Origin of the sequence: Haemophilus pittmaniae (genome assembly GCF_900186995.1) — a bacterium.
GTDB classification, from domain to species: Bacteria; Pseudomonadota; Gammaproteobacteria; order Enterobacterales; family Pasteurellaceae; genus Haemophilus_D; species Haemophilus_D pittmaniae.
Genome location: NZ_LT906463.1, coordinates 920,355 through 978,025 on the forward strand (window position 1 = coordinate 920,355; position 57,671 = coordinate 978,025).

Consider the following 57,671-nt stretch of genomic DNA (forward strand, 5'->3'; position numbering starts at 1 on the left):
AGGGATGGTCATACCGGCAGCCGCAGCTGCAGCAAGCGCAGCATTGGCTTTCATAAAATCTCTACGATTAAGTTCCATAGTTTTCCCCACTCGTTGTTAAATTTCAGTACGCACAAATAAAGCTGATGTACGTCCAATCATTTTATTTTTCATCTAAATAATTCGAAATTAAAGACACAACAATCACGCCCGGAATGTCTTTAATTTCATCCATAAGATCTGCTAACGCTAGTTGGCGGTTACTTTCAAGGGTAACCACCAATTTACCTTCATCGGCTTTCTCACCGTGAATTTCAGCCGTTGGAATGGCTAAAATAGCCGCTTTGACTTGATTGAGTTTTTCCGGTCTGGCCTGCACCACAATGCTGCATACATACCAGTTCTCGTTTTCGCTAAATTGACTCATTTTTGTTAACTTCAAAATTAATAATTTTAATCGCTTTTGTCGGACACACGCTTAAACATGCCCCACAACCATTACAACTTTCCAAATTTAGTATGGGTTTTGCAACACCGCCCAATTGTAATCGGAAGCGAATAGCAGCAGTTGGGCAGTTATCTTGGCAGCTGCGACATTCAACCCGTTTTTCACTTAGGCATTGCGATGTAATTTCAATTTTATGCGCCCAAGGTTGTTCTTCTAATGGACGAAAAATGGGTTGCTGGCAAACTAAAACGCATTTTTGACAAAAAGTACATTCGCCTTTATCGAAGCGAATTTCAGGGAAATCACCTTCACCTTTAACGATAATGTTGGTTTCACAAACCAGTATACAATCACCACAGCGGGTACAATTTTCAACGAAATCCGCATTGTTAATGGCCCAAGGTGGGCGTAGATAATCGGTTTGTTGCAATTGTTTGTGTTCGGGTTTTAATGAGGACAAAAACTCACCGCGCAAGAAGTGTCGTCGGGAGATGGATTGATCGCTCATTTCAGTCATTTTTATTCGTTTTTACTATGATTTCGGCGGGGCATTATGCGGTGCTAATAGGGGAATAGGAACTACCTAAAATGGGTAGATTGGCAAAAAGAAATGTTTTTTTTGATCCCGGTCTAAATTGAGGTTAAAAAAATAGCGTTGAATGTAAATAAATTGTTAAAAAACAAAGAAAAAAGGCGATTTTATATCGCCTTTTTTGAGTGCCTTTTTTATGGATTATTTAGCCGGGTAATCCCACCAAATATCGAATAATTGGCTAACTTCGATTTGTTGCAAACCATTCTTTTCCAACCATCGTTGAACTAATTGACGGTGGCTTTCATCGCATTTACCGATTTTCTCTAAGCAAACTAAGCCTTCCCAATGTAAATAGCCGCTACCTTCATAGGCCAAGCCATTTGGTTGTACAACTTCGGCGATAAAACGATCTACGGTGTCATCGATTGTTTCAAGGCTGGTGCCTTCAGCGAATTGCCAGTTGACTAAAAAGCCTAATTCTTGGAATTCAGCCAAATGCATTTTTTTACGTTGGCGTTGATTGCGAGTTGCCATGTTGTTTCTCCTATTTTGTGGTAGAAATTCAGTTGTTTGGAGGTTCCAAACGCCCCCTGAATTTATAAAGTTTTTCTAAAAATCAATCATAAGTCATTGATTTTATTGATAGTTGTTGAAAATGAGGCCGAGTGGGTTAACGCTTAATAAAATACAGATCCCAAACACCGTGCCCTAGCCGATGGCCGCGCGCTTCGAATTTGGTGAGCGGGCGGAAATCGGGACGTGGAATGAAGTCCTGAGGAGCCGTGTTTGTTAAATGTGGGTTGGCAGATAGCACTTCCAACATTTGTTCCGCATAATTTTCCCAGTCGGTCGCCATATGAATAAAGCCGTTCGGCTGCAATTTTTGTACGACTTGAGCGACAAACGGGGGTTGTACGATGCGACGTTTATGGTGCTTGGCCTTATGCCACGGATCCGGGAAGAATAGCTGTAGACCGCCAAGGCTCGCATCAGCAACGGCATCACGTAGAATTTCCGTTGCATCATGGCAAATTATCCGCAGGTTGGTTACAGCTTTTTCTACTGCATAAGCGATACAGGCACCGACTCCAGGCGTATGGACTTCAATCCCTAAGTAATTTTTATCGGGATTCGCGGCGGCCATTTCCACCAAGGATTTTCCCATCCCGAAGCCAATTTCCAAGATAACCGGCTTATCGTTACCGTAAATTGCTTGGAAATCAAAAGGCGTGTTTTGGTAATCCAAGCCCAAGTGCGGCCAGTGTTCCACCATCATGTTTTTCTGGAAATCGCTCAGGCGGCCGGTACGTAACACAAAACTGCGGACGCGGCGTTTATAGCGGCCATCTTCGGTAAACTCGGCGGTTTCGACGGTTTTACGTTTTTGATCGGCAAAAACAGCGTTTAAATCGGTCATTTGTTTATCTTTAATGAAAAAATCGGCCTGCGATTATACACGAAAATACCCTGCGCCAAGATCTTTGTGAACGATTTGCGTATAATGCCGGCAATTTTTTGAGTTTTCTGAGTATTTGGCATTCATGAAGATTGTACGAGTCGCTTTGGCGGTGCCTTTAGCGCAATATTTTGATTATTGGTGTGCGGACGATTTGCCGATTGTTGTTGGTGCGCGGGTGAAAGTTCCTTTCGGCCGGCAACATAAGGTAGGGATCGTCGCGGCATTACCGGCTGAATCCGATATCACACCAAGCCAACTCAAATCCATCGATTGTTTATTGGATGAACAATCTTTATTTAATTCGGTGAGTTGGCAATGGCTTCATTGGGCGGCGGATTATTATCAGGCACCGATTGGTGAAGTGTTGTTGCAGGCATTACCGGTTAAATTGCGTAACGGTGAGCCGTTGACGGCCACGGAGCGGGTTGTATGGCGTTTGACGGCGCTCGGTGAACAAGCATTAATCGAACATTGGGCAAAACGTGCCAAGAAACAACAAGAAGCCTTGCAAGCCTTATGCGATGGTGAATTAGAGAAAGGTAATAATCCGTTTAGTAGCGCACTGTGGTCGGCTCTCGTGGGGAAAAATTGGGTGTGCCAGGTAAGCCAACCGATCATTCGGCAAAGCTGGCAGCAAGCGTTAGGTGAGCAACCCTTAGTGAATGCTAACGACCGTCTAACCCTCAATAAACAGCAGGCCTTGGCCTTTAGCCAACTGCAATTTCAGCAAGGTTTTAATGTATGGTTGCTAGATGGTGTGACCGGCTCAGGGAAAACGGAAATTTATCTGCAATATATTGAAGAGATTTTAAAACAAGGTAAACAGGTATTGGTGTTGGTACCGGAAATCGGTTTAACGCCACAAACCGTTGAGCGTTTTAATAGCCGCTTTAATGTTCGCATTGATGTGTTGCATTCTAATTTAAATGATAGTGAGCGTTTACAGGTGTGGGAACGTGCGCGCAATGGCGAAAGTGCGATTGTGATTGGTACCCGTTCCGCACTATTTAGCCAATTTGCCGATTTAGGTTTGATCATTTTAGATGAAGAACATGATGGTTCCTTCAAACAACAGGACGGTTGGCGCTATCATGCGCGAGATTTAGCGGTAGTGCTAGCGCAAAAAATGGCGATTCCGATCATCTTGGGATCTGCAACCCCAAGCTTGGAAAGCCTAAATAATGTGCATAACGGCAAGTATCAACATCTGCAATTAGCCCGCCGTGCGGCTTCCGGCAATGCATTACGACAAACGGTCATTGATTTGAAACATCAAAGGGTACAACAGGGGCTGTCGCAACCTTTACTAAATAAAATGCGCGAGCATTTGGAAAAGGGCAACCAAGTGTTGTTGTTCCTCAATCGTCGTGGCTTTGCTCCGGTATTACTGTGTCATGAGTGTGGTTGGATTGCGACTTGCCGCCATTGCGATAAACCCTATACCTATCACCAGCAGCTCCGTGTATTGCGTTGCCATCATTGTGGTGGCCAAAAGCCGTTACCCATGCAATGTGGCGATTGTGGTTCCACCAATTTGATTACCACCGGCTTGGGCACTGAGCAGCTAGAAACGGCCTTGGCGGAGATTTTTCCACAATATCAGATAGCTCGTATCGATCGGGATAGCACGGCTCGTAAAGGTAAATTAGAAGGCTACTTAGCGGATATCAATGCGGGTAAAAGCCAAATCCTTATTGGTACTCAAATGTTAGCAAAGGGGCATCATTTCCCAAATGTGACCCTAGTAGCGTTAATTAATGTGGATAGTGCTTTATTTTCCTTAGACTTTCGGGCTGAGGAGCGGCTTGCCCAATTATATGTGCAGGTAGCAGGTCGCGCCGGACGGGCTGAAAAAGCGGGGGAAGTGGTATTACAAACCCATTATCCTGATCACCCGCTACTCACAACCTTGTTAGCCAAGGGATATACAGCTTTTGCTGAGCAGTGTCTTCAACAACGCCGACAAATGGGTTTACCCCCGTTTAGTTTTCAAGCTCTTTTCAAGGCACAGGCGCGTCATAGTGATGAAGCGGAACAAACATTATTACGGATAGCTGATTTTGTACGCGGACAGCAGGTGGCAGGATTGCAGATTTTAGGACCGATGCCGGCGCCATTTAGTAAGAAAGCCGGGCAATATCGTTGGCAATTGTTGTTGCAACATCCATCGCGACGCGCCTTGCAATTACTGTTACAGACTTATCGAGGACAGACATTGAAAGGTTCTTCGGTGCGTTTGGCGTTGGATGTGGATCCTCAGGATTTAAGCTAATCGTATTGAAATACGCCCGTCCCTCTAGCGAAACGGGGCAATTTTCAGTAGAATTGGCCGGTTTTTCATCGGATAAATTTTTTGGCGGTTTTTACCCCATTAACAGTTAGGATCTTAATATAGTGGCTCATCGCGACTTTGCCGCCCGTCAGCGCGGTAACAACAAAAAGAAAAAAGGCAAAAAAGCCAATAAAACTCTCTTAATCTTAATCGCTTTAGCGGTGGTAATCGCCTTTGCAGGCGGTCTGTTTTTATTGCGTTCGAAAACCCCTGAGCCGGTAACTCCAGCACCGGCCGTAGTAGAAAAAACGCAACCGAAAAGCGTTCTGCCGAATCGTCCGGAGGAGGTGTGGAGTTATATCCAAGCGTTGGAAACCCGCACTGTACCGGTGGACAATAACCAAAATTCGGTGGAAAAAAACATGCGCTTGACCAAAGAGCAACGTGAAGTGTTGCTGCAAATGGAAAAAGAGCAAAAAGCCCAAGAAGCGAAAAAATTAGAAGCGCAGGCAAAAGCGGAATTAGCCGCGAAAGTGGAAGCAGCAACTAAAACTGAAACAGCAGCAACGCCAGCTCAAGTGGTGAAACCTGAAGCGGTGAAAAAAACGGAACCGGTGAAGAAACCGGAAGTGAAAGTGGAAACTGCACAGCAGCCACAGCCGAAAAATGAACCGGCGAAAATTGAAACTGCCAAGAAGGCAGAAGTGAAAACCGATGCGGCAAGTGGTGAGAAAAAATTTGGTTTGCAATGTGGAGCTTTTAAAAATCGCACTCAGGCCGAAAGTTTGCAGGGCCGTTTGGCTATGGTCGGCGTGAATGCCCAAGTGGTTGTTAGCGGCGAATGGAATCGGGTGCGGGTTGGCCCCTTTGCTTCCCGGGATGGTGCTGTTCAAGTGCAGGAAAAAGCCAAATCAGTAATTGGCTGTGTTGTTATCGGTATGTAACCTTCAGATAAAACCGCAAAATCGTGAGATTTGCGGTTTTATTTTTACCTCTAATAAAATCAATGACTTAGCTTCTATTTTCGGCAAAATGTTAAAAAACTCGGGGGCGTTTTCAAATAACTCCTTGCCAAGTGGGTAAAAATCCATAGAATGAACGTTCATTCATTTGGGCTGTGATAATCAATTCTTATCGTTTCAAATGTTCCTTTCTTCATTTAAATCCTAGAAAAATTTTATTATGCGACAGACAAAAGCTGATTTGAGCGCACAGATTTTTGCCGCCACTGATCGCCTAATGGCCAAAGAGGGTTTGCATCATTTATCGATGCATAAATTGGCTAAAGAAGCAGGTATCGTTGCGGGAACGATCTATCTGTATTTTAAAAATAAAGATGAGCTGTTGACGAACTTTGCCCGTCAGGTGTTTTGCCAATTTATAATGGCGATTGAACAAGATGTTGATGAAAATCAGCCATTGTTTAACCAATATCGCACTATGTGGTGGAATATCTGGCGGTTTTTGCAGAACAATCCGACGATTCTTTGCAATATTAATCAATACCGATCACTCCCTGAATTTGTAGATATTTGTCGGGAGCCGAAACATTCCTGCTGGGATCGCTTTTGCGAACAGGGACGAGAGTCCGGAATCCTCGCTGATTTATCAAACGATATTTTATTTATGTTAAGTCTGAAAACCGCCATGGCAGTAGCGTCAGACTTTAAATTTTTTCAATCGGAGATTACCGATGAAATTCTGGAATCTGTGGTTGACCGTTCTTGGCGGGCAATTCAGAAATAACCTGTAACTTTATGTTTTAACGGAGTTTTCCAAATGAGTATAACTCAATCTCAACGACCAAAGCGTTCGCATGTTTTCTTTTTGAAATTAGCGTTGGGCGTGTTTGTGTTAATTTTTGCTGCGATGATTTTTATGAATCAGATGAAAGCAAAAGGTATCGCAGAGTTCTTGGCCAATAAGCCGGAAACGGCATCTCCTGTAACCGCTATGACCGTAGCGGCATCCGAGTGGACGCCGGTAATTGAAACGACCGGTCTTGTTCGTCCAAATCAAGGAGCTATGTTAAGTTCGCAGAATGCCGGAACGGTAGCAAGAGTATTAGTCAGCAACGGCCAGCAGGTGAAAAAAGGCGATTTGTTGGTTGAATTGGATAGCTCTGTTGAGCGAGCTAGTTTAGCGGCCGCTGAAGCCCAGTTACCTTCATTACGGGCGACCTATCAACGTTATGCTAGCTTGATTGCCAGCGGTTCGGTATCCCGTCAGGAACTGGATAGTGCCAAAGCCGCCTATGATGCTCAGGCTGCTAATATCAATTCTTTAAAAGCGGCTATTGAGCGTCGTCAAATTGTGGCACCTTTCGATGGTAAAGCCGGTATTGTGAAAGTGAATGTTGGGCAATATGTCAATGTAGGTACGGAAATTGTACGTGTTGAAGATCGTTCTTCTATGAAAGTCGATTTCGCTATTGCGCAGAATTTGTTGGATAGACTGCATGTGGGGCAAAAAGTGACGGCTACTGCTGATGCCCGTAAAGGTGAAACCTTTGCTGCAAAAATCACCGCTATTGAGCCTGCGATCAATACTTCGACCGGTTTGATTGATGTTCAAGCAACCTTTGAGCCGGAAGACGGTGCAAAATTGCTCTCCGGTATGTTTACCCGTTTAAACGTGGCTTTACCGACCGAACATAGCCAAATTGTAGTGCCACAAGTGGCGGTGAGTTACAACATGTATGGCGAATCTCTTTATGTGTTGACCGCACTTTCTGACGAAGATATTGAGAAATTAGGTGGTGCAGAGAAAGCCGCAAATATGTACCGTGCGAAATCAATCACCGTCTTTACTAAGGATCGTCAAGGCATTTATGCGCAATTAAAAGGCGATGAAGTGAAAGTAGGCGATAAAATTGTGACCGGAGGCCAACAAAACTTAAGCAATGGTGCTTTAGTTTCCGTTGCCGATAAAGAAGGCGTGGGTACGCAACAACCGGCGAAGAAAACCAATCTTTAATTAGGAAAAGCGAATGAGATTTACCGATATATTTATTCGTCGCCCTGTTTTAGCGGTTTCGATTAGCCTGTTAATCATTATTTTAGGATTACAGGCCATCTCGAAATTGGCGGTGCGTGAATATCCGAAAATGACCACTACGGTAATTACGGTGAGCACGGCTTATCCGGGGGCGGATGCAAACTTAATTCAAGCGTTTGTGACCTCAAAAATTGAAGAAGCGGTGGCACAAGCGGATAACGTGGATTATATGTCCTCCAGTTCTAGCCCAAGCTCTTCAACGGTAACCGTAAAAATGAAATTGAATACGGATCCGAATGCGGCATTGGCGGATGTATTAGCCAAGGTAAACTCGGTGCGTTCCGAGTTGCCTAGTGGGATTGAAGATCCGACAATTTCTTCCTCTACCGGTGGTTCGGGAATTATGTATATTAGTTTCCGTTCTAGCAAACTCGATGCAAGCCAAGTGACTGACTATATTCAACGCGTAGTCAAACCTCAGTTCTTTACCGTAGAAGGGGTGGCGAGTGTAAATGTTTTCGGGGCTTCTGAATACGCATTGCGGATTTGGCTTGATCCGGAAAAAATGGCTGCACAAAATCTTTCGGCAACTCAGGTGATGTCGGCGTTATCGGCAAATAACGTACAAACTGCGGCAGGTAATGATAATGGTTATTTTGTGACCTATAAAAACAAAGTGGAAACCACCACCAAATCCGTTGAAGAGTTAAGAAATTTAATCGTAACCTCTAGTGGTGATAAATTGGTGCGTTTACGCGATATCGCCGATATTGAGTTAAATAAATCAAGTGATACCTCACGTGCGGTAGCGAATGGTGCTGATTCTGTTGTATTAGCGATTAACCCAACTTCATCAGCGAACCCACTCACCGTTGCAGCTAAAATCCGTCCGTTGTATGAAAGCATTAAGAATAATCTACCGGATGCTATTCAATCGGATATTTTATATGACCGCACGATTGCAATTAATAACTCAATTAATGAAGTGGTAAAAACCATTATCGAAGCGACGGTGATCGTATTGGTGGTGATCACCATGTTTATCGGTTCATTCCGGGCGATTTTAATTCCGATTATTACCATTCCGATTTCCTTGATCGGGGTAATTATGTTGCTGCAATCCTTTGATTTCTCCATTAACTTGATGACTTTGTTAGCCTTGATTCTAGCCATCGGTTTGGTGGTGGATGATGCGATCGTTGTATTAGAAAACGTGGACCGTCATATCAAGCTTGGGGAAACACCATTCCGTGCAGCGATTATCGGCACCCGTGAAATCGCCGTGCCGGTGATTTCTATGACGATTGCCTTGATTGCGGTATATTCTCCAATGGCGTTAATGGGCGGGATTACCGGCACATTATTTAAGGAGTTTGCCTTGACCTTAGCGGGGGCGGTATTTATCTCCGGTATTGTGGCGTTAACCCTTTCACCAATGATGACCAGCCAATTGCTGAAATCCAATGCGGCTCCAAGTAAATTGGAGCAACGTGTAGAGCATACACTTAGCAAATTGAATGCTGTTTATGGTTATGCGCTTGATTTAGTGATGATGAATCGTAAATGTATGCTTGTGTTTGCAGCGATTATCTTTGCAACCTTACCGGTATTGTTTAAATCACTTTCGAGTGAATTAACCCCACCGGAAGACAAAGGCGCATTCTTGGCTATCGGTTCAGCACCTTCTAATGTGAACGTGGATTATGTGCAGGCAGCTATGGCACCTTATCAGGAGATTTTAACGAATACACCGGAAGTGCAGTTTGCAATGACCATTTCAGGTGCACCAAACGCTAACCAATCGTTAAACGTAATTACGTTAAAAGACTGGAAAGAACGCTCAAAAAGCCAAGCGGCAATCCTGAATGAATTAAATGCTAAAGCAAAAGCGATTCCTGAAGTATCTGTACAAGGCTTCGCGTTCCCTGAAATTGAAACCGGTGAACAAGGGCCACCAATTGGCTTTGTGATCAGCACATCTCAAGAATATGGTGATTTGGCCAAGGTTGCCGGTAAATTCTTAGAGGATATGCAAAAATCCGGCAAGTTTGTGTATACCAATCTCGATCTGAAATTTGATACGGCACAAATGCGCATTAAGATCGACCGTGAAAAAGCGGGTAGTTACGGTATTACCATGCAACAAATCAGCCGTACGTTAGGGAGTTTCTTATCTGCGGCAACTATTGAACGCGTGGATATTGATGGCCGAGCTTATAAAATTATTTCCCAAGTAAAACGAGACAACCGTTTATCACCGGAAAGCTTTAATAAGTACTACATCTCAGCTGCAGACGGTACCTCCGTGCCATTAAGTAGCTTAGTGACTGCTACACTTGAGCCACAACCAAGTTCCTTACCGCGCTTCAGCCAGTTAAATTCTGCGGTGATTAGTGCAGTACCGATGCCGGGGACTTCGGTTGGTGATGCGATCCAATGGTTACAAGACAATGCCAAGGATAGCTTACCACAAGGCTATAACTACGACTTTAAAGGTGAAGCCCGTCAGTTAGTGCAAGAGGGTAACGCACTTGCAGTAACGTTCTTACTTGCTGTAGTGATTATTTTCTTAGTTTTGGCGATTCAGTTTGAATCAATTCGCGATCCAATCGTGATTATGATTTCTGTACCTTTAGCGGTGAGTGGCGCCTTGTTGGCTCTAAATATCTTCGGGTTTATTGGTACAGCAGGCTCGACGCTAAATATCTACTCACAGGTTGGTTTGATTACCTTAGTTGGTCTTATCACGAAACACGGTATTTTGATGTGTGAAGTGGCCAAAGAAGAGCAATTAAACCACGGTAAAACCCGGGTTGAAGCTATTACCGAGGCGGCTAAAGTACGTTTACGTCCAATTCTAATGACAACCGCAGCGATGATTGCCGGTCTTGTACCGTTGCTTTATGCAACAGGTGCCGGTGCGGTATCGCGCTTTAGTATTGGTATTGTTATCGTGGCAGGTTTGGCTATCGGTACATTGTTTACCTTGTTCGTATTGCCAGTGATTTATTCTTACATCGCAAGCGAACATAAACCATTACCGGAGTTCGATGAAAATGTGAAACCGATTGAAGGACACATTAACGAACAACATTAATTCACCATAAAAATAACAACCGCATTTGGGCTGACTCAAATGCGGTTTTTTTCTGTCTTAAATGCCCCCGTGAAAATCAATGTTTTTTCAAAAATATATGCTAAGTGATTGATTTTATTACAAGTGTTTAAAAAAGTCCTTTGTGACTAAAAACGATGAATATGAATGAATCGACTATTTAGAATGGCATTAAATCAGCAAGCGAAACGCCTCTTTAGAATCTTAAATTTTTTCTTAAAATAAGGTGTAAGTAATTGATTTTATTAGGGATGGTTTAAAAGTTGGATGTTCAGGGGAAATAGGGCGCTCGTATATGAGTGCCAGAGTAAATAAATAGTTTGGCCGATTAGCCTTGGAAAGGAAAAAGTAAAGGAACAAGGAAAACCGTAACTAACATGACCAGCAGGGTGAAAGGGACACCGATTTTAATGAAGTCGCTGAAACGGTAACCGCCGGGACCAAGCACCATGGTATTTACCGGTGAAGAGACCGGTGTCATAAAGGCACTGGAGGCGGCAATAGCGACCACCATAGCAAATGCAATAGGTGACATGGAAAGTTTTTCCGCTAAGCTGATAGCAATTGGTGCGACTAAAATTGCCGTAGCAGTGTTGGAGATAAAGAGTCCAACAACGGCGGTGAATAAGAATAACACCATGAGCACCGCATACATGCTCCACCCCTGTACCAGCTGCAACATGCCATCCACAGCTAAGGCGATCCCGCCGGTTTTTTGTAGGGCGATTGAGAACGGCATCATTCCGATAATTAAAATCAAACTTTGCCAATGAATGGATTGATAAGCACTTTGACTGTCGATACAGCGGAAATAGCCGAGTAATAAGCAGCCGATAAGCGCTGCAATTACGTTTGGCACGATACCTGTAATCATTAGAAAAACCATCACTAAGATGGATAAGAGGGCGAGCGGTGCTTGGCTGGCCGCGGGGACGGCGCGGTCCATTTCTTTCGGATAATGTAATACAAAGAAGTCCTTATTTTGCACCGCCATTAATTCTTCGATGCGTTTCCAGTCACCGATAACCAAAATTAAATCACCTAATTTAAATGGCGCTCCGCTGAAACTATCGGGCAGTAATTCGCCGTCTCGTTTGATGCCGGCTACATTCAACCCATAACGAGTTCGAAAAGATAACTCAGCGGTAGTTTTACCGATACAGGCTGATTCCGGAGCGGGAGTAAGCTCTGCCATACCGATGGATTTAGCGTGCTCGGCAAAGGATTGGGTTTTGATTTCATCCGGTTCTAGCAGAAATTCTTGACAGAATGCCGCAATGTCAAATTCCGGATTACCGATGTCGATCATTAAGATATCTTTTTCTTTGATTTCCGAAGTGCCGAGCGGCATGCTGTAGCGAGGGCGGAAATGTTTCCAACGCTCAATGGCTAAAACGTTGAGTTTATAGGAGGAGCGTAGATGGAGTTGATCGAGGGTTTTTCCGATAAAAGGCGAGCCGTGACGCACCACAAAACGTTTGGTACGTTGGCGGATACCATATTCATCAATTAGCTCGATCATCGAACGGGTATTATTATCAACGGATTGAGCATCAGCAGGGGAGGCTAACCAACGACGCGCCAGCAACATATAACCGATACCTAATAATAAAATCACTAAACCGATAGGGGTAAAATCAAAAAAACGCAAACGTAGACCGGTATCATGGAGTAGTTCTGCGTTAACCACCAGATTTGGCGGTGTGGCAATCAGCGTCATCATACCGCTTATCAGGCCGGCTACGGAAAGTGGCATCATTAAGCGTTTAGGAGGAATATTCATTTGTCGGCAGATCATCAATACCACCGGAATAAATACTGCAACCACACCGGTAGAGCTCATAAATGCCCCGAGGCCGGTAACCGAAAGCATTAGATAAATAAGTACCTTCACTTCACTGTTTTTAGCAAAACGTAGAATTGAATCGCTGACCTGGTAGGCAATGCCGGTACGTACTAAGCCCTCACCAACTACAAACAATAAAGCAATCAGGATAATATTGGGATCACTAAATCCCGCTAAGATTTCATTAATCGAAAGAATACCGCTGGTATAGAAAAACAACATGACTAATAACGCGACAACATCCATACGCATTTTGTTGCGGACAAATAGAAAAACGGCAGCTGTTAACAGAACGAGGGTCCAAAATAGCGGGCTGCTCCAAAGGGCGTGATTAAAAATGGTCTGCATAGCGATTTCTTGTTATAAACCTAATACTTTTTTCACTGGCGCGAAGCTACGCCGATATTCCGGTAAAGGGCCGAGTTCGGCGAGTTTTTCCAAATGGAGTTTGGTGGGGTACCCCTTATGTTGTGCAAAAGCATAGTCTGGATATTTTTTATCCAGCTCCATCATTTCCTGATCCCGGGCAACTTTAGCTAGGATGGAGGCTGCGCTGATTTCGGCAACCTTCGCATCGCCTTTAACCACTGCCAATGCTGGCTGCTTGAGATGCGGAGGAATGCGGTTGCCGTCCACCAAGACAAATTGTGGACTAATCGCGAGCGCATCTACAGCCCGTTGCATAGCCAACATTGAGGCATGTAAGATATTTAGTTGATCAATTTCGGCAGGCTCAGCTCGACCTAATGCCCAAGCCAGCGCTTTTTGTTTTATCTCGTTAGCCAGTGCTAAACGTTTTTTTTCTGATAGTTTTTTGGAGTCGGCGAGACCGGCAATTGGTTTAGCTGGATCTAAAATGACCGCCGCGGTGACTACCGCACCCACGAGAGGACCGCGTCCAACCTCGTCAACACCGGCAAATAGCTGATATCCTTCCGGGTATTGGAAATCCGTCATTATTCCTCCAGTAAATCAATGACTGCGCGAGCGGCTTGGGCATCGGCATTGCATTGAATCAGTTTGTGTAATTCGCTAAAGCGTTGTTTGAGTGCCTGCCGTTTGACTTCGGCTGTTGCATCGTTACCGAGGTAAGGCTGTAATTCATCGGCAAGTCGTTGTGGGTTACAGTCCTCTTGAATTAATTCGGGTACCAACATCTCATCGGCTAATAGATTCGGTAAAGAAATATATTTTGTTTTAACCAAACGCTTTGCTAACCAATAGGTAAAAGGTTTCATTTTATAACCTACAACCATTGGAGATTTACAAAGCATAGCCTCTAAGGCCGCTGTGCCTGAAGCTAATAATGTCGCATCGGCGGCAATCATTGCCTGACGAGCTTTTCCGTCCAGTATATGTAATGGTAAATCTGGTGCAATTTGTTGCTTTATTTGTAGAAATTGATGGCGGCGTTTTTCATTAACTAAAGGTACTAAAAATTGTAACGCAGGGTTTTGTTTGTTTAACAATTGGGCTGTTTTTAGAAAAGGCTCGCTTAAAAACTCCACTTCACTACCACGGCTACCAACCAAAATGGCTAAATAATGGCCATGTTCATCAATGCCTAATTGATGGCAGGCTTCGATTCTATTTGGTGTGAGCGAAATTGCATCTGCCATGGTATGGCCGATAAAGCGGCAAGGCACTTGAAAGCGGTCATAAAAAGCTTTTTCAAACGGTAAAAAAGCCAGTACTAAATTTGTTGCATCGGCAATCTTATAGATGCGCTTTTGTCGCCATGCCCAAACAGACGGGCTGACGTAATGAACAGTTTTAATCCCTTGGCGTTTGAGTTTTAATTCCACATCAAGATTGAAATCAGGTGCATCGATGCCGATAAAAATATCGGGCTTGATAGTAGAGAGTTGTTTGACCAGGTTTTTACGAATACTGAGCAAACGTGGTAAGTGTTTGAGAACTTCCACTAGTCCCATCACCGCTAACTCTTCCATATCAAATAAGCTATTAAAACCTTCGGCAATCATTTGTGGACCACCGATGCCGATAAAGCGGGCGTTAGGGTAGTGCTGCTTTAGTTCTTTTATCAGACCTGCACCTAAAATGTCCCCGGAAATTTCACCGGCAACAATGGCGATAGTAGGAGTATTTATTGTCATAAAATGGAATTTATCTTAAAAAATAACCGCACTTTCTTGCAAAAGTACGGTTAGTCGAAATGCATTGTGATTAACGAATAATGCCGCGCGTTGAACGTTTGAAAAATTCGACGAAGAAACTGATAGCAGATTCAGTTTGAGCGATTTGCTCAATTTCCGGCATGACTTCCTCAAGGGTTTTACCACTACGATAAATGAGTTTATATACGTTACGAATGGCATGCATTGTCGGTTTATCAAAACCACGGCGCTTGAGTCCTTCGAGGTTTACACCGAATGGTTGGGCATGATTGCCTTGAGCCATTACATAAGGCGGTACATCTTGGCTGACCATGGAACCACCACCTAACATGACATGCGCTCCAATGATAACAAATTGGTGAATGGCAGACATGCCACCAACAACAACGAAATCATCTAGTTCTACGTGTCCTGCTAACGTTGCGTTGTTAGCCAAAATACAGCGATTTTTAATGATACAGTCATGGGCCACATGTACATTGATCATTAGTAGGTTGTCATCACCAATTTTTGTCACGCCAGTCCCTTGTACAGTACCACGGTGGATAGTGACACTTTCGCGGATACGGTTACGGTTACCAATTTCTACACGGGTTGGCTCACCTTTATATTTAAGGTCTTGATTGACTTCACCAATACTAGCAAATTGGTAAATCTCATTATCTTCGCCAATTTTTGTAATGCCGTTGATTACTACGTGGGAGTGTACGACAGTACCTTTACCGATCTCGACATCTTTGCCGATTAGAGTAAATGGGCCAATTTGTACGTTTTCTGCAATCTTCGCGCCTTCTTCAATGATTGCGGTCGGATGAATTTTTGCACTAGGATGGATCATCAATGCCCCCTTATTGGTTTAGCGGCGTGCACACATTAATTTGGCTTCGCAGGCTACTTCGCCATTTACCGTAGCAATGCCGGTAAATGCGGTAATACCGCGACGTTCTTTGATAACTTGAACATTGAGTTCCATTTGATCTCCCGGTAATACGGGACGTTTGAAGCGGGCTTCATCAATACCAGCGAAGTAGAAAAGCTCACCACCTTTTAATTCATGGGTTTTGAATGCCAAAAGCCCCATGGCTTGAGCCAGAGCTTCTAAAATCAAGACTCCAGGCAAAATAGGTTCAGCAGGGAAATGCCCGGTAAAACAAGGTTCATTAACGCTAATGTTTTTAATGGCTTTTAACCATTCCCCTTCTTTGTAATCCAGTACCCGATCGACCAATAAGAATGGATAGCGATGCGGTAATAATTGCATAATTTCCTTTGCTTCAATCACTTTGCTTACTTGATTTTCTGACACGTTGACAACCTTAATTTCAATTATGATAAAAATGCTCGAATTATACGCTATTTCCCTATAAAAATAAACGTACCGCAATTGCGGTACGTTTGATTGTGTTGATGAATGGTTAGCCTAATTTTTTCTCAAGAGCTTTTAGGCGTTTATTCATGTTATCTATGCCGAGGGTTAATGCTGCGGTTTTGCGCCATTCCTTATTCGGTTGTAGTGGAATTCCCGAGGAATATATGCCAGGCTCAGTAATCGGGCGCATCACCATTCCCATTCCCGTAACGGTTACTTGATCACATATCTCCATATGGCCATTAATCACACTCGCACCACCGATTAAGCAATAACGGCCTACTTTCAAACTGCCTGCCATAATTACACCGCCGGCGACAGCAGTACCGGTTCCAATATGCACGTTGTGGGCAATTTGGCATAGGTTATCAATGATCACATTATCTTCGATAATGGTGGCATCTAATGCCCCGCGGTCAATACAGGTACAAGCACCAATTTCCACATTGTTACCTATGATTACTTGACCAACTTGAGGGATTTTTACCCAACGGCCACGATCATTAGCGTAACCGAAACCGTCACTACCAATCACTGCGCCGGATTGAATTAGACAGTTTTTACCGATTTCTACGCGATGGTAAATAGATACGTTAGCCCAAAGCTGCGTTCCTGCCCCAATTTTGGATTCTTTGCCGACAAAGCAGTTTGCTCCAATAATGACGTTATCACCAATCTCTACATCATCCTCAATAACGGTATTTGCACCGATAGAAACATTTTCCCCCAGTTTGGCTGTAGCAGAAATGGTTGCATTGGCAGCAATACCATGAGCTGCTTTTGGGGTGCTATCCATATATTGAGCCAATAATGCATAGGCAAGGTAAGGATCTTTTACAATAAGTAAATTGGCTTCTGTAGAGCAAAATTCAACATCAGCTTTGGATACAACTAATATTCCCGCTTGGGATTCTTTTAGTAGTGGACGGAATTTGGCGTTGGAAATAAAGGTAAGTTGGTTAGATTGGGCTTTTTCTAAAGGCGCTATATTTTCAACAACGACATCGGCGTTACCGCGAACGGTAGCGCCGATTTGTGTTGCCAATTCTTGTAAAGAATAGGATTTTTTCATTATGAGAACCTATTATTTTTTCTCTTCGGTTTTAGCCGGAGCAACAGGTTTCTCAGTAGCTGGGATAGATTTTAAAACCTCTTCGGTAATGTCTTTACCATCTACCGCATAAACAACAGAGTTCGCATCAAGAACATAGGTATAACCTTTGTCTTTTGCCAATTTATTAGTTGCTAATTGAATGCTTTCTAATAATTTAGCACGTGCATCTGCTTGTAATTTATCGCTTTCAGCTTGGAACTCCGCTACTTTTTGATCTTGTTCTTGCATTAATTTGTTTAATGTAGCTTCTTGTTCTTCGCTAAATTTACCGATTTCATCCTGACGTTTTTGAATATCAGCTTGGCGTAAACGTGGTGCATCTTTTTGTAATGCAGCAACTTTGGCTTCGATTTGTTTACGGGCATTGGCAATTTTATCATCAATAGCCTTTTTATCGGCAGCAAGTTTGTCTGCAGTTGGTTTTAGTTTTGCATCAAGATTATCGGCAACTACTTTACGATCTGGGTGGTTTTGAAATAGATAACCAGCATTGATGAATGCAATGTTTTCATCGGCCATGGCATAACCGGAAGCAAGTGCAAGACCTAAAGAAAGTGCGGTAACTTTTAAAACTTTTTTCATTTTTGATTTCCTTATAGATTTAAGTTTATTTGATTTATTTATATCGGGCGATAAGCCCGATATAAAGCATCGAATTCGACAGGCGTCAAATTACAAAGTTCAACAATTAGAATGAGCCGCCAATACTAAATTGGAATTGTTCGACATCATCGTTTTCGTATTTTTTGATCGGTTTAGCGTAAGAAAATACCAATGGACCGATTGGGGATTGCCATTGGAATCCAACCCCTGCAGAGGCTCGAATACGGCTTGGAGAGCTGTAATCTGGTGTATCTAATGCGTTGACCTGAGCATTACGGGCTTTATCGGATTTCCATTTAGTATTCCAAACACTAGCAGCATCTACAAACAAGGAGGTACGTACGCTGTTTTGTGATTTATCAGCAATAAATGGTGTTGGGACGATTAACTCTACGCTAGCAGTACCAATTGCATTACCGCCGATAACATCTGTACTTTGATAGAAATTACCGTATTTATCTTGGTAAATTGCATTTGGTCCAATCGCACCATAAGAAAAACCACGAATGGAACCGATACCACCGGCAGTATAAAGTTGATAGAACGGAACACGTTTACCACCTAAACCATTTGCATAACCGGCAGAAACTTTACCAGAAAGAACCCAACGATGATCGCGATCAAGTGGGTAATATCCCTGAACATCTGCACTTAGTTTATAGTACTTATTATCGGAACCAGGGATTGTCACTCGACCACCGATCGATGCTTTAACCCCTTTTGTTGGGAAGTAACCGCGGTTTAAGCTGTTATAATTCCAACCAAAGGAAAAATCAAAGTCGTGGGATTTGATTGAGTTTGTCATGTATCCCATGGAGTCTAGGTAAATATAACGGTTATATTCCGGTGTAAAGTTACTGATTTTGTTATAGGTATAACCTAATCCCAAGTAGTAAGAGTTGTTTTCATTGACCGGGAAACCGAGAGTAACATTACCACCATAAGTAGTACGTTTATAGTTTGAAAGCGTATCACTCTTAGAGTTATCGTAGGTTTCATAGAATACATTACCACCCAAACTCACCCCGTCTTTAGTAAAGTAGGGTTCGTTATAGCCTAAATTTAAGCTTGTACCATAGTCATTACGTGAGCCACCTAAGCTAACGGCTGCACCTGTTCCTAAGAAGTTGTCTTGTTTCACACTAGCTTGATAACTGATACCACTTTCTGTACCGTAACCAATACCAAAGTTAATACTACCGGTATTTCGTTCTTTTACTTTGTAAACAACATTTACTTCATCGTTAGTGCCTTCAACCGGTTCCGTACGGCTCTCAACGGTTTCAAAGAATCCGGTTCTATCTAAGCGAATTTTACCAAGTTCAACCAGTTGTGAATTATACCAAGTACCTTCTTGTTGGCGCATTTCTTGACGTAATGTGCTGTCAGCTGAAACGGTATTACCTTCGAACTGAACTTGACGCACGGTTAAACGACGACCGGCATCGACCACAAAGGTTAATGCTAAGGTTTTATCTGCTTCGTTAAAATTTGGTACAGCATTAACTGTGGCGGCACCATAACCGCGTTCACCTAATTTGTTTTTGATTGCATTTTCAACGGCAGTAACATCAGCTCGGCTGTAAGTATCGTTGATATGTAATTCGGACAATAATGGCTGTAATTCTTCCGCCATACCACCAAGGTTACCCACAATACGCGCACCGCTTAGGTCATATTTGTTGCCTTCGTTAATATCAATAGTAACATTGGCTTGAGTTTGATTATCGTTTAATTGAACATCAGTATTGGTGATTCTTGCTTTCGCATAGCCGTGATCTTGATAATAGTTTTGAATGGTTTCCAAATCTTTACCAAATTGGCTACCGTCAAATTTATTACCCCATAGTTTCCACCAAGCATCTGGTTGTAGCTCCATTTGCTCTTGTAGCGTTGAACTAGATACCTCATTGTTACCGACGAAAGTCACTGATTTTAATTTTGCAGTATCATCTTCATCAATTTGTAAATTGATCTCTGCTCGGTTATTCGGCAGGGTATTTACAATAGCATCAACTTTTGCATTGTAACGACCGACACTTTTATAATGTTCTCTTAGGGATTTAACAAACTCATCCAATTTTGCACGGTTTAATACATCACCTGATTTGAAACCATTGGCGTCCAAGTTTTGTTTTAATGCTTCAGTAGGAATTGCCGAGTTCCCTTTGATATTGACTTCAGAAATAATTGGTTTCGCGATTACGCTAACTACAAGCGTATTACCGTCTTGGAAAGCTTTAACATCATCAAATTTGCCGCTTACGAAAAGGGAACGAACAATGTTAGCAACATCTTTGTCGGTAACCCGTTGACCAGCACGCACAGGCAGGGAGGCAAGGATATTTTGTTCTAGATCCCCTTGTACACCATCAACCCGGATATCTTTTGCCACAAAAGGTGCAGCAAACGCGCCGGCGGTTGTTCCGAACAATAAACCAGCGATTAGAAGTTTTTTCATCGACTTGTGTCCTATTTACTAAAAGAAAATTATAAACGTAGAAAATCGTTAAATAAGGCAAAAAACATTAATGCAAACAATAATAAGGCTCCAATACGATATGCCATATTTTGCACCGATTCACTCACCGGACTGCCTTTAACACCCTCTGCCGCCAAAAATATTAAATGGCCACCATCAAGTACCGGCAACGGAAATAAATTCATGATGCCAAGGTTTACGCTGATTAGCGCCATAAAACTTAAAAAATAAACCCATCCTAAATTAGAGGTTGCACCAGCGCCTTTTGCAATGGAAATTGGCCCGCTTAAATTTTTTAGTGATAAGTCGCCGGTAAATAATTTACCAATGACTTTAACTGTTAACCAAGACAGCTGTGCCGTTTTCTCTACGCCTTTTTGCAGAGCATCAAGAATATCATATTTTATTTCGGTTCGGTACTCTTCGCCAAGATTTATCGCGGTTGGCGCAACGCCGATAAACCATTTATTTTCAGCATTTTTTTCCGGTGTAAGCGTTACTAAAAAGTGCTCTTGGTCTCGTGCTATCCATACTTGAAATGGTTTTCCCTGTTGGACTAACTGAACGAATTCCATCCAAGGTAAGCTTTTGTTTTCTAAAGGTTTACCGTTATCTTCCGCTAAAATAACATCTCCAGGCTGTAAACCGGCTCGAGCAGCAGGCGAATTATCAACAATTTTGCTTAACTTCATGGTGACAGTAGGCCGGACAGGTTGCATACCTAAAGTTTCAAAAGCGGTTTCTTTATCTGGATCAAAGTGCCAAGTATCTAATTTGAGGGTACGCTGTTGGGCATTATTGGTACCAAATTCCGTATAGCGAATTGTCGCTTGCGATTCTCCTAATTTGCTTGCCAATAGCATGTTGATAGTTTCCCAATCGGGCGTATTTTCGCCATCAATGGCTAGAATTTGACTGTTAGCAGGAATACCGGCTGAGGCAGCGATAGAGTTTGGCGTGATTTCCGCTATGACCGGTTTTACCGATGGAATACCGACAGCGTATACAATCCAATAGGCTACGATAGCAAATAGAAAGTTGGCTATTGGGCCGGCAGCGATAACAAAGGCTCGCTGGATAAGAGATTTGTGGTCGAATGCCTGTCCTTTTAGTTCGGGCGGAACTTCTTCATTGCGCCCATCTAACATTTTGACATATCCTCCCAATGGGATCACTGATAGGGCAAATTCAGTGTGTTTTTTATCCTTCCAACGCCATAGAACTTTACCAAAACCGATGGAAAAACGCTGAACGCGAATACCACAACGGCGTGCAGCCCAAAAATGACCGTATTCATGTACGCTCACCAATACAGCAATGGCAATCAGAAATGCGCCCAGTGACCACAAAAAAGACATGTATTGTCCCTATAAAACAAAGAAATAGAAGTAGGCAAAGAATGGTACTGCAGCAGTTAGGCTATCGATACGATCTAGCACACCGCCATGGCCAGGAATGAGTTGGCTACTGTCTTTGATGCCAGATTCCCGTTTAAACATACTTTCCGTTAAATCACCTAACACTGAAATGGCTACGGTTGCAACGGATAAGAGCACAAACCCGCCAACTGAACGTTGACCTAGCAATGTGGCTTCAAAGAAATACATAAATACGAAGGCCAATATCGCTGCAGTGCATAAACCGCCGACAACACCTTCCCAAGTTTTGCCTGGAGAAACTTTTGGCGCTAATTTATGTTTACCAAAGGCACGACCGGCAAAATAAGCACCGGAATCGGCTGCCCATACCAAAACAAAGGCATACAGCAAAAGGAATAGGCCATGATAATTATCTAGCGCATAACCGTCCAAGCGTAGACGTAAAACAGCCGCCATAAATGGAATCAAGGTGGAGAAGGCGAATAACAATTGTAATAATGGATTTTTGCCCCAGTAGCGCGCACTACTTGGATAAGTACATACCAACAATAATGCAATTACCCACCAAGTGATGGAATTAATTAACAATAGCGGTAAATAGTCGACAAATACTCGGCCGGCATCTAAATAGTTACCTTCCGTATAAATCCATAAAAAGATAAAGGCTCCGAGGAATGCTGCAATAATTAGGCGCGCCAACGGTTGTTTAAAGCGGGCAAATTGTGTCCATTCCCAAAGTCCGAGAGTGGTCACTAACCCTAATGCTAAAGCAAAATAGAAGGGGCTAAATAAAAATAGGGCGCAAAGTACCAATGCGATGAGCACAATTGCCGAAAGTACACGTTCCTTAAGCATAATCTCTCCGATTATTCGGTCCCGCCAAAACGGCGATGACGTTGTTGATAACAGGCGATTGCCTGATTGAAATCCTGCTCACCGAAATCCGGCCAGAGCACGTCTAAAAAACAAAGTTCCGCATAGGCAATTTGCCATAGCAGAAAATTACTAATGCGTTGTTCACCACTGGTCCGAATTAATAAATCTACCGGTGCTTGATCTTGGGTAACCAAATGTTGTTGGAATAGGTTTTCGTTAATATCGGCAGGTATCAATTGTCCGTTTTGGACTTTTTCGGCTAAGTGGCGAGTCGCCTGTACAATATCCCAACAGCCGCCATAATTAGCCGCGATGTTAAGGGTGAGGGATTGATTGTCTGCTGTCAGTTGTTCAGCTTTGGCGATTTTTTCCTGTAATTTTGGACTAAAACGCGAGATATCACCGAGAATTTTTAGCCGAATATCATTTTTGTGCAGTTTTTTGACTTCCCGATCCAATGCTTGCATAAATAGAGTCATCAATGCACTGACTTCCTGTGCCGGCCGATTCCAGTTTTCGCTACTGAAAGCATATAACGTCAGTACTTTCACTCCCACTTGGCGTGCGTAACTGACAGCACGGCGGACGGCTGCGACACCATTGGTGTGGCCGAAGATACGCAGTTTATTTTGTTGTTTCGCCCAGCGTCCATTGCCATCCATGATGATGGCAACGTGTTGAGGAATATTTTCAGGATCTAATAGTTTCATTTCTAAGCGGTTCACTCGGTAATGCGAGGATAAACGGGTTTTTAAAACAACTCTAATAAAATCAATGAGTTAGGTGTTGTTTTTGGCAAAACGCAGAAAATTAAGGGGGCGTTTTGTTTAATTGAAGCGACTGAGAGCTTCGTTAGCCAAGGCGCGAGCCTGTTGATCGATGGCCAAGACATCGTCAATGCAGCTAATCTGTGTAGCATTCATTTGCTCCACGATATGTCGATTGATTTGGGCGATGTCCGTAAATTTTATGTGTTCGTCTAAGAATGCCTGTACGGCTACTTCATTTGCCGCATTCATTGCGGTAGTCGCATATTGGCCCGCAGCAAATGCATCCATTGCTAATTTTAAGTTAGGGTAGCGGGAAAAATCCGGTTCGATAAAGGTCAGCTCTTTGAGCTTAAAGAAATCCAAAGGTTCCACTCCGCTGACGATACGTTGTGGATAGGCCATGGTTTCAGCTATTGGGGTTCGCATATCGGGATTGCCCATTTGTGCGATCACCGAACCGTCAATGTAGCGCACCATCGAATGAATAATTGATTGAGGGTGAATAATCACTTCCATTTCCTCGGCGGAGGCGTTAAATAGCCAGCGTGCTTCAATGTATTCAAGGCCTTTGTTCATCATGGTGGCGGAATCTACGGAAATCTTTTTACCCATTGACCAGTTTGGATGGGCAATCGCCTGTGCCGGTGTGATTCGCTCAAATTCGCTTAATGGTTTGGTTCGAAATGGACCACCGGAACCGGTGAGAACAATTTTATTGACGCCGAGTTCGGCCAATGGACAGAAGCCAATTTTTTCCTGAGCAGCCGGCGGTAAGGATTGAAAAATCGCATTATGTTCACTATCGACCGGTAAAAGACGGGCTCCATATTGTCGCACGGCATCAATAAAAAGTTGGCCACAGGTTACGAGTGCTTCTTTATTAGCCAAGAGTACTTGTTTTCCGGCTTTCACGGCGGCTAGCGTTGGTAGTAATCCAGCTGCTCCAACGATTGCCGCCATTACTTGGTCTGCTTCAGGATGGGCGGCTAATTCACAAATTGCCGTTTCACCAGCCATCACTTCTGTGGCAATGTGATGGGCGCGGAGCTTTTCAGTCAAGATAGCTGCTGCTGTAGCATCCGCTAGCGCAGCAAAACGTGGTTGGAATTTTACGCAGGCGTTAAACATGGCATCGATATTTCTTCCACCTACCAAGGCAAATGCTTGATATTGCTCGGGGTTATGTTCAATAACGGAAAGTGTGCTATTACCGATAGAGCCGGTGGCACCGAGGATCACCAGATTTTGTTTTTGCATAAAATATTGACCGCATTTTCATGTAGATAAATAGAAGAAGGGCAGACGCTAAGGCCTGCCCCATAAGCGATTGGGAGATTAGAAATCCATTAATTCTTTTTCTTTGTCCGCCAATACTTCATCAACTTTCTTAATAAAGCTGTCGGTGAGTTTTTGGATCACTTCTTCCGCTTTATGTTGATCGTTTTCGCTGATTTCTTTGTCTTTTAATAGCGCTTTGATTTTGTCATTAGCATCGCGACGAACATTACGGATTGCTACTTTGCCTTGTTCGCCTTCCGCTTTTACGATTTTGATCAAATCACGACGGCGCTCTTCCGTTAATGGTGGAAGAGGAACACGGATGGTGGTGCCTGCAGATGACGGGTTTAAACCAAGATCAGAGGTTAAAATGGCTTTTTCTACAGCGCTGATTAAAGAACGATCAAACACGGTTACAGCTAAGGTTCTAGCATCTTCAGCGACAACGTTAGCTAATTGGCGTAACGGAGTTGCCGCACCATAGTAATCCACTTGGATTGCATCCAATAAGCTTGGTTGGGCGCGACCGGTACGAATTTTAGAGATATGACCGCGTAATGCCTCAAGGCTTTTTTCCATACGTTCTTCGGCATCTTGTCTAATTTGATTAATCATGCGTTGTCCTTGTTAATAAGAAATAGATAAAAACGCCGTGATTCTACTGGATTTTTAGCTTGTTTTGAATAGTTTTCTTAAGCCACTTAGCCAATAAAAAACCGCCTTGCGGCGGTTTTGGTAAGGTTAGAGGTTTTTAGCCAGATTTTTGATGAAGGCCTTAAACTCTTTACCTAGTTTTTCGTGGCGAATACCATATTCAACGAAGGCTTCCATATAGCCAATTTTGTCGCCGCAATCGAAGCTTTCACCTGTCATATGGAAGGCTTCAACGGTTTCTTTCTCGATAAGCATATCGATAGCATCAGTTAATTGAATTTCATCACCTACGCCGATTGGGGTTCTTTCTAACAGATCCCAAATTTCAGCAGAGAACACATAACGGCCGACAACCGCAAGGTTGGATGGGGCTTGATCTATGGACGGTTTTTCTACGATGCTATGAATTTTAGCACTTTCGCCACCTTTTAACTCTACGCCCGCACAATCGGCAATACCGTAACTGCTGACGTTTTCTTGAGGCACTGGAGCAACCATAATTTGGCTAGCTTTGGTTTCGTTGAAGCGTTTAATCATAGCGGAAAGATTTTCTTTCTTTTGATTAGCGCTGAAATCAGCTAATAACACATCAGGCAATACTACCGCAAACGGTTCATTTCCAACGACCGGACGTCCGCACAATACCGCGTGTCCTAAACCTTTGGCATTGCCTTGACGTACATGCATGATGGTGACATCTTTTGGACAAATAGAACGAACTTCTTCAAGTAATTGACGTTTTACCCGTTTTTCCAACATGGTTTCCAATTCAAATGAGGTATCAAAATGATTTTCGATAGCATTTTTAGATGAATGGGTAACCAATACGATTTCTTTAATGCCAGCAGCCACACATTCATTTACGACATATTGAATGAGTGGTTTATCGACCAGGGTAAGCATTTCTTTTGGAATTGCTTTGGTGGCCGGCAACATTCTTGTACCTAAACCGGCTACAGGGATAATTACTTTCATAAGTGTCCTCTTGTTGTTTGAGCAAAATAATGACCGCACCGTGATGCGGCCATCTCTATTCGCTATAGAAGTCGGTAAATTCTCAATCCTTTCTCCCCCTGAGGGAGCATTGTGCCGATTTATAGAATGAACTTAATCGGTTCGTTAAGGGGAGATACTGATTAAAACACCGTCTTAGACATCTGAGGCGAATGGCGTCAGGTAAGTTAATGGTGTCTTGGCAAAATTTGCCTGAATTCATCATTGCTATATCAATAAATATCTCAATTGTCGGCCAAGTGGGCAAATACACCGTTTGGCCTACCTTACTGACCGAAAACTAAAATAATTTAATTACACAAAATCTGACTTGGAGGAACTTTATCGCTCAAGTTCTTCTTTTGTCTGTTGAATTCGTTGGTAAATTTCCTCTCGGTGAACGGATACTTCTTTAGGTGCTTGAACACCGAGTTTGACTTGGTTTCCACGTACACTCAAAACCGTGATAGAAATATCATCTCCAATAAGTACACTCTCGCCAACCTTACGAGTCAAGATTAACATCTTTCATCTCCTTAGTTGCAATTTATTAGATATCCCTATCAATCAAGGAAGAGTCGGTATCCAGCCAACCCGTGCTTGTACTACAGATTATTGTTTAACCAGTGTTCTGCAGCTTCCAATGCTGAACCTACATTTTCTGGTTGGGAGCCTCCTGCCATTGCCATATCCGGACGACCACCACCTTTTCCTCCGACTTGCGTTGCCATTAAATTGACAAGTTCACCGGCTTTAACCTTAGTGGTGAGATCGTTTGTTACGCCAACTACCAGGTTAACTTTTTCATCTTGAGTTGAGGCAAATAGGATAATGCCTGAGCCCAATTGGTTTTTTAAATCATCTACGATAATACGTAATGATTTGGTATCCAGGTTATCCAGTTGTTGAGCAATCACTGGAATACCTTTGATATTTTTTGCATTTTTTACAAGATCAGAACCTGCTTGCATAGCAGATTTTTCTTTTAGACTTTGTAGTTCTTTTTCTGCTTTTTTGGCTTTGTCTTGTAACTGTTGGATTTTTTCAACTAAAGAGTTGATATCCGATTTTAATAATTCCGCACTTTGCGACAGAATGGCTTGTTGTTTATGCAACCAATTCATCGCATTTTCGCCAGTAACGGCTTCAATACGACGAATTCCTGCAGCAACAGCGCTTTCTGAGATAATTTTAAAGAAACCGATATCACCTGTCCGTTTGGCATGAATACCGCCGCAGAGCTCAATGGAAAAATCGCCCATCGTTAATACTCGCACGGTATCTGCATATTTCTCGCCAAATAGAGCCATTGCACCTTTGGATTTTGCAGAATCAATATCCATTAACTCAGTATCAACTTCAAAGTTAGCACGAATTTTGCTATTCACTAAATCTTCGATAAGCGCCAGTTGTTCATTGCTAATTGCTTCAGAGTGAGCAAAGTCAAAACGCAACGCGACATCATTCACTAAAGAGCCCTTTTGTACTACATGTTGACCCAATACTTGGCGTAATGCTGCGTGCAATAAGTGTGTAGCTGAGTGATTTAATGAAATTTTTTGACGTCGCGCATCATCGACAACGGCATTAATTGTTTGTCCAACGCTGAGAGTGCCTTGTTCTAAGGTACCGATATGACCAAATACCTGACCATATTTTTGAGTATCAAGAACATTAAATTTAATACCTTGAGCAGTCAAGTGACCTTTATCACCGACTTGTCCGCCTGATTCAGCGTAAAATGGTGTATTTTCTAAAACGATTACCGCTTGTTCACCGGACGAAATACTATCAACGGATTTACCATCGGTAAAAATTGCAGTGATTTTAGCTAGGTTTTCAGTTTTTCCATAGCCTTCAAATTCAGTTTCACCATCGATACGGATAACGGTGTTATAGTCCATGCCAAATTGACTTGCAGATTGAGCACGTTTCCGTTGAGCTTCCATTTCTCGCTCGAAGCCAGATTCATCCACCTGAATATTGCGTTCACGACAAACGTCGGCTGTGAGGTCCAATGGGAAGCCATAAGTATCATATAACTTAAATGCAACTTCTCCAGATAGAATACCATCTTTAACTTCAGATAATGCGCCATCAAGTAACGTCAAACCGCGCTCTAAAGTGCGGGCAAATTGTTCCTCTTCCTGTTTGAGAAGCTTTTCAACGGTTGCTTGTTTATTCTTAACATCAATCCCGGCAGAATCCATAACCTCAATGAGAGTTGGTACTAATTTATAGAAGAAGGTTTCTTTTGCACCAAGTAAATGGCCATGGCGTACCGCTCGACGAATAATTCGACGTAGCACATAGCCGCGTCCTTCATTTGAAGGAATAACCCCATCAGCAATTAAGTAAGCACAGGAACGGATATGGTCAGCTATCACACGTAACGATTTATTACCTAAATCGGTTGTTCCTACAATTTCTGCGGTTTTTGTAATTAATTTTTGGAAAATATCAATTTCATAGTTTGAATTTACATGCTGCAATACTGCTGAAATACGCTCTAATCCCATACCGGTGTCAACTGATGGACGAGGGAGTTTCTCCATTGTGCCATCACTCAGACGGTTGTATTGCATAAATACAACGTTCCAAATTTCGATATAACGGTCGCCATCCTCTTCAGGAGATCCTGGAGGACCACCCCAAATGTGATCACCGTGATCGTAGAAAATTTCGGTGCAAGGCCCACAAGGTCCGGTATCTCCCATTGCCCAGAAGTTATCTGAAGCATAAGGTGCGCCTTTATTATCTCCAATACGAATAATACGCTCAGCAGGAACGCCAACCTCTTTATTCCAAATATCATAGGCTTCGTTGTCTGTTGCATAGACTGTTACCCATAATTTTTCTTTTGGTAGAGCCAACCATTGAGGTGAAGTAAGATACTCCCACGCAAAATTAATGGCATCATGCTTGAAATAATCGCCAAAGCTAAAATTTCCCAACATTTCAAAGAACGTATGGTGACGGGCAGTATAGCCTACATTTTCTAAATCATTATGTTTACCGCCTGCACGTACGCAACGTTGCGCCGTTGTGGCACGGGAGTAAGGGCGTTTATCCATGCCAAGGAAGACATCCTTAAACTGGTTCATACCGGCATTAGTGAAAAGCAATGTTGGGTCATTCTCAGGTACAAGCGAACTGCTCGCAACAACCTGATGTCCCTTGCTGTGGAAAAAATCAAGGAATGATTGTCTAATTTCTGCTGTTGTTTTCATTGATAAAACCTTGTTATCCCTTTGTAAATCACAAAAATGTCGCTATTCTTGCATATTTCCGCATTTTGTAAAAATGATTTTTAATTTATTAGAGAAAAATAAAACCGCACTTGCTCACGCCTTTGAGAAGTGCGGTTAAAATTTAAGTTATTCTAAAACCAATAAAAATAATTTATGACAAATTACTCGTCTCGAAGTGGCACAACTAGCATATCAATTTTAATCGTATTCATCACTTGACGTGTTGAAGACATCAATTTACTCCAAAAATCCTGATGGTGTCCGGTAACCAGTAAATCTACATCATATTTATCAATGGCATCAGTCAACACCTGACCTAAATCACCGCTACCGCTCAATTTTTCTTTAATTGGATAGCCGGCATGCTCTGCCAGATCCAATAAGGCTTTTTGTGTTTCACTTGAAATTCGATCCTGCATAGAGGACATATTCACATCAATCAATCCGGTATAAAGATCCGAAAAGTTCACATCGACGTGTATGATAGACAGTTCGGCTTCATTGCGTCTTGCTACACCTACAGCCTTCTTCAGTAGGACTTCGCTCTCATCCGAAAGATCCACCGCAAGTAAAATGTGTTTATACATAATCGACTCCTTATCTGATTGGTTAAGCACCATGCTTTTTTGGTTGACTGCATACTAGCATTCGAGCATGAGTAAAACTGTGAAGCCACTCACATTTTAAGATCTTTTATGAGAATTCATTAAATTTTCAATCTCGATAATTTCTTTTGGCGCCGCAGCAGTAAGGATTTTATTACCATATTCAGTGATTAAAATATTATCTTCGATACGCACGCCAATGCCTTTATATTGCACTGGTACAGCGGCTTCCGGAGAGATATAAATACCCGGTTCGACGGTTAGCACCATACCTTCCTGTAGGGGGCGATTTTTATTTTCGCCATAGTTACCGACATCGTGTACATCGAGGCCCAACCAGTGACCAAGACCATGCATATAGAATGCTCGATAGGCTTTTTGTTCGATAAGTTGATTTAATTCCCCCTGTAAAATGCCTAGTGTCAGTAATCCGGCAGTAATGATTCGAATCACTTCCTGCTCGACTTCACCAAGCGTTGTGCCTACAGTTAAGAGGGCGATAGCCTGCTTTTGTGCCTGCAACACTAGCTCATAAATTTCCCGTTGAGGGGCGCTGAAACAACCGTTGATCGGAAAGGTTCGGGTAATATCCCCGGCATACATGGCAAACTCGCAGCCGGCATCAATCAGCAACAAATCGCCATCGCGGAGCACTTGATCGTTTTCCGTATAGTGCAGAATACAGGCATTTTCACCACTGGCAACAATAGAATTGTAGGCGGCAAAACGAGCGCCAAAACGGGCGAACTCATGCAATAATTCTGCCTCAATTTCATATTCCATACGGTTTGGATAGGTTTGCTGCATCGCTCGGATATGCCCAAAGGCGCTGATTTGCGCAGCTTGTTGCATGAGACGAATTTCGTTGTTTGATTTAATTAAGCGCATCTCGTCTAGCCAAGGCTGCCAATCTTGCGCCAGCTCGATGTTAATTTGTTCTGACAATAGCGCATTGCCCCAGATTTGATGCTGTGGACAATAAAAAAACGCTCCTAGGTTTTCTAGAGTTTTGCCTAAAACTGCATCTAAGTCATTGATTTTAAAGGCATTGTCTAAAAAAAGTCGTTTGGGGGCCGCAGCAACGCCTAATCGTTTCCCGGTCCAGGTTTCTTGCTCGGGATCGCGTGGGCGGAGAAATAATGAAGTGTGTCCTTCTCCCGCTTGTTTAACTAGTAATAATGCCGCATTAGGTTCATTAAAACCGGTTAAATACCAAAAATAGCTATCTTGACGAAACGGATATTCGCAATCACGGTTACGGATTTTTTCTTCTGCTGAAAATAACAATAATGCCGAATTATCCGGCATAAAGGCTAATAAACGTTGGCGACGTTCGACAAATTCCATTGGCGGAAGTGCCGCCATATAAGCCAAATCCATAGCGTCTCCTTAATGAAGTAACGGTTTTTCAGCTGTTTTCGGCGGATTGAAGTGGTTGTAGAAGAGCATTGCGATAGTACGTAGATATTCGATAATTTCTTCTAGTGCCTCTTCAATTTCATCTTCGTTATCATCGGCGTCATAGCCTAGCTGGCAAATATCTTGTAAATCATCGATGGCCTCACCAATTTCACCGGTTTCTTGCGCTAAATCTGAACGTGCCAAACCAAGCCCTAGGAAAAAATGATTGGCCCATTCGGATAAACTGTCCGCGCGGGCAAAGCCCCCAGCTTCTTCTCCCACCAATTGCGGAGTAAATTCAAAACCATCCACATCAGCCAATTCATCGGCAATCTGTTGATAAAATTCGCTTACCGCGGCGGTTAATGCCATCGGATAGGCGTGATTATCGTTGCTAAATTGATAAAGCAATGGCAGCCAGCTTTGGTCGCGTAGGCCACCACACAATAAACCACTTAAAAAGCCATGAAGCTCAGTAGCATTGATACCGATGCCGGCGCTTTTTAGCTGTTGGTTAAGTTGGGAATAAGCGATAGTCATAAAAATTCCTTCATAAACATTAACGCAGGCCGACCCGACGACGGGTTTTGCGCATTAATAAAAAGACCCAAGGCCAGAGAATGCCCGATGCTAAGGCACCGAAAATTTCCGCCCAATTGAAATTGGCGCTGTGTAATGAGAGCTCCGCGAGAAAAATGAGTAGTCGAATGGCGAATACAAACACCACGACCAACAGGCTTTGGAACCAAAGTGAAAGGTTGCGTAACACCAAATAATTTTTCGCAATAAAATAAAAGGCAACCGACAAAACCAGCGCATGCAGACCGAGTATGGAGCCAAGTACCAAATCCCACACCAAGCCCAATAGAAATGCCCAGCCAATACTGACCCGATTAGGAATTGCCAACACCCAGTAAAGCAGTACCAATACCAACCAGGAGGGTTTAAAGGCTTGGAAACCGGCCGGCCAAGGGGCTAGTTCCAGCACTAGCGCGGCAATACAGAAAAATAGAATGGTTGCCCATTGAAAAATAAAACGCGGTTGCATTAGTCTTCATCCCGATGTTCTTGTTGTTCCGGGGAAACCGGCTCTTCCGATTGCGGCATGACCGGCGGAATTTCCGGTTCGATGGTTTCCTTGTGATTTGGCTCGGCTTGTTGTTCGTCCAAGACCTTTGGCTTATTAATAGCTTGGCGTTTGGATTGTTCGTTGTTGGCCTGACTATTTAAGCGTTGTTCGACTAACTGACGAACCTCTTCTGGGGTCATGGATTTGACCTTCGCCATATCCATATTGGACGGCCATAATAGCAATAGATAGCGCAAGCGATCTAAGGAAGCCAAAGGTTTGGCCTTGATGGTCGCGAAATAATTGCCACCATCCCTTGAGATGCTTTGTACTACGGCTACCGGATAGCCTTCCACAAAACGTCCGCCTAAACCGGAGGTGACTAATAAATCGCCTTTTTCAATATCCGCCGAACGCGGTACATTTTCTAGCGTTAATTCATCGGCATGTCCGGTACCGCTTGCGATCACTCGCACATCATTACGTAACACTTGTACCGGAATGGAATGGGTAACATCGGTGAGTAATAGCACCCGACTGGTATTTTCGCCCACGGAAATAATCTGTCCGATCACGCCTTTTTCATCAATCACCGGTTGGCCGACATAAGCACCGTCCCTCTCTCCCTGATTAATGACCACCTGTTGACGGTAGACATCAGTTTCAGCGGTGAGGACTTCAGCGATTTTTTTATATTCATCGGTACGCAGTGGCGAATTGAGCAATAAGCGCAACCGTTGATTTTCTACTTTCAGCTGATCTAAGAGCAACAAATCGGCGTTCTTTTCCCGCAATTGTTCGCGTAACACTTTGTTTTCGATTTGTAATTTATTGGTATCCACCAAGTTGTCGGAAACGCCGTCAAGTACGGTGCGTGGGCTGTTAGCCAAATAATAAAGGCCGCCCACGGCAGTTTCCATCACACTACGGGCACGGGACATGGAATCGGTCTTGCCATCCAATAAAATGAGCGTGATTGATGCAATCACGGCAAGAATCAAGCGAATGCCGAGTGGCGGCGCTTTGCCGAAAATGGGTTTCATTTAGCCTGCCTAAAAGAAAAAAATGCGGCGGGCTTACCCAACACCGCATTTTATTTTGAATGCTAATAAAATCAATAACTTAGAGTTGTTTTTGGGGAAAACTCCGGAAACCGCTGGGGCGTTTTTAGATTTCGTCGCTGAAAATATCGCCACCGTGCATATCGATCATTTCCAAGGCTTCACCACCACCGCGCGCTACACAGGTCAGAGGATCTTCGGCAATGATCGCAGGAACACCGGATTCACGGGCTAATAGCATATCGATATTGCGTAACAATGCACCACCACCGGTTAATACCATACCGCGTTCGAAAATGTCCGCGGCGTGTTCCGGTTGACATTCTTCTAAGGCGGTACGTACTGCCGCAACAATACCGTTCAACGGTTGTTGAATCGCTTCTAAAACATCGCGGGAAGTTAGTTTAAAGGAGCGTGGGGCACCTTCGGCTAAATTGTGACCATGCACTTCCATTTCGCGGATTTCATCCCCTTCTTGGATAAAGGCAGTACCGATTTCCTGTTTAATTCGTTCAGCGGTAGGTTCACCAATTACTGAGCCAAAAGTACGGCGTACATAGGAAATAATCGCTTCATCAAAACGGTCACCACCAATGCGTACGGAAGAAGAGTAAACAATACCATTTAAGGAGATCACTGCGACTTCAGTCGTACCACCACCGATATCAATCACCATGGAACCGACAGCCGTAGAAACCGGTAATTTTGCGCCAATAGCCGCAGCCATTGGTTCTTCGATTAAATACACTTCACGGGCGCCGGCACCGATAGCGGATTCTTTAATGGCGCGACGTTCTACTTGGGTCGCACCCGCCGGTACGCATACCAATACGCGTGGGCTTGGGCGCATGAAGTTGCCACTATGTACCTGTTTGATGAAGTATTGCAACATTTTTTCGGTTACAAAGAAGTCGGCGATCACACCGTCCTTCATTGGACGGATAGCAACGATGCTTTTTGGTGTACGGCCAAGCATTTGTTTTGCTTCACGACCAACTGCAGCGATGCTTTTGAGTGATCCCATACGATCCTGACGAATGGCCACTACAGAAGGTTCGTCTAATACGATGCCTTGGCCTTTTACATAAATTAAGGTGTTGGCTGTACCAAGGTCGATGGAAAGATCATTGGAAAAGAGTCCGCGAATTTTTTTAAATAACATAATAATTCCGTCAAAAGAGTGAAAAAGGACCGCCCGAGGCAATTCGGGCGGGGGCAAAAAATTGCGCTAAATGTATCAAAAAATCGTCGTCGATAATAGCGATTTATCTGAAAAATCCGCTGGTCGGTGGGGGAAAATCCCTTTGAGAAAGCCACATCTCTTCGCGGTTTTACCGGACAAACGCCCCCATGATTTTCAGTGTTTTCTTAAAAATTAATGCTAACTCATTGATTTTATTAGAGTTGGTTTCAAGACTAATGTCGAACAGCATTTTCCGTAGCCAGCCATTGCCAATGGCCATCCCCCAAGATGTGCAATTGATGGTGGTGCAACTGTTGTAATGTGGAACGATGGCCGACACTGATAATGGTGGTATTTGGCAACTCGCTTTGCAGTAATTGATACATCGCAAATTCCAATCCTTCATCCATGCTAGCACTGGCTTCATCCAAGAAGGCTACACGTGGTTTTTGTAACAACAAGCGGGCAAAAGCCAAACGTTGTTGTTCGCCAAGGGACAGAATACGCGTCCAATCCTGTTCCTGTTCAAGCCGCTCAATTAAGTGCCCCAATTGCACTTTGGACAATACATCACAGGCTTGGGCGACTTCGATGCTATCCGGTGCATTTGGATAGGCTAGCGCCGTAAGCAAGTTGCCCTGTGGTAAATACGGTTTTTGTGAGAGGAATAATTGGCTGTCTTGCGGACAGTAAATTTCCCCTTCAGAGAAGGACCAAAGCCCGGCAATCGTACGCAATAGGGTAGTTTTTCCTGCACCGGACGGCCCTTGAATCAATACACGATCACCACTATCAATGGTTAAGTGAAGGTCTTTGATTAAGGTTTTGCCGAATGGGTTTTTGATGCAGAGATCCTTAAACACGATTGAGCTTGGGCTATCATGTAGCACCGTGCTGGATTGACGGTTAGCCATGTCGATGGCGTAGCTGAATCCGGTTAATCGGTCAAGGGTGGCTTTATAGCCGGCAAAATTGTCGTAGGTGTTACGGAAAAAGGATAAATTGGCATGTAACTTACCAAACACCTGCAGGGTTTGCATTAAATCGCCCAGTTTGATTTGTTTTTCAAAATAACGTCCGACTTGAATCAAGAGTGGGAAAACCACGGAGATTTGGCTTACCACGAGGTTGAATCCGGAGAATTTTAGGGTTCGAAACACGATATCCCACATATTGCCGATGACGGCGCGAAATTGTTTGTAAAGTTGATTTTTTTCTACTTTTTCACCGGCATAGAAAGCGATGCTTTCAGCATATTCTTTAATGCGGATTAAGGAATAACGGTAGTTCGCGTTGAGTCGTTCGTTTGCAAAGTTGAGCATAATTAATGGACGTCCTAAACGAAACGCAATAACCGTGGTGAGCAATACGTAAGCGAACACTAAGAAGACCATCATACGTGGAATTTCATGCCCCAGTACCAACATCGGACCGGCCAAGCCCCATAATAAAATTGTGTAGGAGATCATTGATGTAACCGCATCGATAACACCGGTTGCAAGGGATAATGTGGTTTTGACGTAGGATTGTACGTCTTGTTGAATACGTTGGTCGGGGTTATCAAAATTGGCTGAAACGTACTGGGTTTTGTAGTAGGCACGATTGTCGATCCATTTGTCGACCATTTGATCATTCAGCCATTCGATCCAATCGATGGAAAAACGCTGTTCCAAATAATAGCTAATGAGGGCGGTGGTCACTGCACAGGTGGCGATTACACAGAATAACCCCATTTGTTGCCAAAACACCGGTTGGTTGAAGTCCTGTAGCGAGGTGTACATGTTTTTATACCATTCGGAATGGACTAAGCTGATGCGTACGCTGACTAGGGTCATGGCAACAATCAGTAAAAAGAAAAGCAAAGGTTTGATCGAACGCTTAGGGGATAGATAGCCACCGGCAAACATCCAGAATTGTTTTCCCCAATGGGTACATTGAACCAATAGAAAAATTCCCAAGCTGAAGAAAATGGCCGTCAAAGCCAGGGTTTGTGCTATCCACCAGAAGGAATCGATAGCAATTTGTGCGTAATCCATCTCCGTAAATTCCAATATAAAAGTACTATTTTTTTGGTGGCGGCCATTTTATGGGGAGTTTTTGATTAAGCAAGAAAAATGTGATCTAAGTAACATTTTGGCCGATTAGCAAAAAAATTTAGCCAACCAGTTGTTATAATCCGCGCAGTTTATTTTTTTAATTTTATGTCTTTATGGAGTCAATATGAGTGATACGGCTATAACCATAGGCCTGTTGGCGTTGGTCGCCATCATAGGTCTATGGATCGGTCATTGGAAGATTAAGGGGGTCGGTCTCGGTATCGGAGGCGTGTTATTTGGCGGGATTATCGTCAGCCATTTTACCAATCAATACGGCATTGTATTGGATCAGCATACCTTACACTTTATTCAGGAGTTTGGGCTGATCTTATTTGTGTATACCATAGGGATTCAGGTAGGTCCGGGGTTCTTTGCCTCGTTGCGTAAATCCGGGCTAAAACTCAATGGCTTCGCGATTTTGATCGTTTTATTAGGTTCGCTTGCTACCGCAGCCGTTTATTTTGTGTCGGGCATCCCGTTAGATGTTGCCTTGGGGATTTATTCCGGTGCGGTGACAAATACGCCATCTTTAGGGGCTGGGCAACAGATTCTGAGTGAATTGGGAGTTACCGGTACGACAGCAAGCATGGGGATGGCCTATGCAATGGCTTACCCATTTGGGATCTGCGGTATTTTGCTCACCATGTGGTTAATTCGACTCTTTTTTAAAGTGAAAATTGATGAGGAAGCAGAGCGTTTTCATCAAGAAAATCACAGTGAAAAGGACACTTTGCATGAGCTTTCAGTGAAAGTAACCAACCAAAACCTAAATGGCTTAACCTTGGTGCAAATTCCTGGCTTTGGTGATGAAGATGTGGTGTGTTCCCGTTTAAAACGTGGCGATGATGTGATTGTGCCAAAGGCAGATAGTGAAATTTTAGCGGGTGATATCCTCCTGTTGGTCGGCGATCAGCAGGCATTGCATAAAATGCAACTGATCATTGGTGAGGAAATGGCTCTACCGGTAGTTAAAGTTGGTGGCGAAATTCGTTCTGAGCGAGTTGTTGTAACTAATGAAAAAGTATTGGGTAAACGTATTCGCAATTTAGGCATCCATCAAAAATACGGCGTGGTTATTTCCCGCTTAAACCGTGCAGGGGTGGAATTGGTTCCGTCCGCTAATACCAGCTTACAATTTGGTGACGTATTGCATATGGTTGGACGTACCGATGTGTTGAATAAAGCAATTTCGGTGATTGGTAATGCACAACAAAAATTATTGCAGGTGCAAATGTTGCCGGTATTTATCGGAATAGGTCTAGGAGTACTGTTTGGTTCGATACCTTTCTATATTCCAGGATTTCCTGTGGCATTACGTCTAGGGTTAGCGGGAGGACCTTTGGTCGTCGCTCTCATTTTGGCTCGTATCGGTAGCATCGGGAAACTCTATTGGTTTATGCCTCCATCTGCTAACTTGGCGTTACGGGAAATCGGGATCGTATTGTTCTTGTCGGTTGTTGGGATAAAATCCGGCGGCGCGTTTGTTGATACCTTAGTTAACGGTGCCGGTTTGGAATGGATGGGCTATGGTATTTTCATTACGCTGATGCCATTATTGGTGGTTGGTATAATTGCTAGATGGCGCGCTAGAATGAATTATTTAACAATATGTGGTCTGCTCGCCGGGGCAATGACGGATCCGCCAGCATTGGCTTTTGCTAATGAGTTAAAAGAAGATAGCGGTGCAGCGGCCTTATCCTATGCAACGGTGTATCCGTTAGTCATGTTTTTGCGGATTATTTCTCCGCAGCTATTGGCGATTCTATTGTGGGTGGTGTAGAGTCGCATTGAACTAAAAAATACGGGGGCAGCCTTTGAGCTTTGCGCCCGTATTTTTTTGCCTAAGAAAAACCCTCGAAGGAGAGGAAAAGCTAGAGCTTTAAGCCATACAATGCTAGAATCCGCCCCCTAAAAAACAGGAGAGAAAATGTCGCTGGTTCAATTTTTAACGGAGACCCTCGATGGTCTGAAAGGCACCGATATTGTGCATTTCAATGTAAAAGGTAAATCCTCGATTACCGACGATATGATTATTTGTACGGGGGCATCCAGTCGCCAGGTCTCAGCAATGGCAGATAATTTAATCGCTGAATGTAAAAAAGCAGGAATCGAAACCTTTGGCGAAGAAGGTAAAAATACCGCTGACTGGATTGTTGTCGATTTAGGGCAAGCTATCGTGCATATTATGCAACGGGATGCTCGCGAACTATATCAGCTTGAAAAACTTTGGGCGTAAATTTCAGTGAAGATCACTTTAATTGCTGTGGGTTGTAAAATGCCGGCCTGGGTGACGGAAGGTTTTGTCGAATATCAACGCCGCTTCCCTAAGGATATGCCCTTTGAACTTATTGAGATTGCAGCCGGTAAACGCGGTAAGAATGCCGATATCAAACGGATTCTGGATACGGAAGGTAAAGCGATGTTAGCCGCCGCCGGCAAAGCTAAAATCGTGACCTTAGATATCCCCGGGAAACCCTGGACAACCCCACAATTGGCGCAGCAACTGGAAGGCTGGAAAAATGACGGCCGTGATATTGCATTACTGATCGGGGGGCCGGAAGGATTATCGCCGGAATGCAAGGCTGCCGCCGAACAAAGTTGGTCTTTATCGCCGCTTACGTTGCCGCATCCACTGGTGCGGGTTGTTGTTGCGGAAAGTTTGTATCGCGCGTGGTCGCTTTCTACCAATCATCCTTATCACCGAGAATAATGTTGCAGTGAATTTTAAAAAGTATTTCAGCGCACCAACCCATGAACCGATTCGTGACAAAAAAGCGGAACGGAATCTGTTCGCACGTCGAACCTTGGTTGCTTTCATCGGCATTTTATTGCTGAGTGGTGTGTTGTTTGCCAATTTATATCAACTGCAGGTTGTCAATTTTGATACCTACCAAACCCGTTCCAACGGCAACCGTATTAAATTATTACCGCTCGCTCCAACCCGTGGTCTAATCTACGATCGTTACGGTGAGTTGCTGGCGGAAAACCTCACCTTCTTCGGCCTGTATATCGTACCGGAAAAAACCGAAAATCTTAGTCAAACCCTCGATGAATTGCGCGATGTGGTGGGATTAACCGATGACGATATTGCGTCCTTTAATAAGGAGCGTCGACGCGGCACCCGTTACACGCCAATCATGTTAAAAGCCAATTTATCCGAAGAGCAAATAGCCCGTTTCTCGGTAAATCAATATAAATACCCAAGTTTGGATGTGCGTCCCTATTTCAAACGTAATTATCTCTATAGGGATGTGATGACCCATATTTTAGGATATGTGGGACGGATTAATGATAAGGATGTGGAACGTCTAAAAAAAGACGATAAGTTCGCTAATTATGCCGGTTCAACGGATATGGGAAAACTGGGGATTGAACGCTATTATGAAGATCAACTGCATGGTTTCACTGGGTTTGAAGAGGTGGAAATTAATAGCCGTGGTAAGGTGATCCGTAAATTACGTGAGCAACCATCAGTTGCTGGAAAAAGCATTCACCTGACAATTGATTTGGCATTACAACGTTATATTACCGATCTCTTGGCAGGCCAAAAAGGCGCGGTAGTGGTTTTGGATCCGCAGGATTCCAGCGTGTTGGCGATGGTATCGACGCCAAGCTATGATAACAATTTATTTGTTGATGGCATCTCCGGTGATGATTATCGCCGTTTGCTTAATGATCCTGACCGTCCGTTGTACAGTCGTGCCACCCAAGGGGTGTATCCACCGGCCTCAACAGTCAAACCCTTTATTGCGGTTGCTGCATTAACCGAAGGGATCGTTACTCCAAGCACCACTATTTACGATCCCGGTTATTGGACTTTACCAGGGTCAACAAAACGTTTCCGCGACTGGAAAAAAACAGGTCACGGCTCTATCGATTTAAACAAAGCAATTACCGAGTCGGCGGATACTTACTTCTATCAAGTTGCCTATAACATGGGAATTGACCGTTTGGACGATTGGATGCACCGCTTTGGATTTGGTGAGCCAACGGGGATTGAAATTCAAGAGGAAGCATCTGCTAACATGCCAAGTAGGGCATGGAAAATGAAGCGTTATAAAAGACCTTGGGTACAGGGAGATACCATTTCAGTAGGCATCGGCCAAGGGTATTGGACGGCAACTCCATTACAGGTCGCAAAAGCGACCGCGGTGTTGGTAAATAACGGTAAGGTAAATACACCGCATTTAATGAAAACGATTGAAGGCGCAACAATTGAACCTTATCAAGATCCATTATTGTACGAGGATATTAAAGAACCAAAACAATCCTATTGGGATGCAGCGAAACGCGGTATGTTTAATGTGGTAAATTCAGCAGCCGGCACCGGTCGTAAGGCTTTTATCGGAGCGAATTATCATGTGGCAGGAAAATCGGGAACGGCACAGGTTTTCAGCTTAAAAGAAAATCAAAAATATAATGCAGCCGGATTGAAAAAAGAGTTGCATGACCATGCTTGGTTTACCGCTTATGCACCTTATGAAGCGCCTAAATTGATAGTCACCGTGATTCTTGAAAATGCCGGTGGCGGTTCTAGTAATGCCGCGCCATTGGTTCGACAAATAATGGATTTTTATTTAAATAAACGCTTACCGGCAATTGAACGAAACGCTGCAAGCGAAAAGGCGGCTGCTAATGAAGTGTCGTCAGTAGGTAGCAAAAGCGGGGAAGGGGAACAATAGTGGAAGAAAAAGTACCGTTTTGTCTGCGGGTATGGCAGCGACTGCACATTGATTTACTGCTGTTTCTGGGTTTGGCGGCAGTTACCGGTTACGGCATGTTTGTGTTGTATAGTGCATCCGGTGCTAGCGAGACTATGTTCCAAAGCCGAATTATTCAGGTCACTCTAGGTATGGCGGTGATGTTGCTGATGGCGCAGTTTCCACCAAAGTTTTATCAACGGCTCGCTCCTTATTTGTACTTAATTGGATTGGTGATGCTGATTTTAGTGGATGCTTTTGGGACCACCAGTAAGGGCGCACAGCGCTGGTTGGATTTGGGGTTTATCCGCTTTCAACCGTCAGAAATCGTCAAATTAGCAGTACCTTTAATGGTTGCTGTGTATTTGGGGAATCGTCCATTACCGCCGAAAATGTCGGAAACCTTTATTGCCATTGCAATGATTTTAGTGCCAACTTTGTTAGTGGCTATTCAGCCCGATTTAGGGACATCTATTTTAGTGGTTGCTTCCGGACTATTTGTGGTGTTTTTAGCTGGAATGAGTTGGTGGTTGATTTTAGGTGCAGTAGTTGGTTTAGCCGCATTTATTCCGATTATGTGGATGTATTTGATGCATGACTACCAGCGTACCCGCGTACTGACACTATTGGACCCGGAAAAAGATCCACTGGGTGCTGGCTATCATATTCTACAATCGAAAATTGCCATTGGTTCCGGTGGAATGTGGGGCAAAGGTTGGATGCAGGGAACACAATCACAATTAGAGTTTTTACCTGAACCACATACGGATTTCATCTTTGCTGTTCTTAGTGAAGAACATGGATTGATTGGTTTTGCTATTTTAATGGCGATTTATTTGTTTATTATTGTGCGTGGTCTGATGATTGCGGTAAACGCCCAAACTTCCTTTGGTCGAATTTTGGCAGGTGCGACCACCTTAATCTTTTTCGTTTATCTTTTTGTAAATATTGGCATGGTAAGCGGTATTTTGCCGGTAGTCGGCGTACCTTTGCCGTTATTTAGTTACGGCGGGACCTCTTATGTGGCGATAATGGCCAGTTTCGGATTAGTTATGTCGATTCATACCCATAAAGCCCGTTTTATGCAAGGGAACTAATTGCACTTTTGGTTTTCTTACATAGGACTTTATCAACTACTAACGACGATGAATATGCTAAAACATTTGAAAAAAAGCGGCGCTTTGTTTGCCCTATTAATTGCTGCAACAGCAGTACAGGCCAATGAAACCCACCAGATGTACGGTATTCGTGGCGATAATTTGACGCTCACTACTTCTATTGCCAATCCGCAAAGTTACAACGTGAACGGAAAGATTTATACGACCCAAGGAGAAGAGTCGAAATCCTATAGTAAAGAAGGTACGGCTAGCTATTATCATTCTAAATTTAATGGTCGCCGCACGGCCAGCGGAGATCGCTACAATTCAAGCGAATTTACCGCGGCTCATAAAACATTACCACTAGGCTCTTATGCCGTGGTAACTAACTTGGATAATAATCGCAAGGTCATCGTGCGGATTAATGATCGTGGCCCCTTCAGCCATAAACGCTTGATTGATTTATCCGGTGCGGCTGCTCGAGAGATTGGATTAATTTCTAGTGGAACTGGACAGGTTCGAATTGAAGCCTTACATGTGGATCGCCGCGGTAAGATTTCCGGAGCCGGCACCAAAACCTTAGCCAAACATGCTAAAACGCAAGAAGCGGCAGAACGTTTAGTGACTAACGAAAAAAAAAATCCGCAGCTAAACAGCGACAGCACAAAAAATCAAAAAAATCTTTACGCACTAAAAGTCATCAATCTCAGCTCAAAAAGTCAGGCCGAACAACTCATCACCCAGCTGGATCTCGACGGCATAAAAAGCAACGTTAGTGCTAATGGTGGTCGTTATGATATCCATTTAGGCCCGCTTAATGATCAAGCTGATGTACAACAATTAAAACGTCAATTACAAAAAATCGGCAACGACAAGCCATTAATCGTTTATACTTACAACACTAATTCACAATAGGAAATCTTATGTTAAAGCAAACTGCAAAATTATCTAAAGTTGCCTTGTTAGCCGGCGTATTGGCTTATGGTGCAAGCGTCCAGGCGGAGGATATGCAATATGGCATTACAGTACCGGATGTTAATGCACAAACCTATATTCTAATGGACTACAACTCTGGTGCAGTGTTGGCAGCACTTAACCCGGACCAACGTCAATATCCCGCTTCCCTGACCAAAATGATGACCAGCTACGTGGTTGGTGCAGCCTTAAAACAAGGCAAAATTCATAATACCGATATGGTGACTATTGGGGAAAGTGCTTGGGGACGTAACTTTCCGGATTCCTCTAAAATGTTCCTCAACCTCAATCAACAGGTTTCAGTGGGGGATTTAAATAAAGGTGTGATCATCGTTTCCGGCAATGATGCTTGTGTGGCATTGGCAGAGCATATTTCCGGCACGGTAACAAATTTCGTTGATACCATGAATAAATATGTGGATCAATTTGGTTTGAAAAATACCCATTTCACTACGCCGCATGGCCTAGATGATCCAAACCAATTCTCTTCTGCTCGCGATATGGCAATTATCGGTTCCCATATTATTCGTGATCTTCCAAACGAATATGCGATTTATGCGGAAAAAGAGTTTACCTTTAACAAAATCAAACAACCAAACCGCAATGGTTTATTGTGGGATAAAACATTAAATGTGGATGGTATGAAAACCGGCCACACCAGCCAAGCCGGCTATAACTTGGTAGCCTCTGCGGTCAGTCCAAATAATATGCGTTTGATTTCTGTGGTGATGGGAGTGCCTACCTATAAAGGCCGCGAAGTGGAAAGCAAAAAATTGCTACAATGGGGTTTCGCTAATTTCGACACCTTAAAAACCCTAGAAGCTGGCAAAGAAATCTCCGAACAACCGGTTTATTACGGTGATAAAGGCAATGTAAAACTTGGTGTTTTACAGGATAGCTTCATTACCGTGCCAAAAGGTCGTCAAGGTGATTTGAAAGCGCGTTATGATTTGGATAACAAATACTTGCAAGCGCCATTAGCCAAAGGCCAAGTAGTCGGTAAAGTGGTTTATCAATTAGATGGTAAAGACGTTGCTGTGGTAAATTTACAGGCAATGGACGAAGTCGCTGAAGGTGGTATTTTTGGTAAAGCTTGGGACTGGTTAGTATTAACCGTGAAAGGTCTCTTTTCCTAATCACCTTGAAAAATCGGGATTCCTTCCCATATAAGGACATAATGGGGCAGATTTCCAAATCTGCCCTTTTGTTGTGATAAATACAATGGAGAAATAACTTATGGCAACTCAACAAGATTATGAAAAACTAAAAGAATTAATGGAATTTCCAACCCAGCTCACTTTTAAAGTCGCCGGGGTCAACCGTGAAAATTTGGCACAAGATTTAATTAGCGTGGTGCAACGTTATGTGCCGGGAGATTATATTCCGAAGGAAAAACGCTCCAGTAAAGGTAGTTACAATTCCGTATCAATTGATGTGTTGGTGAATAATTTTGAGCAAGTTGAGACACTTTACAAAGAGTTGGCAAAAGTTGACGGCGTAAAAATGGTGATCTAAATGACGGAACTTATCGTGCGCCAGCTTGGTTTGCAGGATTACCAAAGCGTGTGGCAAAAAATGCAACAATTTACAGATAATCGGGATGCGCAAACCGCCGATGAAATTTGGTTGGTGGAGCACCCGCCGGTGTTTACCCAAGGACAGGCCGGTAAACCGGAGCATTTATTGCAGCGTAGCGATATTCCCGTGGTGCAATCGGATCGTGGTGGACAAATTACCTATCATGGGCCGGGCCAGCAAATTATGTATGTACTGATCGATGTAAAACGCCATGCCGAGCTTAATGTGCGTCAACTGGTAACCGCCTTGGAACAAAGTGTGGTACGCACCTTGGCTAATTATGGCATTGCAGCTTACGCTAAACCGGATGCTCCGGGCGTGTATATTGAGGGAAAAAAAATCTGCTCTCTGGGACTGCGGATTCGTAAAGGTTGTTCCTTTCATGGATTGGCTTTTAACATCCAAATGGATTTAGCACCTTTTCATTATATTAATCCATGTGGCTATGCAGGCTTAGAAATGTGTCAATTAGCGGATTTCATTCCGGCGGAAGAAGCGGTTTGTAGTAAGGTTTCACCCAAATTAATTAAACACTTTGCCGAACTTTTAGACTATAATGTCACAAATTTTTAACATTATATTTTAAATGCCCCTTGGGCATTTTCTTTTAGGAAAGGCTATGTCAACTCCCTTCAAAATGGAACGCGGCGTCAAATATCGCGATGCTGCGAAAACCTCAGTGATTCCGGTCAAAAATATCGATCCCAATCAAACCCTATTGAAAAAACCGGAATGGATGAAAATCAAATTACCGGCCAGCTCGATGAAAATCGACAGTATTAAAAACGGTATGCGCCGTCATGGTTTGCATTCAGTTTGTGAAGAAGCCAGCTGTCCGAATTTGCACGAATGTTTCAACCATGGCACGGCCACTTTTATGATTCTGGGCGCCATTTGTACCCGTCGTTGTCCATTTTGTGATGTAGCACATGGCAAACCGCTGCCACCGGATCCCCAAGAGCCAATTAAATTGGCCGAAACCATTGCTGATATGAAGCTAAAATACGTGGTAATTACCTCCGTAGACCGTGATGATTTAGCGGATCGCGGCGCCGGTCATTTTGCCGATTGTGTACGGGAAATTCGCGCACTTAACCCGGGGATTAAAATTGAAATCCTAGTGCCGGATTTCCGCGGGCGTATCACTCAAGCCTTGGAAAAACTAAAAGATAACCCGCCGGATGTGTTTAACCACAACTTAGAGAACGTACCTCGTTTGTATAAGGAGATTCGTCCGGGTGCCGACTATCAATGGTCGCTTAAACTGTTGCACGACTTTAAACAAATGTTCCCAGACATTCCGACTAAATCAGGCTTAATGGTGGGCTTAGGTGAAACTAACGAAGAAATTTTACAAGTGATGGCCGACTTGCGTGCCAATGGCGTCACTATGCTGACCTTAGGACAATATTTGCAGCCAAGTCGTCACCATTTGCCGGTCGCACGGTATGTGCATCCGACAGAATTCGATGAATTCCGTGAAAAAGCCAATGCAATGGGATTTGAACACGCCGCTTGTGGGCCTTTCGTGCGCTCTTCCTATCATGCCGACTTACAAGCCAGTGGTGGATTGGTGAAATAATCACGAACAAAATTCAGCCAATAATATAAAGGGACGGTTTCAACCGTCCCTTTGTGTTTTCGCTGGTTTTAAACGCCCCGAGTAAAATAAAAGTTTTTGCTAAAATCAATGCTAAGTTATTGATTTTATTGATATTTATTTAAAAATATAGCAGAGTAAGGATAGATATAAAATTGGCCGCTTAAAACGGCCAATATCGCTTATTCGAACCAAATCAGGCTGGCCATGCGGCCGGTTTGATTGTCACGACGGTAGGAGAAAAAGCGCGCGGCATCGTGGAAGGTACAATGTTCTCCACCGCTGATCTCATGGATACCGAGTTTATTCAAACGTTGACGGGCAATTTGGTAGAGATCGCCGAGATATTTACCCGGAGCGCTTGGATCTTCACGGAAAGCCAAACGGGCATTCGGATCGACCGCCACAAATTGCGCAATCACATCTTCACCTACTTGGAAGGCATCGGGGCCAATAGCCGGTCCAAGCCAAGCCATAATGTTGCTAGCCGCTCCGCTAAATTGCGCAACGGTTTCTTCCAGCACACCATCACATAATCCGCGCCAGCCTGCATGTGCAGCGGCCACTTGGCATCCGTCCTTATCGCAAAACAATACCGGCAAGCAATCAGCGGTCATCACTAAACAGATCTGGGAGGCCTGTTTGCTGTAGGTTGCATCGGCATCAAGATTATCGCCTTGATAAGGCAATTCAATCACACGGGTGCTGTGGGTTTGATTAAGGAATAGCGGCTGTTGTGGCAGCTTGAAGCGTTCTTCTAATAAGCGACGGTTAGCCGCTACGCTGGCCGGATCGTCACCCACATGGCCGCCTAAGTTAAAACTGTCAAATGGCGCTTGGCTGACACCATTGGTACGAATGGTGGTGAGCGCATGCACATGGGCGGGAGCTGCCCAACGGGGAAAAATTGCCTGCATATTAATAATCCAATTCGTCTTTATGGGCTTGATAATCGGCTTTTAGGGCCTGAATCAGTTCAACAAAATCCGCCGGTAATGGGGCGTACCATTCCATCAACTCGCCACTGATTGGATGATGTAATCGCAACATCACGGCGTGCAATGCTTGGCGTTTAAAGTTGCGCAATACCGTTAAAAATTGCTCATCGGCATCCTTTGGTGGACGCGGTCGGCCACCGTAGGTTTGATCACCCAACAGCGGATGCGCAATATGTGCCATATGTACACGGATTTGGTGGGTACGACCGGTTTCCAAGCGTAAGCGTAAGCGGGTGTAATTGCGGAAATGTTCCATAACCCGATAATGGGTCACCGCCGGTTTGCCTAGTGGATGCACCGCCATCAAGGTGCGTTTGGTTGGATGGCGCGCCATTGGTTGTTCCACGGTACCACCCTTGGTCATAATGCCAGAGGCGACGGCTTCATATTCGCGGGTGATTTTGCGTTTTTGTAAATCGCGCACCAGCTGAGTTTGTGCCGGAATGGTTTTAGCCACCACCATTAATCCGGTGGTGTCCTTATCCAAGCGGTGCACAATTCCGGCTCGCGGCACTTCGGCAATGGCCGGATAATGGTAAAGTAGTGCGTTGAGAACGGTACCGCTTGGATTACCGGCACCCGGGTGAACCACTAAATCCTTCGGTTTGTTGATCACCAAAATATCATCGTCTTCATACACAATATCCAATGGAATATTCTGTGCTTCGAAGCGGTTTTCATCTTCGATTTCTACGTTAATTTCAACGGTTTCGCCACCGAAAACTTTAGCTCGCGGTACGTTTGCCAGTTGGCCGTTTAGGCTGACTTTGCCTTCTTCAATCCAGACTTTTAGGCGGGAACGGGAATAATCGGGGAAAAGTTCGGCAAGGGTTTGATCCAAGCGTTGTCCCATGTGCTCGGGGGCAACGAAGGCCGAAAGGGTAATTTGTGGCATAAAATCGCTCTCAAGAGTTTAAAAAGTTGGCTTATTGCCTAATGTTCTATACAATACCGCGCAATTGTATCTTATTTATCGGAATTAAGGAAAACACAATGCGTAAAATGAAATCCTTCGCCGTGGCAGCCCTTGCGGCACTTGCGGTGGTTGGTTGTAGCAGTAATAATAAAGAAGTTGAACAAGCCTCAGTAAACGAACTGTATAACAAGGGGAGCAGCGCGCTGCAAGAGGGTAGTTTCACCGATTCCATTCGCTACTTAAACGCCGTGACCACCCGTTTCCCGGGTTCGACCTATCAAGAGCAAGCCATGTTGGATCTAATTTATGCCAACTACAAGGCGCAGGATTACACAGCAACCTTGATGACAATCGATAGTTATCTGAATCAATTCCCGCAAAGCCCAAATCGTGATTATGCGGTATATATGGCCGGTTTAACCAATTTGGCAACCGCCGATAACGCAATTCAAGATTTCTTTGGAATTGACCGTTCCACCCGTGAAAATACCTCGTTGAAAACTGCGTTTTCCAACTTCCAAAGTTTGGTACGTGCATTCCCGCAAAGCCCATATTCACAAGATGCTTTAGCGCGTATGGCCTACATCAAAGATATGTTAGCGCGTCATGAATTGGATATTGCTAAATTCTATTATAAACGTGATGCCTACGTAGCTACTGCGAACCGAGTAGTGGGCATGTTACAGCTTTATCCGGATGCTAAAGCTACCTACGATGCATTACCGTTAATGCGTGATTCCTACGAAAAAATGGGCTTAAAAACCCTCGCTGAACAAACTCAACAGGTGATCAATGCAAACCAAAATAAACAATTTGGCGAAGTGAAGAAACCTGAAGAGCCAAGCCTTATCGAGCGTGTATTACCTTGGTTCGGTGGCAAGAAAGAACAGCAATAATCGCAGGCAACATAAAAGGGCGTTTGAAACGCCCTTTTTTATATCTGAAATACAAGGGATGGTTGTTACCATCCCTTGTTTTTTAGGTGCATAAACGCCCCATCGAAAATTGGAGTTTTGCTAAAAAATCAACTCTAAGTCATTGATTTTATTAGGGTTGGTTTGGAAATGGGATTACTCCTCAAATACACCGCTGGCAAACCAACTTTCCAGAATTAAACAGGCGGAAATGCCGTCAACCTTGGATTTATTGAGAGCTCGAAAACCGCCGCGGCTAAAGATTTCATCGCGAGCCTCGGTGGTGGTGAGGCGTTCGTCTTGGAGTTGCACGGGAATATTAAAGCGCCCTTGCAGACGATTGGCGAATTTCCGTGCGCGTAGCGTGAGTGGCTGTTCGGTGCCATCCATATTCAGCGGCAGGCCAACTACAATCACCCGCGGTGCCCATTCGCGCAGGCATTTTTCGATCGCATCCCAATTGGGAATACCATCTTGAGCATTAAAGGCCGGCAAGGCTTGCGCTGTCCCAGTAATACTTTGGCCGACTGCGCAACCAATGCTTTTTGTCCCGAAATCAAAGGCTAGAGCGGTAAATCCCATTAGGCATGTCCCATTTGTTCCGGCACTAAATTATCGCCGTAGATCCGTAATTGTCGACTGGCGGTACTATAGCGGTCGTCATAACGGGTATGGAATAAGATGTAATTATTGGAGGGGGCGACCAACCAAACATTGTCAGCAATTTCCTGTTCCAATTGTCCCGGAGCCCAATTGGCGCAACCGAGGGCGACTAAATAATTCTCCGGAGCATCGGAGCTGCCGAAAGTGTTGATAATATCGGCGGAGGTAGTGAGCCACAGATTATCGCTAATCGGGTAACTGTGTTCGAATTCCGTTTTACTTTTGGTATGCACAATAAAACCGCGTTCGCTATGTACCGGCCCACCGGTGAGCACTAAGGTGCCGGTTACATGACGTTGGCTGAATTGGCGATTGTTGATCGACATTAAATTTAGCTTGGAATACAGCTCAGCGATACTTAAGTCGGTAGGGTAGTTGATCATCACGCCCATAGCGCCCTGTGCGTTATGTTCGCAAATTAGAATGACCGCCTGCTCAAAGTAATCCTTTACGTGGGGCATAGCGATTAAAAGTTGGCCTTGTAAGTTCATTATCCTAAGTCTCCAAAAGTCAATTGTAATGCAGTGATGGCTGAGAGCGCGGCGGTTTCCGTACGCAGCACACGCGGGCCTAATAATACATCGGTGAATCCCAATTGTGCGGTTTGCGCGATTTCTTCCGCCGACAAACCGCCTTCGGAACCGATCAACAAACGCACACCCGCAGCAGGCGGAGTGGGAAGGGTTTTAATGGAATAACTGGCGCGTGGATGCAAATTGAGTTTCAAACTGCCGTCCTGTTCGGCGCACCAATCGGCTAGTTTCATCAATGGGCGAATGAGTGGAATTTGATTACGTCCGCATTGTTCGCAGGCGCTAATCGCAATTTTCTGCCATTGTTGCAATTTTTTGGCTAGGCGATCACCATCTAATTTTACGCCGCAGCGTTCCGACCAAAGTGGCGTGATCGCCGATACGCCTAATTCAACGGATTTTTGAATGGTAAACTCCATGCGTTCACCGCGTGAAATAACTTGTCCCAAATGGATAGGAAGCGGTGATTCCCGATTGGCGGATTGACAATCTAAAATCTGCACGGAAATTGTTTTTTTATCGGCACGTACAATTTGCGCCGGAAAAATATGATTGCTGCCGTCAAATAGTTCGATCTGTTGACCTTCGCCCATGCGCAATACGCGCCCGACATGATTGGCCGCGTCTTCACTCAGTTGTACCTGAGTCGCGTTAGCTAAGGATTCGGGATGATAAATTCGGGGAATTCGCATAGTGCCTCTTATAAAAAATGCGGCGCAAAATGGCCTTTGCCCGCATTTTTTGTTGAAAACAAATTGAATTAGGATTCGTTTAGGGTGTTTGGTAGGGTTTCCAAAATACTGCGCCAATATAACGCTGATTGTTGGTTGTGTTTACGAATGCAATCCACTACTACATCGGCGTTGCCTTGACGGCAAATTTCGCGCAACTCCAAATAAAATTGGTGGGTTAATTCGCGATGTTTTGGTTCGGCAAAAAACAACAAGCCGATCTTGTGATATACCCCTTTCAAACTGTTATACACCAAGCAATAAAATGGCTTATTGGCGATCATCGGAAATTGACGGAACAACCAATAATCAAAATTGATGTAACTTTCTGCGGTATTGGATAAATCGTCCAAGCCGGCAAATAGTTTGAAACATTCCTGCGGTGAGAGTTTAACCGCTTCATAAATGTAGGATTCTGACATCCGACTGCGCAATGACAACATGTTTTCGATAATCAATGGCGCGCTGTCGCTATCCAATGTGATCAGGGTTTCGATAATGTTGGGGCCGGCGGTATCCCAAATATTATTTACTTGAGTTGGCTTACCGTGCTGAATGGTGAGCCAACCGTCGCGTGCCAAACGCTGTAGTACCTCGCGCAAGGTGGTGCGTGTAACTCCAATTTTATCCGCTAAATCCCGTTCGGAAGGCAAGTGGGTGCCGGCCGGAAATACATCGTTCCAAATACTTTTAACGATATATTCTTCCGCTAACGCGGCAGGGCTTTGTGCCTTTAAAAATAGATTTTCATTTTGCATAGTTATAATTAATTGAATAAAAAAAACAGGAAAAGGCTAAAAGGTGATTTGTATCAATTCATTCCCTGCGGTTGCTTATTATCCTTGAAAGCTGTATATATTACAACGTTAGCCCTATAAAAAACAAAAAAACGGAGTTGTTCTATGACTTATATGCAAGCTTTTATGAAGAACTTTCTGGGTGCTAGCCCCGATTGGTACAAAGTCACAATAGTGGCTTTTTTAGTGATCAATCCGCTAGTGTTCTTCTGTGTGAGCCCTTTTCTTGCAGGATGGTTGTTAGTCGGTGAGTTTATTTTCACCCTAGCCATGGCCTTAAAATGTTATCCGTTACAACCGGGCGGTTTGCTGGCCATTGAGGCTATTGTCATCGGTATGACCCATCCCGCCCATGTAAAAGAAGAGCTATTGACTAATTTTGATGTATTGCTGCTCTTGATGTTCATGGTGGCGGGTATCTACTTTATGAAGCAATTATTGCTTTTCTTATTCACCAAATTATTGGTGCGTATCCATTCCAAAATTGTACTTTCCTTAGCTTTTTGCTTTAGCGCTGCATTTCTTTCTGCCTTTTTAGATGCGCTAACCGTAGTCGCGGTAATCATCAGCGTGGCAATGGGCTTCTATGGTGTGTATCACAAAATTGCTTCCGGTAAGAGTCTGCAGGATGCCTCGGATATTGGCAACGATGACAAACTGGGTAAAAACCGTGAAACCCTCGAACGTTTCCGTTCCTTCCTGCGTAGTCTAATGATGCATGCCGGGGTGGGGACTGCGCTAGGTGGTGTGATGACAATGGTGGGTGAGCCACAAAACTTGATCATTGCCGGCCAAGCCAAATGGAATTTCTTGGAATTCTTCTTTCGTATGGCGCCGGTGACCTTACCGGTGTTTGTATGCGGTTTGGCAACCTGCTACTTGCTAGAAAAATTCAAATTATTTGGTTATGGCGAACGTTTACCGCATAAAGTGTGGGCCATTTTGGCGCGCCTTGACCGTAACAATGCCGAAAAAATGTCAAAACAAGACAAAATCAAATTAACCGCACAAGCGATTATTGCCATTTGGTTGATTGTTGGTTTGGCATTGCACTTAGCTGAGGTTGGGCTTATTGGTTTGAGTGTGATTATTTTAGCCACATCCTTCACCGGCGTGACCGATGAACATGCGATTGGTAAAGCATTCCAAGAAACCATGCCATTTACGGCGTTGCTTGCAGTGTTCTTTTCGGTGGTCGCGGTGATTAATGATCAACATCTATTTGCCCCAATTATCCATTTCGTATTAGCGGCCGAAGAGAGAATTCAGCTCTTGCTATTCTATGTCTTTAACGGCTTGTTATCGGCGATTTCCGACAACGTATTCGTCGCGACCGTATATATTAACGAAGCGAAGGCCGCTTTAACTTCTGGTGCGATTGCTCCGCATCAATACGAATTGTTAGCTGTGGCGATCAACACCGGTACCAACTTACCATCGGTGGCGACACCAAACGGTCAAGCGGCATTCTTATTCTTGTTGACCTCTTCCTTAGCGCCGTTAATTCGTCTTTCTTACGGTCGTATGGTCATCATGGCCTTGCCTTATACCATCGTACTTTCCCTTGTGGGCTTGTTAGCGATCGAGTTTATTTTGCCGCCATTAACCATCTGGTTGGCGGAACTTGGCTTAATTGCCGCCATTTAATGACGACACAGGAGATCCCATGCTTAATGCGTTAAAAATCTTTTCCACTCAACGTTCGGCTTGGTTGTTGCTATTTTTCTCAGCAGCAGCCCTGGAAGGCACAGCGTTGTATTTCCAACATGGCATGGGATTACAGCCTTGCGTACTCTGTGTGTATGAACGTTTGGCAATGGTGGGTTTAATGGTTGCCGGCTTGCTTGGTGCGCTTGCACCAAGTAACCTATTTTTCCGGCTATTGGCGTTGGCTGTTGGCTTATTTTCAGCCATTAAAGGTTTATTGGTGAGCGTGCGCCATTTGGATTTACAAATGAATCCGGCACCGTGGAAACAATGCGAATTTATCCCGAATTTCCCGGAAACTATGCCATTTCACCAATGGTTTCCGGCAATCTTTAATCCGACCGGTAGCTGCGATAACAGCCAATGGTCATTATTCGGCATTACGATGGTGCAATGGTTGGTATTTATTTTTGCGGTGTATGCCTTATTGCTTATTCTTATCAGCCTTGCTCAATTCAAAAAAGCCCGCCACAATCGCTCATTATTTAAATAGCCTGCATGGGCAAAAAAGGGACGGATTGACCGTCCCTTTTTTATTATTCGCAAACGCCCCCTCAAAATTCAGAGTTTTTCAGAAAAATGCATGTAACCCATTGATTTTATTATGGTTGATCTAAAAATGGATTTTTCCCCGGTAAAATCGCTTTTGGGAAGACATTATTGACAATGCTATTGTTTAATTCTTAAACAGAAAAATAATAGCTTATCGCAAAATTACCCCTTTATTCTGCTGCTTATCCTTGCTATAGTTCGCCACCTTTTCGCCCTTAAAAAAACCCGTTACGGGAGAAAAATCGGGCTATTTGGATTCTAAAATTCCCCTCAAAATCAGGGAAACGATTGCGTAAAAAATCGCCTTTGAAAATTTCAAAAACTTTACATAAATTTACATTATCTTTACAAAACTGGCGTTTTTGTGGGCTTATGTAAAGTATTGTAAATGTTGGTAAATTCCCTTTTGTTACATAGGGGTTTTCAGTAGAATTCCATCGTCAAACTCGGGGAGAGGTCTCTTTGAGTGGGAAATTGTCGCCTAGCGCTGCTGCAAGGCGCTAGGTCGGAAACCACGCTAAGTGGTTGATTTATCAAATAAAGATAAAGGAAAAAATATGAACAAGATATTCAAAGTTATTTGGAACCATGCCACGCAAACTTGGACCGCGGTGTCTGAGTTGGGTCATGCGCACGGCAAAACCAAATCACAAAAACTTGCCAAATTAACCGCAGTTGCCGGTGTAGTGATCGGTGCGTTGGCTGTATCACAAGATGCCATGGCTGCGGTGGATGTGACAGGCTCAAAAATTAACGTTGCACCAAATGGTTTACCGGGAAATACGGTCACCGATAATTCAATTGTTGTTGGTTATCAAAATACTGTACAGCGTCCAGGCAATGGCAATGGTATGACCATTGTTGGTGCAAATAACACGGTAAGTGGTGACTCTGCTTTAGCTGTGGGTAACCAAAACAAAGCAATGAATGGCGCTGCTTTAGCTGTTGGTGCTGGAAATACTGCAAGTGGTGAAGCCTCTATTGCCGTGGGTAATCTTGCTAATGCGACAGCAATTCGTTCTGCAGCGGTAGGTAATAATGCTAATGCAGCAGCTGATGGTGCGAGTGCGTACGGTAGCCGTGCAAATGCAACCGGCCAAGATTCTGTTGCTATTTCAACTAATACTACCGCATCAGGTAAAAATGCAGTTGCTGTAGGTTCATATTCTACAGCCTCAGGCCGTAATGCAACGGCGGTTGGTACAACTTCTAAGGCTACTGAAGAAAGAGCTTCAGCTTTCGGTGTTTTAGCCAATGCGGAAGGTGTTAATTCGACTGCCTTGGGTCAAAGTGCGCATGCTTCAGCGCAGTTTGCGACCGCTGTGGGTGATAGAACTCAGGCGGGTGCTGCAGCAGTTGCAGTAGGTACCCAAGCCAATGCTTCAAAACAAGATTCTATCGCAATTGGTAACAATGCGACCGGTGCTTGGACTAATACTGTTGCTGTAGGTAAAGATACTATCGCAAGTCAAGACCACGCGATTGCAATGGGTACAAGTGCAAATACTTCAGGTGTTCAAGCTATCGGTATTGGTTCATACAGTAAAGCAGAAGCAAATTCATCAATTGCTATTGGTCAAAATGCAACCGTTAGCGGTGTAGCTGCGACAGCGGCAGTTGCCGTTGGTTATTTAGCTGAAGCAACAGCAGCCAATACCTTTGCAGGTGGTAAGAGTGCGAAAGCGAGCGTTGATAACGCTGTTGCATTGGGTGTGCAATCCAATGCTAGCGCACGTAATGCGGCTGCATTAGGTGCATATTCTGCAGCTTCTGGTGAGCGTGCAGCGGCTGTAGGTGCTGCAGCAAACGCTTCTGGAAAACATTCAACCGCTTTAGGTACAGGTTCTTCTGCAAGTATCGAAAATGCGGTGGCTCTAGGTTCAGATTCTGAAACCGCAGAAAACTTCGTTCCAACCAATAATGCAACCGTAGGTACTGTTACTTATAGTAACTTTGCGGGTAATACTAGTGCGTTAGGTAATGGTGCGGTTGTTTCTGTAGGTAAAGCAGGCAGCGAACGTCAAATTCAAAACGTGGCAGCAGGCCGTATTAACTCAACATCAACCGATGCGATCAACGGTTCTCAACTTTATTCTGTAACTAATGCTCTTGTAAGCAATCCATTCAAATTCGAAGGTTTACAAGGTTCTGCTCAAGTGGGATCAACCTATAACTACACACCATCTAGTAGTGCGAATGCGATCCTACAATTAGTAGCCGGTACCGGTTTAAAAATGACCGAGGGTACAGTTACTACAGATGCGAGTACTGGAAAGTCATACCACAAATTTGTGTTAAGTGTAGATCCTAGCTATGTAGGTGCAACTGGTGCTACAGGCGCAACTGGTGCTACAGGCGCTACTGGTGCTACAGGTGCAACTGGTGCTACAGGCGCAACTGGTGCTACAGGCGCAACAGGTGCAACCGGTGCTACAGGCGCAACCGGTGCTACAGGCGCAACCGGTGCGACAGGTGCAACCGGTGCTACAGGCGCAACCGGTGCGACAGGCGCAACTGGTGCTACAGGCGCAACTGGTGCTACAGGTGCAACTGGTGCTACAGGCGCAACAGGTGCGACAGGTGCTACTGGTGCTACAGGCGCAACCGGTGCTACTGGTGCTACAGGCGCAACCGGTGCGACAGGCGCAACTGGTGCGACAGGCGCTACAGGTGCTACAGGCGCAACTGGTGCGACAGGTGCTACAGGTGCAACCGGTGCTACAGGCGCAACAGGTGCGACAGGTGCTACTGGTGCAACAGGCGCAACTGGTGCTACAGGCGCAACTGGTGCTACAGGCGCAACAGGTGCGACAGGTGCTACTGGTGCTACAGGCGCAACCGGTGCGACAGGCGCAACTGGTGCGACAGGCGCTACAGGTGCTACAGGCGCAACTGGTGCGACAGGTGCTACAGGCGCAACTGGCGCTACAGGTGCTA

At 44.0% G+C, this 57,671-nt stretch carries 53 protein-coding genes (2 of these 53 cut by a window edge); 19 read left to right on the plus strand and 34 right to left on the minus strand.

Annotated features, from left to right (window positions below):
• From napA to trmB, 5 genes are all read right to left on the minus strand, one after another.
• On the minus strand, nucleotides 1–78 hold the 5' portion of the coding sequence (gene napA, locus CKV74_RS04615) for a nitrate reductase catalytic subunit NapA (protein ID WP_007242032.1). Its footprint begins 2,409 nt before the window's first position; only the first 78 of its 2,487 coding nucleotides appear in the window; its start codon is at nucleotides 76–78; its stop codon lies beyond the left edge, outside the window.
• Nucleotides 79–142: 64 nt separating this feature from the next.
• Complete coding sequence (locus tag CKV74_RS04620; RefSeq protein WP_039847773.1) at nucleotides 143–406, minus strand: chaperone NapD; 264 nt, start codon at nucleotides 404–406, stop codon at nucleotides 143–145.
• A complete protein-coding gene (gene napF / locus CKV74_RS04625) occupies nucleotides 393–935 on the minus strand; it encodes a ferredoxin-type protein NapF (protein WP_039847779.1) in 543 nt (180 codons plus the stop codon). Before napF ends, CKV74_RS04620 begins: the two co-directional genes overlap by 14 nt.
• Nucleotides 936–1,160: 225 nt before the next feature.
• A complete protein-coding gene (locus CKV74_RS04630) occupies nucleotides 1,161–1,496 on the minus strand; it encodes a YggL family protein (RefSeq protein WP_007241940.1) in 336 nt (111 codons plus the stop codon).
• 136 nt (nucleotides 1,497–1,632) lie between these two features.
• Complete coding sequence (gene trmB, locus CKV74_RS04635; RefSeq protein ID WP_007241980.1) at nucleotides 1,633–2,379, minus strand: tRNA (guanosine(46)-N7)-methyltransferase TrmB; 747 nt, start codon at nucleotides 2,377–2,379, stop codon at nucleotides 1,633–1,635.
• A gap of 124 nt (nucleotides 2,380–2,503) precedes the next feature.
• Between trmB and priA the strand changes: the two genes are divergently transcribed.
• The 5 genes from priA (at nucleotide 2,504) to acrB (ending at nucleotide 10,787) form a co-directional block, all read left to right on the plus strand.
• Entirely contained in the window at nucleotides 2,504–4,693 is a 2,190-nt protein-coding gene (priA, locus tag CKV74_RS04640) for a primosomal protein N' (protein WP_007241947.1), read from the plus strand.
• A gap of 122 nt (nucleotides 4,694–4,815) precedes the next feature.
• Nucleotides 4,816–5,637, plus strand: a complete 822-nt coding sequence (gene ftsN, locus CKV74_RS04645; protein WP_095176798.1) for a cell division protein FtsN — start codon at nucleotides 4,816–4,818, stop codon at nucleotides 5,635–5,637.
• Nucleotides 5,638–5,875: 238 nt separating this feature from the next.
• Nucleotides 5,876–6,439, plus strand: a complete 564-nt coding sequence (locus tag CKV74_RS04650) for a TetR/AcrR family transcriptional regulator (protein ID WP_007241981.1) — start codon at nucleotides 5,876–5,878, stop codon at nucleotides 6,437–6,439.
• A 33-nt stretch (nucleotides 6,440–6,472) separates the two neighbouring features.
• Nucleotides 6,473–7,669, plus strand: coding sequence for a multidrug efflux RND transporter periplasmic adaptor subunit AcrA (acrA, locus tag CKV74_RS04655; RefSeq protein WP_007242023.1), 1,197 nt, complete (start codon nucleotides 6,473–6,475; stop codon nucleotides 7,667–7,669).
• A 13-nt stretch (nucleotides 7,670–7,682) separates the two neighbouring features.
• On the plus strand, nucleotides 7,683–10,787 hold the full coding sequence (gene acrB, locus CKV74_RS04660) for a multidrug efflux RND transporter permease subunit AcrB (protein WP_095176799.1): 3,105 nt from the start codon (nucleotides 7,683–7,685) through the stop codon (nucleotides 10,785–10,787).
• 346 nt (nucleotides 10,788–11,133) lie between these two features.
• Here the strand turns inward: acrB and CKV74_RS04665 are convergent, their stop codons facing one another.
• The 23 genes from CKV74_RS04665 to CKV74_RS04775 all read right to left on the minus strand — a co-directional run bounded on the left by CKV74_RS04665 (nucleotide 11,134) and on the right by CKV74_RS04775 (nucleotide 36,913).
• A complete protein-coding gene (locus CKV74_RS04665) occupies nucleotides 11,134–12,999 on the minus strand; it encodes an SLC13 family permease (protein WP_095176800.1) in 1,866 nt (621 codons plus the stop codon).
• A gap of 12 nt (nucleotides 13,000–13,011) precedes the next feature.
• Nucleotides 13,012–13,608, minus strand: coding sequence for a ribonuclease HII (rnhB, locus tag CKV74_RS04670; RefSeq protein ID WP_095176801.1), 597 nt, complete (start codon nucleotides 13,606–13,608; stop codon nucleotides 13,012–13,014).
• A complete protein-coding gene (gene lpxB, locus CKV74_RS04675) occupies nucleotides 13,608–14,768 on the minus strand; it encodes a lipid-A-disaccharide synthase (protein ID WP_007242003.1) in 1,161 nt (386 codons plus the stop codon). Before lpxB ends, rnhB begins: the two co-directional genes overlap by 1 nt.
• A 70-nt stretch (nucleotides 14,769–14,838) precedes the next feature.
• Complete coding sequence (gene lpxA, locus CKV74_RS04680; RefSeq protein WP_007242047.1) at nucleotides 14,839–15,627, minus strand: acyl-ACP--UDP-N-acetylglucosamine O-acyltransferase; 789 nt, start codon at nucleotides 15,625–15,627, stop codon at nucleotides 14,839–14,841.
• Between the two features lie 18 nt (nucleotides 15,628–15,645).
• Complete coding sequence (fabZ, locus tag CKV74_RS04685) at nucleotides 15,646–16,095, minus strand: 3-hydroxyacyl-ACP dehydratase FabZ (protein WP_007241945.1); 450 nt, start codon at nucleotides 16,093–16,095, stop codon at nucleotides 15,646–15,648.
• A gap of 109 nt (nucleotides 16,096–16,204) precedes the next feature.
• Nucleotides 16,205–17,230 (minus strand): UDP-3-O-(3-hydroxymyristoyl)glucosamine N-acyltransferase, encoded by a 1,026-nt coding sequence (gene lpxD / locus CKV74_RS04690; protein ID WP_007241991.1) that lies wholly within the window; start codon nucleotides 17,228–17,230, stop codon nucleotides 16,205–16,207.
• A gap of 12 nt (nucleotides 17,231–17,242) precedes the next feature.
• Nucleotides 17,243–17,854, minus strand: coding sequence for an OmpH/Skp family outer membrane protein (locus CKV74_RS04695; RefSeq protein WP_095176802.1), 612 nt, complete (start codon nucleotides 17,852–17,854; stop codon nucleotides 17,243–17,245).
• Between the two features lie 106 nt (nucleotides 17,855–17,960).
• Nucleotides 17,961–20,336, minus strand: coding sequence for an outer membrane protein assembly factor BamA (bamA, locus tag CKV74_RS04700; protein WP_007242034.1), 2,376 nt, complete (start codon nucleotides 20,334–20,336; stop codon nucleotides 17,961–17,963).
• A gap of 29 nt (nucleotides 20,337–20,365) precedes the next feature.
• Nucleotides 20,366–21,715 carry a sigma E protease regulator RseP gene (gene rseP, locus CKV74_RS04705; protein ID WP_095176803.1) on the minus strand — a complete coding sequence of 450 codons (1,350 nt, stop codon included), beginning with the start codon at nucleotides 21,713–21,715 and terminating at the stop codon, nucleotides 20,366–20,368.
• 9 nt (nucleotides 21,716–21,724) lie between these two features.
• Nucleotides 21,725–22,591, minus strand: a complete 867-nt coding sequence (locus CKV74_RS04710) for a phosphatidate cytidylyltransferase (RefSeq protein WP_007242007.1) — start codon at nucleotides 22,589–22,591, stop codon at nucleotides 21,725–21,727.
• A gap of 11 nt (nucleotides 22,592–22,602) precedes the next feature.
• Nucleotides 22,603–23,322 (minus strand): polyprenyl diphosphate synthase, encoded by a 720-nt coding sequence (gene uppS, locus CKV74_RS04715; RefSeq protein ID WP_039847781.1) that lies wholly within the window; start codon nucleotides 23,320–23,322, stop codon nucleotides 22,603–22,605.
• Between the two features lie 117 nt (nucleotides 23,323–23,439).
• Nucleotides 23,440–24,639, minus strand: a complete 1,200-nt coding sequence (gene ispC, locus CKV74_RS04720) for a 1-deoxy-D-xylulose-5-phosphate reductoisomerase (RefSeq protein WP_007241943.1) — start codon at nucleotides 24,637–24,639, stop codon at nucleotides 23,440–23,442.
• A 78-nt stretch (nucleotides 24,640–24,717) separates the two neighbouring features.
• Nucleotides 24,718–25,275 (minus strand): ribosome recycling factor, encoded by a 558-nt coding sequence (gene frr / locus CKV74_RS04725; protein ID WP_007242054.1) that lies wholly within the window; start codon nucleotides 25,273–25,275, stop codon nucleotides 24,718–24,720.
• 126 nt (nucleotides 25,276–25,401) lie between these two features.
• Nucleotides 25,402–26,289, minus strand: a complete 888-nt coding sequence (gene galU / locus CKV74_RS04730) for a UTP--glucose-1-phosphate uridylyltransferase GalU (RefSeq protein WP_007242033.1) — start codon at nucleotides 26,287–26,289, stop codon at nucleotides 25,402–25,404.
• Nucleotides 26,290–26,649: 360 nt separating this feature from the next.
• Entirely contained in the window at nucleotides 26,650–26,832 is a 183-nt protein-coding gene (csrA, locus tag CKV74_RS04735; RefSeq protein WP_007242013.1) for a carbon storage regulator CsrA, read from the minus strand.
• Between the two features lie 80 nt (nucleotides 26,833–26,912).
• Nucleotides 26,913–29,537, minus strand: coding sequence for an alanine--tRNA ligase (alaS, locus tag CKV74_RS04740; RefSeq protein WP_095176804.1), 2,625 nt, complete (start codon nucleotides 29,535–29,537; stop codon nucleotides 26,913–26,915).
• A gap of 182 nt (nucleotides 29,538–29,719) precedes the next feature.
• Nucleotides 29,720–30,145, minus strand: a complete 426-nt coding sequence (gene uspA / locus CKV74_RS04745) for a universal stress protein UspA (RefSeq protein WP_007241998.1) — start codon at nucleotides 30,143–30,145, stop codon at nucleotides 29,720–29,722.
• A 96-nt stretch (nucleotides 30,146–30,241) separates the two neighbouring features.
• Nucleotides 30,242–31,543, minus strand: a complete 1,302-nt coding sequence (gene pepP / locus CKV74_RS04750; RefSeq protein WP_095176805.1) for a Xaa-Pro aminopeptidase — start codon at nucleotides 31,541–31,543, stop codon at nucleotides 30,242–30,244.
• Nucleotides 31,544–31,552: 9 nt separating this feature from the next.
• Entirely contained in the window at nucleotides 31,553–32,104 is a 552-nt protein-coding gene (locus CKV74_RS04755) for a YecA/YgfB family protein (protein ID WP_007241976.1), read from the minus strand.
• Between the two features lie 19 nt (nucleotides 32,105–32,123).
• Nucleotides 32,124–32,612 (minus strand): rod shape-determining protein MreD, encoded by a 489-nt coding sequence (gene mreD / locus CKV74_RS04760; RefSeq protein ID WP_007241959.1) that lies wholly within the window; start codon nucleotides 32,610–32,612, stop codon nucleotides 32,124–32,126.
• On the minus strand, nucleotides 32,612–33,676 hold the full coding sequence (gene mreC / locus CKV74_RS04765; protein WP_007241928.1) for a rod shape-determining protein MreC: 1,065 nt from the start codon (nucleotides 33,674–33,676) through the stop codon (nucleotides 32,612–32,614). Before mreC ends, mreD begins: the two co-directional genes overlap by 1 nt.
• A gap of 124 nt (nucleotides 33,677–33,800) precedes the next feature.
• Nucleotides 33,801–34,856, minus strand: coding sequence for a rod shape-determining protein (locus CKV74_RS04770; RefSeq protein WP_095176806.1), 1,056 nt, complete (start codon nucleotides 34,854–34,856; stop codon nucleotides 33,801–33,803).
• A gap of 254 nt (nucleotides 34,857–35,110) precedes the next feature.
• Nucleotides 35,111–36,913: an ABC transporter ATP-binding protein/permease gene (locus tag CKV74_RS04775; RefSeq protein WP_095176807.1), complete on the minus strand. Its 1,803-nt coding sequence runs from the start codon at nucleotides 36,911–36,913 to the stop codon at nucleotides 35,111–35,113.
• A gap of 184 nt (nucleotides 36,914–37,097) precedes the next feature.
• Here CKV74_RS04775 and CKV74_RS04780 point away from each other — a divergent pair, with 184 nt between their 5' ends.
• From CKV74_RS04780 to lipA, 10 genes are all read left to right on the plus strand, one after another.
• Nucleotides 37,098–38,753, plus strand: coding sequence for a putative transporter (locus tag CKV74_RS04780; protein WP_007242019.1), 1,656 nt, complete (start codon nucleotides 37,098–37,100; stop codon nucleotides 38,751–38,753).
• Between the two features lie 147 nt (nucleotides 38,754–38,900).
• Nucleotides 38,901–39,209, plus strand: a complete 309-nt coding sequence (gene rsfS, locus CKV74_RS04785; protein WP_007241938.1) for a ribosome silencing factor — start codon at nucleotides 38,901–38,903, stop codon at nucleotides 39,207–39,209.
• 6 nt (nucleotides 39,210–39,215) lie between these two features.
• Nucleotides 39,216–39,683, plus strand: coding sequence for a 23S rRNA (pseudouridine(1915)-N(3))-methyltransferase RlmH (gene rlmH / locus CKV74_RS04790; RefSeq protein ID WP_007241990.1), 468 nt, complete (start codon nucleotides 39,216–39,218; stop codon nucleotides 39,681–39,683).
• Nucleotides 39,684–39,690: 7 nt separating this feature from the next.
• Entirely contained in the window at nucleotides 39,691–41,655 is a 1,965-nt protein-coding gene (gene mrdA / locus CKV74_RS04795; protein ID WP_095176808.1) for a penicillin-binding protein 2, read from the plus strand.
• Complete coding sequence (gene rodA, locus CKV74_RS04800; RefSeq protein ID WP_095176809.1) at nucleotides 41,655–42,770, plus strand: rod shape-determining protein RodA; 1,116 nt, start codon at nucleotides 41,655–41,657, stop codon at nucleotides 42,768–42,770. The genes mrdA and rodA overlap by 1 nt, the downstream gene beginning before the upstream one ends.
• Before the next feature lie 48 nt (nucleotides 42,771–42,818).
• Nucleotides 42,819–43,685, plus strand: a complete 867-nt coding sequence (locus CKV74_RS04805; RefSeq protein ID WP_164703784.1) for a septal ring lytic transglycosylase RlpA family protein — start codon at nucleotides 42,819–42,821, stop codon at nucleotides 43,683–43,685.
• 8 nt (nucleotides 43,686–43,693) lie between these two features.
• Nucleotides 43,694–44,881: a serine hydrolase gene (locus tag CKV74_RS04810; RefSeq protein ID WP_007241952.1), complete on the plus strand. Its 1,188-nt coding sequence runs from the start codon at nucleotides 43,694–43,696 to the stop codon at nucleotides 44,879–44,881.
• A 100-nt stretch (nucleotides 44,882–44,981) separates the two neighbouring features.
• Nucleotides 44,982–45,260, plus strand: coding sequence for a DUF493 family protein YbeD (gene ybeD / locus CKV74_RS04815; RefSeq protein WP_007241936.1), 279 nt, complete (start codon nucleotides 44,982–44,984; stop codon nucleotides 45,258–45,260).
• Nucleotides 45,261–45,896: a lipoyl(octanoyl) transferase LipB gene (gene lipB / locus CKV74_RS04820; protein ID WP_095176810.1), complete on the plus strand. Its 636-nt coding sequence runs from the start codon at nucleotides 45,261–45,263 to the stop codon at nucleotides 45,894–45,896. It begins immediately after the preceding gene.
• A 46-nt stretch (nucleotides 45,897–45,942) separates the two neighbouring features.
• Entirely contained in the window at nucleotides 45,943–46,905 is a 963-nt protein-coding gene (lipA, locus tag CKV74_RS04825) for a lipoyl synthase (protein ID WP_095176811.1), read from the plus strand.
• A 200-nt stretch (nucleotides 46,906–47,105) separates the two neighbouring features.
• On the opposite strand, the gene pgeF is transcribed toward lipA, so the two are convergent.
• A complete protein-coding gene (pgeF, locus tag CKV74_RS04830) occupies nucleotides 47,106–47,840 on the minus strand; it encodes a peptidoglycan editing factor PgeF (RefSeq protein WP_007241961.1) in 735 nt (244 codons plus the stop codon).
• A 1-nt stretch (nucleotide 47,841) separates the two neighbouring features.
• Entirely contained in the window at nucleotides 47,842–48,816 is a 975-nt protein-coding gene (rluD, locus tag CKV74_RS04835; protein WP_007242036.1) for a 23S rRNA pseudouridine(1911/1915/1917) synthase RluD, read from the minus strand.
• Between the two features lie 98 nt (nucleotides 48,817–48,914).
• Between rluD and CKV74_RS04840 the strand changes: the two genes are divergently transcribed.
• The gene (locus CKV74_RS04840) at nucleotides 48,915–49,733 is read left to right on the plus strand and encodes an outer membrane protein assembly factor BamD (RefSeq protein ID WP_007241955.1); all 819 of its coding nucleotides are present in this window, start codon (nucleotides 48,915–48,917) and stop codon (nucleotides 49,731–49,733) included.
• 174 nt (nucleotides 49,734–49,907) lie between these two features.
• Here the strand turns inward: CKV74_RS04840 and ruvX are convergent, their stop codons facing one another.
• The 4 genes from ruvX to fadR form a co-directional block, all read right to left on the minus strand.
• Nucleotides 49,908–50,333: a Holliday junction resolvase RuvX gene (ruvX, locus tag CKV74_RS04845; RefSeq protein WP_007241942.1), complete on the minus strand. Its 426-nt coding sequence runs from the start codon at nucleotides 50,331–50,333 to the stop codon at nucleotides 49,908–49,910.
• On the minus strand, nucleotides 50,333–50,908 hold the full coding sequence (locus tag CKV74_RS04850; protein ID WP_039847776.1) for a YqgE/AlgH family protein: 576 nt from the start codon (nucleotides 50,906–50,908) through the stop codon (nucleotides 50,333–50,335). The genes ruvX and CKV74_RS04850 overlap by 1 nt, the downstream gene beginning before the upstream one ends.
• Nucleotides 50,905–51,639, minus strand: coding sequence for a 16S rRNA (uracil(1498)-N(3))-methyltransferase (gene rsmE, locus CKV74_RS04855; RefSeq protein ID WP_095176812.1), 735 nt, complete (start codon nucleotides 51,637–51,639; stop codon nucleotides 50,905–50,907). Before rsmE ends, CKV74_RS04850 begins: the two co-directional genes overlap by 4 nt.
• A 68-nt stretch (nucleotides 51,640–51,707) precedes the next feature.
• Complete coding sequence (gene fadR, locus CKV74_RS04860; protein WP_007242017.1) at nucleotides 51,708–52,436, minus strand: fatty acid metabolism transcriptional regulator FadR; 729 nt, start codon at nucleotides 52,434–52,436, stop codon at nucleotides 51,708–51,710.
• A gap of 144 nt (nucleotides 52,437–52,580) precedes the next feature.
• On the opposite strand from fadR, the gene nhaB reads away from it, so the two are divergent.
• The 3 genes from nhaB to CKV74_RS10625 all read left to right on the plus strand — a co-directional run.
• Complete coding sequence (gene nhaB, locus CKV74_RS04865; protein ID WP_007242037.1) at nucleotides 52,581–54,122, plus strand: Na(+)/H(+) antiporter NhaB; 1,542 nt, start codon at nucleotides 52,581–52,583, stop codon at nucleotides 54,120–54,122.
• A 19-nt stretch (nucleotides 54,123–54,141) separates the two neighbouring features.
• Nucleotides 54,142–54,675: a disulfide bond formation protein DsbB gene (gene dsbB, locus CKV74_RS04870; protein ID WP_007241966.1), complete on the plus strand. Its 534-nt coding sequence runs from the start codon at nucleotides 54,142–54,144 to the stop codon at nucleotides 54,673–54,675.
• A 616-nt stretch (nucleotides 54,676–55,291) separates the two neighbouring features.
• Nucleotides 55,292–57,671 carry the start of an ESPR-type extended signal peptide-containing protein gene (locus tag CKV74_RS10625; protein WP_095176813.1) on the plus strand. Its footprint extends 4,016 nt past the window's final position, so the window shows 2,380 of its 6,396 coding nt (coding positions 1–2,380); the start codon lies at nucleotides 55,292–55,294; its stop codon lies off the right edge, out of view.

Bases quoted from the DNA above. Each gene is read 5' to 3' on its own strand.
- pepP (WP_095176805.1), bottom strand. From the start codon at position 31,543: ATGGATTTGGCTTATATGGCGGCACTTCCGCCAATGGAATTTGTCGAA.
- galU (WP_007242033.1), bottom strand. From the start codon at position 26,289: ATGAAAGTAATTATCCCTGTAGCCGGTTTAGGTACAAGAATGTTGCCG.
- rsmE (WP_095176812.1), bottom strand. From the start codon at position 51,639: ATGCGAATTCCCCGAATTTATCATCCCGAATCCTTAGCTAACGCGACT.
- pgeF (WP_007241961.1), bottom strand. From the start codon at position 47,840: ATGCAGGCAATTTTTCCCCGTTGGGCAGCTCCCGCCCATGTGCATGCG.
- ruvX (WP_007241942.1), bottom strand. From the start codon at position 50,333: ATGGGATTTACCGCTCTAGCCTTTGATTTCGGGACAAAAAGCATTGGT.
- CKV74_RS04780 (WP_007242019.1), top strand. From the start codon at position 37,098: ATGAGTGATACGGCTATAACCATAGGCCTGTTGGCGTTGGTCGCCATC.
- CKV74_RS04665 (WP_095176800.1), bottom strand. From the start codon at position 12,999: ATGCAGACCATTTTTAATCACGCCCTTTGGAGCAGCCCGCTATTTTGG.
- priA (WP_007241947.1), top strand. From the start codon at position 2,504: ATGAAGATTGTACGAGTCGCTTTGGCGGTGCCTTTAGCGCAATATTTT.
- ispC (WP_007241943.1), bottom strand. From the start codon at position 24,639: ATGCAAAAACAAAATCTGGTGATCCTCGGTGCCACCGGCTCTATCGGT.
- CKV74_RS04650 (WP_007241981.1), top strand. From the start codon at position 5,876: ATGCGACAGACAAAAGCTGATTTGAGCGCACAGATTTTTGCCGCCACT.
- ybeD (WP_007241936.1), top strand. From the start codon at position 44,982: ATGGCAACTCAACAAGATTATGAAAAACTAAAAGAATTAATGGAATTT.
- bamA (WP_007242034.1), bottom strand. From the start codon at position 20,336: ATGAAAAAACTTCTAATCGCTGGTTTATTGTTCGGAACAACCGCCGGC.
- lpxA (WP_007242047.1), bottom strand. From the start codon at position 15,627: ATGATCCATCCTAGTGCAAAAATTCATCCGACCGCAATCATTGAAGAA.
- acrB (WP_095176799.1), top strand. From the start codon at position 7,683: ATGAGATTTACCGATATATTTATTCGTCGCCCTGTTTTAGCGGTTTCG.
- CKV74_RS04620 (WP_039847773.1), bottom strand. From the start codon at position 406: ATGAGTCAATTTAGCGAAAACGAGAACTGGTATGTATGCAGCATTGTG.
- csrA (WP_007242013.1), bottom strand. From the start codon at position 26,832: ATGTTAATCTTGACTCGTAAGGTTGGCGAGAGTGTACTTATTGGAGAT.
- mreC (WP_007241928.1), bottom strand. From the start codon at position 33,676: ATGAAACCCATTTTCGGCAAAGCGCCGCCACTCGGCATTCGCTTGATT.
- fadR (WP_007242017.1), bottom strand. From the start codon at position 52,436: ATGCAAAATGAAAATCTATTTTTAAAGGCACAAAGCCCTGCCGCGTTA.
- CKV74_RS04840 (WP_007241955.1), top strand. From the start codon at position 48,915: ATGCGTAAAATGAAATCCTTCGCCGTGGCAGCCCTTGCGGCACTTGCG.
- rnhB (WP_095176801.1), bottom strand. From the start codon at position 13,608: ATGACGGATTTCCAATACCCGGAAGGATATCAGCTATTTGCCGGTGTT.
- uppS (WP_039847781.1), bottom strand. From the start codon at position 23,322: ATGAAACTATTAGATCCTGAAAATATTCCTCAACACGTTGCCATCATC.
- CKV74_RS04710 (WP_007242007.1), bottom strand. From the start codon at position 22,591: ATGCTTAAGGAACGTGTACTTTCGGCAATTGTGCTCATCGCATTGGTA.
- lipA (WP_095176811.1), top strand. From the start codon at position 45,943: ATGTCAACTCCCTTCAAAATGGAACGCGGCGTCAAATATCGCGATGCT.
- acrA (WP_007242023.1), top strand. From the start codon at position 6,473: ATGAGTATAACTCAATCTCAACGACCAAAGCGTTCGCATGTTTTCTTT.
- alaS (WP_095176804.1), bottom strand. From the start codon at position 29,537: ATGAAAACAACAGCAGAAATTAGACAATCATTCCTTGATTTTTTCCAC.
- lpxB (WP_007242003.1), bottom strand. From the start codon at position 14,768: ATGACAATAAATACTCCTACTATCGCCATTGTTGCCGGTGAAATTTCC.
- lpxD (WP_007241991.1), bottom strand. From the start codon at position 17,230: ATGAAAAAATCCTATTCTTTACAAGAATTGGCAACACAAATCGGCGCT.
- rseP (WP_095176803.1), bottom strand. From the start codon at position 21,715: ATGTCTTTTTTGTGGTCACTGGGCGCATTTCTGATTGCCATTGCTGTA.
- CKV74_RS04695 (WP_095176802.1), bottom strand. From the start codon at position 17,854: ATGAAAAAAGTTTTAAAAGTTACCGCACTTTCTTTAGGTCTTGCACTT.
- CKV74_RS04810 (WP_007241952.1), top strand. From the start codon at position 43,694: ATGTTAAAGCAAACTGCAAAATTATCTAAAGTTGCCTTGTTAGCCGGC.
- lipB (WP_095176810.1), top strand. From the start codon at position 45,261: ATGACGGAACTTATCGTGCGCCAGCTTGGTTTGCAGGATTACCAAAGC.
- CKV74_RS04630 (WP_007241940.1), bottom strand. From the start codon at position 1,496: ATGGCAACTCGCAATCAACGCCAACGTAAAAAAATGCATTTGGCTGAA.
- mreD (WP_007241959.1), bottom strand. From the start codon at position 32,612: ATGCAACCGCGTTTTATTTTTCAATGGGCAACCATTCTATTTTTCTGT.
- CKV74_RS04755 (WP_007241976.1), bottom strand. From the start codon at position 32,104: ATGACTATCGCTTATTCCCAACTTAACCAACAGCTAAAAAGCGCCGGC.
- frr (WP_007242054.1), bottom strand. From the start codon at position 25,275: ATGATTAATCAAATTAGACAAGATGCCGAAGAACGTATGGAAAAAAGC.
- CKV74_RS04770 (WP_095176806.1), bottom strand. From the start codon at position 34,856: ATGTTATTTAAAAAAATTCGCGGACTCTTTTCCAATGATCTTTCCATC.
- rsfS (WP_007241938.1), top strand. From the start codon at position 38,901: ATGTCGCTGGTTCAATTTTTAACGGAGACCCTCGATGGTCTGAAAGGC.
- napF (WP_039847779.1), bottom strand. From the start codon at position 935: ATGAGCGATCAATCCATCTCCCGACGACACTTCTTGCGCGGTGAGTTT.
- uspA (WP_007241998.1), bottom strand. From the start codon at position 30,145: ATGTATAAACACATTTTACTTGCGGTGGATCTTTCGGATGAGAGCGAA.
- CKV74_RS04805 (WP_164703784.1), top strand. From the start codon at position 42,819: ATGAATATGCTAAAACATTTGAAAAAAAGCGGCGCTTTGTTTGCCCTA.
- trmB (WP_007241980.1), bottom strand. From the start codon at position 2,379: ATGACCGATTTAAACGCTGTTTTTGCCGATCAAAAACGTAAAACCGTC.
- nhaB (WP_007242037.1), top strand. From the start codon at position 52,581: ATGACTTATATGCAAGCTTTTATGAAGAACTTTCTGGGTGCTAGCCCC.
- CKV74_RS04775 (WP_095176807.1), bottom strand. From the start codon at position 36,913: ATGGATTACGCACAAATTGCTATCGATTCCTTCTGGTGGATAGCACAA.
- rluD (WP_007242036.1), bottom strand. From the start codon at position 48,816: ATGCCACAAATTACCCTTTCGGCCTTCGTTGCCCCCGAGCACATGGGA.
- dsbB (WP_007241966.1), top strand. From the start codon at position 54,142: ATGCTTAATGCGTTAAAAATCTTTTCCACTCAACGTTCGGCTTGGTTG.